The organism is Kocuria subflava (assembly GCF_012163155.1).
Lineage (GTDB): Bacteria > Actinomycetota > Actinomycetes > Actinomycetales > Micrococcaceae > Kocuria > Kocuria subflava.
This window is the reverse complement of sequence record NZ_JAAVUN010000014.1, coordinates 1-57,484: the sequence shown is the minus strand read 5'-3', so window position 1 is coordinate 57,484 and position 57,484 is coordinate 1. Positions and strand designations below refer to the sequence as shown.

Annotated in this window: 51 protein-coding genes, 2 tRNA genes, 1 pseudogene and 1 riboswitch (1 of these 55 cut by a window edge); of the genes and pseudogenes, 44 read left to right on the top strand and 10 right to left on the bottom strand. The window is 64.2% G+C overall.

The features are described from left to right. From GTW58_RS08440 to GTW58_RS08420, 5 genes are all read left to right on the top strand, one after another. Positions 1 to 1,047: the 3' portion of an acetyl-CoA C-acetyltransferase gene (locus GTW58_RS08440; RefSeq protein WP_119932019.1), read on the top strand. It extends 369 nt beyond the left edge of the window; only the last 1,047 of its 1,416 coding nucleotides appear in the window; its start codon lies off the left edge, out of view; the stop codon is at positions 1,045 to 1,047. A gap of 111 nt (positions 1,048 to 1,158) precedes the next feature. Further along, a complete protein-coding gene (locus GTW58_RS08435; RefSeq protein WP_119932018.1) occupies positions 1,159 to 2,643 on the top strand; it encodes a 3-oxoacyl-ACP reductase in 1,485 nt (494 codons plus the stop codon). 1 nt (position 2,644) lies between these two features. Beyond that, positions 2,645 to 3,688 (top strand): MaoC family dehydratase, encoded by a 1,044-nt coding sequence (locus GTW58_RS08430; protein ID WP_119932017.1) that lies wholly within the window; start codon positions 2,645 to 2,647, stop codon positions 3,686 to 3,688. Between the two features lie 51 nt (positions 3,689 to 3,739). Further along, positions 3,740 to 5,938: an NAD-dependent DNA ligase LigA gene (gene ligA, locus GTW58_RS08425; protein ID WP_232817891.1), complete on the top strand. Its 2,199-nt coding sequence runs from the start codon at positions 3,740 to 3,742 to the stop codon at positions 5,936 to 5,938. Between the two features lie 518 nt (positions 5,939 to 6,456). After that, entirely contained in the window at positions 6,457 to 7,155 is a 699-nt protein-coding gene (locus GTW58_RS08420) for a LysM peptidoglycan-binding domain-containing protein (protein WP_119932016.1), read from the top strand. A 205-nt stretch (positions 7,156 to 7,360) separates the two neighbouring features. On the opposite strand, the gene GTW58_RS08415 is transcribed toward GTW58_RS08420, so the two are convergent. Then, a complete protein-coding gene (locus GTW58_RS08415) occupies positions 7,361 to 7,927 on the bottom strand; it encodes a hypothetical protein (RefSeq protein ID WP_119932015.1) in 567 nt (188 codons plus the stop codon). A gap of 240 nt (positions 7,928 to 8,167) precedes the next feature. Here GTW58_RS08415 and gatC point away from each other — a divergent pair, with 240 nt between their 5' ends. The 4 genes from gatC to GTW58_RS08395 all read left to right on the top strand — a co-directional run bounded on the left by gatC (position 8,168) and on the right by GTW58_RS08395 (position 12,595). After that, a complete protein-coding gene (gatC, locus tag GTW58_RS08410) occupies positions 8,168 to 8,464 on the top strand; it encodes an Asp-tRNA(Asn)/Glu-tRNA(Gln) amidotransferase subunit GatC (protein ID WP_047690272.1) in 297 nt (98 codons plus the stop codon). Between the two features lie 40 nt (positions 8,465 to 8,504). Then, positions 8,505 to 10,121, top strand: a complete 1,617-nt coding sequence (gene gatA, locus GTW58_RS08405) for an Asp-tRNA(Asn)/Glu-tRNA(Gln) amidotransferase subunit GatA (protein ID WP_119932014.1) — start codon at positions 8,505 to 8,507, stop codon at positions 10,119 to 10,121. Beyond that, a complete protein-coding gene (gene gatB / locus GTW58_RS08400) occupies positions 10,118 to 11,620 on the top strand; it encodes an Asp-tRNA(Asn)/Glu-tRNA(Gln) amidotransferase subunit GatB (RefSeq protein WP_119932013.1) in 1,503 nt (500 codons plus the stop codon). The genes gatA and gatB overlap by 4 nt, the downstream gene beginning before the upstream one ends. A gap of 99 nt (positions 11,621 to 11,719) precedes the next feature. Further along, positions 11,720 to 12,595: a CPBP family intramembrane glutamic endopeptidase gene (locus GTW58_RS08395; RefSeq protein WP_081993877.1), complete on the top strand. Its 876-nt coding sequence runs from the start codon at positions 11,720 to 11,722 to the stop codon at positions 12,593 to 12,595. Between the two features lie 78 nt (positions 12,596 to 12,673). On the opposite strand, the gene GTW58_RS08390 is transcribed toward GTW58_RS08395, so the two are convergent. Then, positions 12,674 to 14,905, bottom strand: coding sequence for a S9 family peptidase (locus tag GTW58_RS08390; RefSeq protein WP_119932099.1), 2,232 nt, complete (start codon positions 14,903 to 14,905; stop codon positions 12,674 to 12,676). A 37-nt stretch (positions 14,906 to 14,942) separates the two neighbouring features. On the opposite strand from GTW58_RS08390, the gene GTW58_RS08385 reads away from it, so the two are divergent. The 5 genes from GTW58_RS08385 (at position 14,943) to GTW58_RS08365 (ending at position 20,329) form a co-directional block, all read left to right on the top strand. Then, positions 14,943 to 15,791, top strand: a complete 849-nt coding sequence (locus GTW58_RS08385; protein WP_119932012.1) for a CPBP family intramembrane glutamic endopeptidase — start codon at positions 14,943 to 14,945, stop codon at positions 15,789 to 15,791. A 73-nt stretch (positions 15,792 to 15,864) separates the two neighbouring features. Further along, positions 15,865 to 15,979: riboswitch (SAM riboswitch) on the top strand. Positions 15,980 to 16,046: 67 nt separating this feature from the next. Continuing rightward, positions 16,047 to 17,414 (top strand): bifunctional o-acetylhomoserine/o-acetylserine sulfhydrylase, encoded by a 1,368-nt coding sequence (locus tag GTW58_RS08380; RefSeq protein WP_119932011.1) that lies wholly within the window; start codon positions 16,047 to 16,049, stop codon positions 17,412 to 17,414. A gap of 1 nt (position 17,415) precedes the next feature. Next, entirely contained in the window at positions 17,416 to 18,591 is a 1,176-nt protein-coding gene (metX, locus tag GTW58_RS08375; protein ID WP_119932010.1) for a homoserine O-acetyltransferase MetX, read from the top strand. A 210-nt stretch (positions 18,592 to 18,801) separates the two neighbouring features. Further along, positions 18,802 to 19,605, top strand: a complete 804-nt coding sequence (locus GTW58_RS08370) for a hypothetical protein (RefSeq protein WP_119932009.1) — start codon at positions 18,802 to 18,804, stop codon at positions 19,603 to 19,605. A gap of 88 nt (positions 19,606 to 19,693) precedes the next feature. Continuing rightward, entirely contained in the window at positions 19,694 to 20,329 is a 636-nt protein-coding gene (locus tag GTW58_RS08365; RefSeq protein WP_119932098.1) for an alpha/beta hydrolase, read from the top strand. A 51-nt stretch (positions 20,330 to 20,380) separates the two neighbouring features. On the opposite strand, the gene GTW58_RS08360 is transcribed toward GTW58_RS08365, so the two are convergent. Further along, positions 20,381 to 20,614, bottom strand: coding sequence for an RNA-binding S4 domain-containing protein (locus tag GTW58_RS08360; RefSeq protein ID WP_119932097.1), 234 nt, complete (start codon positions 20,612 to 20,614; stop codon positions 20,381 to 20,383). Positions 20,615 to 20,661: 47 nt separating this feature from the next. Here GTW58_RS08360 and GTW58_RS08355 point away from each other — a divergent pair, with 47 nt between their 5' ends. The 5 genes from GTW58_RS08355 to GTW58_RS08335 all read left to right on the top strand — a co-directional run bounded on the left by GTW58_RS08355 (position 20,662) and on the right by GTW58_RS08335 (position 27,717). Beyond that, complete coding sequence (locus GTW58_RS08355) at positions 20,662 to 21,729, top strand: DMT family transporter (protein ID WP_342453301.1); 1,068 nt, start codon at positions 20,662 to 20,664, stop codon at positions 21,727 to 21,729. A gap of 189 nt (positions 21,730 to 21,918) precedes the next feature. Next, positions 21,919 to 24,261 carry an ABC transporter permease gene (locus tag GTW58_RS08350; protein ID WP_168023495.1) on the top strand — a complete coding sequence of 781 codons (2,343 nt, stop codon included), beginning with the start codon at positions 21,919 to 21,921 and terminating at the stop codon, positions 24,259 to 24,261. A 58-nt stretch (positions 24,262 to 24,319) separates the two neighbouring features. After that, positions 24,320 to 25,081, top strand: a complete 762-nt coding sequence (locus tag GTW58_RS08345; RefSeq protein ID WP_232817890.1) for an ABC transporter ATP-binding protein — start codon at positions 24,320 to 24,322, stop codon at positions 25,079 to 25,081. 200 nt (positions 25,082 to 25,281) lie between these two features. After that, positions 25,282 to 26,661, top strand: coding sequence for a glycine--tRNA ligase (locus tag GTW58_RS08340; protein ID WP_119932095.1), 1,380 nt, complete (start codon positions 25,282 to 25,284; stop codon positions 26,659 to 26,661). Positions 26,662 to 26,667: 6 nt separating this feature from the next. Next, positions 26,668 to 27,717, top strand: a complete 1,050-nt coding sequence (locus GTW58_RS08335; RefSeq protein ID WP_119932006.1) for an N-acetyltransferase — start codon at positions 26,668 to 26,670, stop codon at positions 27,715 to 27,717. Positions 27,718 to 27,824: 107 nt separating this feature from the next. Here GTW58_RS08335 and GTW58_RS08330 read toward each other — a convergent pair whose 3' ends face one another. Continuing rightward, on the bottom strand, positions 27,825 to 28,346 hold the full coding sequence (locus GTW58_RS08330; RefSeq protein ID WP_119932005.1) for a hypothetical protein: 522 nt from the start codon (positions 28,344 to 28,346) through the stop codon (positions 27,825 to 27,827). Between the two features lie 43 nt (positions 28,347 to 28,389). Further along, positions 28,390 to 28,923 carry a TM2 domain-containing protein gene (locus tag GTW58_RS08325; RefSeq protein ID WP_119932004.1) on the bottom strand — a complete coding sequence of 178 codons (534 nt, stop codon included), beginning with the start codon at positions 28,921 to 28,923 and terminating at the stop codon, positions 28,390 to 28,392. Positions 28,924 to 29,086: 163 nt separating this feature from the next. Here GTW58_RS08325 and dusB point away from each other — a divergent pair, with 163 nt between their 5' ends. The 7 genes from dusB (at position 29,087) to GTW58_RS08290 (ending at position 36,834) form a co-directional block, all read left to right on the top strand. Then, positions 29,087 to 30,340: a tRNA dihydrouridine synthase DusB gene (gene dusB / locus GTW58_RS08320; RefSeq protein ID WP_370448250.1), complete on the top strand. Its 1,254-nt coding sequence runs from the start codon at positions 29,087 to 29,089 to the stop codon at positions 30,338 to 30,340. A 99-nt stretch (positions 30,341 to 30,439) separates the two neighbouring features. Beyond that, positions 30,440 to 31,765, top strand: coding sequence for a deoxyguanosinetriphosphate triphosphohydrolase (locus tag GTW58_RS08315; protein WP_119932092.1), 1,326 nt, complete (start codon positions 30,440 to 30,442; stop codon positions 31,763 to 31,765). After that, a complete protein-coding gene (locus GTW58_RS08310) occupies positions 31,759 to 33,054 on the top strand; it encodes an MFS transporter (protein ID WP_232817889.1) in 1,296 nt (431 codons plus the stop codon). The genes GTW58_RS08315 and GTW58_RS08310 overlap by 7 nt, the downstream gene beginning before the upstream one ends. A gap of 67 nt (positions 33,055 to 33,121) precedes the next feature. Further along, positions 33,122 to 34,189, top strand: a complete 1,068-nt coding sequence (locus tag GTW58_RS08305) for a hypothetical protein (protein WP_119932003.1) — start codon at positions 33,122 to 33,124, stop codon at positions 34,187 to 34,189. 12 nt (positions 34,190 to 34,201) lie between these two features. Further along, positions 34,202 to 34,744 carry an S-layer homology domain-containing protein gene (locus GTW58_RS08300; RefSeq protein WP_081994349.1) on the top strand — a complete coding sequence of 181 codons (543 nt, stop codon included), beginning with the start codon at positions 34,202 to 34,204 and terminating at the stop codon, positions 34,742 to 34,744. Between the two features lie 49 nt (positions 34,745 to 34,793). Beyond that, complete coding sequence (gene dnaG / locus GTW58_RS08295) at positions 34,794 to 36,680, top strand: DNA primase (protein ID WP_119932002.1); 1,887 nt, start codon at positions 34,794 to 34,796, stop codon at positions 36,678 to 36,680. Between the two features lie 78 nt (positions 36,681 to 36,758). Further along, positions 36,759 to 36,834, top strand: a tRNA-Asn gene (locus tag GTW58_RS08290). Positions 36,835 to 37,024: 190 nt separating this feature from the next. Here the strand turns inward: GTW58_RS08290 and GTW58_RS15110 are convergent. Then, on the bottom strand, positions 37,025 to 38,515 hold the full coding sequence (locus tag GTW58_RS15110) for a transglycosylase family protein (RefSeq protein ID WP_370448249.1): 1,491 nt from the start codon (positions 38,513 to 38,515) through the stop codon (positions 37,025 to 37,027). A gap of 410 nt (positions 38,516 to 38,925) precedes the next feature. On the opposite strand from GTW58_RS15110, the gene GTW58_RS08265 reads away from it, so the two are divergent. From GTW58_RS08265 to GTW58_RS08250, 4 genes are all read left to right on the top strand, one after another. Then, positions 38,926 to 39,771, top strand: coding sequence for a phage holin family protein (locus GTW58_RS08265; protein ID WP_232817888.1), 846 nt, complete (start codon positions 38,926 to 38,928; stop codon positions 39,769 to 39,771). A gap of 209 nt (positions 39,772 to 39,980) precedes the next feature. Continuing rightward, positions 39,981 to 40,934: a DMT family transporter gene (locus GTW58_RS08260; protein WP_157980394.1), complete on the top strand. Its 954-nt coding sequence runs from the start codon at positions 39,981 to 39,983 to the stop codon at positions 40,932 to 40,934. Between the two features lie 117 nt (positions 40,935 to 41,051). Continuing rightward, complete coding sequence (locus GTW58_RS08255; protein WP_119931999.1) at positions 41,052 to 42,287, top strand: glycosyltransferase; 1,236 nt, start codon at positions 41,052 to 41,054, stop codon at positions 42,285 to 42,287. 47 nt (positions 42,288 to 42,334) lie between these two features. Next, positions 42,335 to 42,408: transfer RNA gene (locus GTW58_RS08250), tRNA-Ile, on the top strand. Here GTW58_RS08250 and GTW58_RS08245 read toward each other — a convergent pair. Beyond that, a complete protein-coding gene (locus GTW58_RS08245; RefSeq protein WP_232817903.1) occupies positions 42,368 to 43,576 on the bottom strand; it encodes an MFS transporter in 1,209 nt (402 codons plus the stop codon). The genes GTW58_RS08250 and GTW58_RS08245 overlap by 41 nt on opposite strands. A 191-nt stretch (positions 43,577 to 43,767) precedes the next feature. Between GTW58_RS08245 and GTW58_RS08240 the strand changes: the two genes are divergently transcribed. Beyond that, positions 43,768 to 44,025 carry a metal-sensitive transcriptional regulator gene (locus GTW58_RS08240; protein ID WP_047688229.1) on the top strand — a complete coding sequence of 86 codons (258 nt, stop codon included), beginning with the start codon at positions 43,768 to 43,770 and terminating at the stop codon, positions 44,023 to 44,025. Between the two features lie 9 nt (positions 44,026 to 44,034). Here the strand turns inward: GTW58_RS08240 and GTW58_RS08235 are convergent, their stop codons facing one another. Further along, positions 44,035 to 44,640 carry a M23 family metallopeptidase gene (locus GTW58_RS08235; protein WP_081993516.1) on the bottom strand — a complete coding sequence of 202 codons (606 nt, stop codon included), beginning with the start codon at positions 44,638 to 44,640 and terminating at the stop codon, positions 44,035 to 44,037. Between the two features lie 587 nt (positions 44,641 to 45,227). Between GTW58_RS08235 and rpsB the strand changes: the two genes are divergently transcribed. The 6 genes from rpsB to GTW58_RS08205 all read left to right on the top strand — a co-directional run bounded on the left by rpsB (position 45,228) and on the right by GTW58_RS08205 (position 50,018). After that, positions 45,228 to 46,118, top strand: a complete 891-nt coding sequence (gene rpsB, locus GTW58_RS08230) for a 30S ribosomal protein S2 (protein ID WP_119931998.1) — start codon at positions 45,228 to 45,230, stop codon at positions 46,116 to 46,118. A gap of 193 nt (positions 46,119 to 46,311) precedes the next feature. Continuing rightward, on the top strand, positions 46,312 to 47,142 hold the full coding sequence (tsf, locus tag GTW58_RS08225; RefSeq protein ID WP_047688235.1) for a translation elongation factor Ts: 831 nt from the start codon (positions 46,312 to 46,314) through the stop codon (positions 47,140 to 47,142). Between the two features lie 257 nt (positions 47,143 to 47,399). Continuing rightward, a complete protein-coding gene (gene pyrH, locus GTW58_RS08220; RefSeq protein WP_119931997.1) occupies positions 47,400 to 48,173 on the top strand; it encodes a UMP kinase in 774 nt (257 codons plus the stop codon). 195 nt (positions 48,174 to 48,368) lie between these two features. Then, positions 48,369 to 48,890, top strand: a complete 522-nt coding sequence (frr, locus tag GTW58_RS08215) for a ribosome recycling factor (protein WP_209436450.1) — start codon at positions 48,369 to 48,371, stop codon at positions 48,888 to 48,890. Next, positions 48,890 to 49,753 carry a phosphatidate cytidylyltransferase gene (locus GTW58_RS08210; RefSeq protein WP_119931995.1) on the top strand — a complete coding sequence of 288 codons (864 nt, stop codon included), beginning with the start codon at positions 48,890 to 48,892 and terminating at the stop codon, positions 49,751 to 49,753. The genes frr and GTW58_RS08210 overlap by 1 nt, the downstream gene beginning before the upstream one ends. A gap of 58 nt (positions 49,754 to 49,811) precedes the next feature. Next, positions 49,812 to 50,018, top strand: coding sequence for a hypothetical protein (locus GTW58_RS08205; RefSeq protein ID WP_119931994.1), 207 nt, complete (start codon positions 49,812 to 49,814; stop codon positions 50,016 to 50,018). Here the strand turns inward: GTW58_RS08205 and GTW58_RS08200 are convergent. Then, a complete protein-coding gene (locus tag GTW58_RS08200) occupies positions 49,993 to 50,979 on the bottom strand; it encodes an IS481 family transposase (RefSeq protein WP_119932089.1) in 987 nt (328 codons plus the stop codon). The genes GTW58_RS08205 and GTW58_RS08200 overlap by 26 nt on opposite strands. Positions 50,980 to 51,047: 68 nt before the next feature. Next, a complete protein-coding gene (locus tag GTW58_RS08195) occupies positions 51,048 to 51,776 on the bottom strand; it encodes an alpha/beta fold hydrolase (protein WP_119931993.1) in 729 nt (242 codons plus the stop codon). Between the two features lie 74 nt (positions 51,777 to 51,850). Between GTW58_RS08195 and GTW58_RS15105 the strand changes: the two are divergent. The 7 genes and pseudogenes from GTW58_RS15105 to dxr form a co-directional block, all read left to right on the top strand. Further along, positions 51,851 to 52,024: pseudogene (locus tag GTW58_RS15105) on the top strand (HTH domain-containing protein); the annotation flags it as partial. Between the two features lie 66 nt (positions 52,025 to 52,090). Further along, positions 52,091 to 52,543 carry a helix-turn-helix transcriptional regulator gene (locus GTW58_RS08190; RefSeq protein ID WP_370448253.1) on the top strand — a complete coding sequence of 151 codons (453 nt, stop codon included), beginning with the start codon at positions 52,091 to 52,093 and terminating at the stop codon, positions 52,541 to 52,543. Positions 52,544 to 52,591: 48 nt separating this feature from the next. Further along, a complete protein-coding gene (locus tag GTW58_RS08185) occupies positions 52,592 to 53,017 on the top strand; it encodes a DivIVA domain-containing protein (protein ID WP_157980407.1) in 426 nt (141 codons plus the stop codon). A 205-nt stretch (positions 53,018 to 53,222) separates the two neighbouring features. After that, positions 53,223 to 53,594, top strand: a complete 372-nt coding sequence (locus GTW58_RS08180; protein ID WP_232817887.1) for a DUF485 domain-containing protein — start codon at positions 53,223 to 53,225, stop codon at positions 53,592 to 53,594. A 3-nt stretch (positions 53,595 to 53,597) separates the two neighbouring features. Continuing rightward, positions 53,598 to 55,235 (top strand): solute symporter family protein, encoded by a 1,638-nt coding sequence (locus tag GTW58_RS08175; RefSeq protein ID WP_119931989.1) that lies wholly within the window; start codon positions 53,598 to 53,600, stop codon positions 55,233 to 55,235. 341 nt (positions 55,236 to 55,576) lie between these two features. Then, the gene (locus GTW58_RS08170) at positions 55,577 to 55,849 is read left to right on the top strand and encodes a GlsB/YeaQ/YmgE family stress response membrane protein (RefSeq protein WP_119931988.1); all 273 of its coding nucleotides are present in this window, start codon (positions 55,577 to 55,579) and stop codon (positions 55,847 to 55,849) included. Positions 55,850 to 56,024: 175 nt separating this feature from the next. Further along, complete coding sequence (gene dxr, locus GTW58_RS08165; protein ID WP_119931987.1) at positions 56,025 to 57,329, top strand: 1-deoxy-D-xylulose-5-phosphate reductoisomerase; 1,305 nt, start codon at positions 56,025 to 56,027, stop codon at positions 57,327 to 57,329. Positions 57,330 to 57,484: the final 155 nt, after the last annotated feature.

Sequence of the window (57,484 nt, the reverse complement as noted above, 5' to 3'; positions counted from 1 at the left end):
CAGGCTTGTGCCACCGGCATGGAGACCACCTCCCTGATTGCCAACAAGATCCGTTGTGGTCAGATCGAGGTGGGCATTGCCGGTGGTGTGGATTCGGCATCGGATGCCCCGATCGTGGTGGGCGAAGGTCTGCGCAAGGTTCTGCTCAAGCTCAACCGAGCCAAGTCACCCAAGGACAAGCTGATGGCACTGTCCAAGCTGCGCCCGGCCGACCTGGCCCCGGTGGCACCCGGTGTGGCGGAGCCGCGCACGGGGCTGTCCATGGGTGAGCATCAGGCCATCACCACGGCCCGCTGGGGAATCACCCGCGAAGCCCAGGACGAAATTGCCGCCAACAGCCACCACAACCTGGCCAAGACCTGGGACTCGGGCTTCTTTGACGATCTGGTGACCCCGTTCCGTGGTGTCACCAAGGACACCAACCTGCGCCCTGACACCTCCGCGGAGAAGCTGGCGGGTCTTTCCCCGGTCTTCGGCAAGTCGTTGGAGGCTGAGGCCACCATGACCGCCGGTAACTCCACGCCGCTCACGGACGGTGCATCCGCCATCCTGATCGCCACGGAGCAGTGGGCCACCGAGCACAAGTTGCCCTTGTTGGCTGAGGTGGTGGACACCGAGTCGGCCGCCGTCGATTTTGTGGACGGGGAGGAGGGTCTGCTGATGGCACCCGCTTACGCCGCCCCGCGGCTTCTGGCTCGCAACGGTCTGACGTTGCAGGACATTGACCTGGTGGAGATCCACGAGGCCTTCGCCTCCACCGTGCTCACCATCCTGGCCGCCTGGGAGGACGCAGAGTTCTGCCGCGACCGCCTGGGCCTGGACGAGCCAGTGGGTGCCTTGGACCGGACCCGTTTGAACGTCCACGGTTCCTCACTTGCGGCAGGCCACCCGTTCGCCGCAACCGGAACCCGGATCGTGGCCACGTTGTCCAAGGAACTCAAGGCCCGCGCCGTCGCGCAGAATCGCCCGGTGACCGGTCTGATCTCCGTCTGCGCGGCTGGTGGCCAGGGTGCTGTGGCGCTGCTGCGCGCCTACCCGCAGTCCTGATTCCGGTCGCCCCGTCAACCTCACCATCTCGTCACGGCGACGACGCCGCACAGCACCTGGGTCATCACCGCAACCGTGCAGCAGGAGTCGTCCGTGTGAAAGGACTTGTCCATGAGCCCGTCACTTCCCAACGTCACATCCAAGATCTGGCCGGGCACCGGCCCTGATGATGCCTACCTGGGTCTGGTTTCCCAGGGCCCCGGCCGCAAGGTGGCCACCACCTTGGGGTTGCCCGCACCGGTGGAACTGCGCCGGCATGATCCTGCGCGCCCCACGGTGAGTGGGCCCGTGGTGGTCCTCTCGCCCACCTCGGGCGCGCGCGGACCGGGGGAAACGGCCGCCACTGAGGCGGATGACCTGGCCACCCACCTCCTGGGGCGCGGTCTGGAGGTGCACCGCCACGGGGATGATCTGCGAAAGGTCGGTGCCGTGGTGTTGTGCCTGACGGAGGTGCGTACACCCTCCGATCTGACGGCTCCAGCTCTTGAACTGGGTTCCGTGCTGCGCAAGTTGGCTCCGGGTGGACGAGTGATCACGGTCTCCCGCCCCGCCACGGGGGTGGCTCTGGGCTCAGCGGCCAATCTCCCCGCCTCCGGTGACTCGCAGGATTACACTGCCGTGTCGCGTAACGCCGCCCGTCAAGGTGTGGTGGGATTCCTGCGCTCTGCAGCTCAGGAGATGCGCGGAGGTGCCACGGCCAACGGCATCGTGGTGGCCGATGGCGTGAGCGTGAGCGCACCGTCAGTTGCCGGCAGCCTGGACTTCCTGCTCTCAGGCCGCAGTGCGTTCGTGGACGGCCAGTTCCTGGTGGTGGGCACGGACCAGGGGCCCGCCGATCTGGCGCAGGTGCCTCAGGGCGAAGCTCCGCTGTCCGGGCGTGTTGTGGTGGTCACTGGGGCGGCACGCGGCATCGGGGAGGAGATCGCACGCCTGCTGCACACCCAGGGTGCCCACGTGGTGCCGGTGGATGTGCCCGCTGCGGGCCAGCCGTTGTCCACCCTGGCCAATGAGTTGGAAACGGCGTCGCTGAGCTTGGACGTGACGGCAGAGGATGCAGGTCAGCGCATCCTGGAGCACTGCCGCTCCCGCTACGGTCGGCTGGACGGCATTGTCCACAACGCCGGCATCACCCGGGACAAGATGCTGGCCAACATGGACCAGGCCAAATTTGCCTCCGTGTTGGCTGTCAACACGGAGGCGCCACTGCGGATCACGGAGCAGTTGCTGGCTGATCCCATGGCTGATGGGTTGCGCGTGGTTGGCTTGGCCTCCACCTCCGGGGTGGCGGGCAACCGCGGACAAACCAACTACGCAGCCTCCAAGGCCGGTGTGGTGGGCATGGTGGCCGGTCTGGCCCCGATTCTTGCTGCCCGCGGTGGAACGGCCAATGCCGTGGCGCCGGGGTTCATCGAGACGGAGATGACGGCCAAGATTCCGCTGGCTCGCCGCCAGGTGGCCCGCCGTCTGAACTCTCTGCAGCAAGGTGGGCTGCCGCTGGACGTGGCAGAGGCAATTGCCTTCCTGCTCTCTGATTCCGCCGCGGGTATCAGTGGTCAGACGTTGCGGGTGTGCGGTCAGAACTTGGTGGGTGCCTGAGATGAGTGCCCACGATCTGCAGCCTGCCCGTCAAAAGATCCTGTTGGAGTCCATGCCCTCCCTGGGCGGCATGTACGCCAAGGCGGCAGGGCAACTGGTGGGCCGCGGTGCCACGGCCGGAGTCCGGCGTGCTCTGCGCAGCACTCCACTTCCCCTGCCCGGGCGTTCCGGTGCCACACGACGCCGGACCACCCTCCGCCTGCCCAACATCCAGATCCAGGTCCCCGGGGTGAAGGTGGAGGCCCACGGCAACTCTGTCTTCTGCCAGGTGGTGGAGGCCCCGGTTCGGGTGGATGAGAAGGGCCGTGAGGTCGCCTTCAGCGGTTACCTCCACGCCTTGGCCTTCCCCGCCGCCATGGCCTTGCTCACCCGCGATGACTTCCCTCTGCCCACCGTTGGGCTGGTCCATTTGTCCAATCACGTCCATCACACCCAACAGGTGCTGGTAGGGGAGTCCTTGGACGTCACCGTGTGGGCACAGGATCTGCGGAAGCATCGGGCCGGGGCGGCGGTGGACGTCGTCGTCGAACTGCGGCGCAGTCCGCGGGGCAACGACGACGACGCCCGTGGTGCCGGGATGGTGGAGCCCGTGTGGACCGGGCGCTCCGTGTATCTGGCACGAGGTGTCCAGCTGAGTTCGGAGGCCGGGGGAGAAACAGCCTCCGGTGAGAGCCAGCAGCGCCCGGAATTCACACCACCTGTCCCCACAGCGCGCTGGAGTTTGGGTGCGGACACGGGGCGGCGGTACGCAGCAGTCTCCGGGGACGTCAATCCGATCCACCTCAGTGGGCCCAGCGCCAAGGCACTGGGCATGAAGGGTGCGATTGCCCATGGGATGTACACCGCCTCCCGCGCCCTGGCCATGGTGGATGCCCAAGCCCCCATGACCTGGGAGGTCGAGTTCCAAACGCCGTTGGTGCTGCCTAGTTCCGTGGCTGTGGCCGTTGACCGCACGGGCCGGGCAGAGGGCCTGCGGGAGGCCACCGTGACGGTGTGGAACGCCAAGAAGCGCAAGCCGCACGCCACCTTGACGGTGCAGCGGTGATTGATCGGTCCGGGCAGTTGTGTTGTCAGAGGTGTGGTCCACAATGGCTGCGTGAGCACCCAGATTGAGACTCCCCGGACCGATCGCCCCTCAGATCAGGACCAGCAAGAATACGCGTCGCTGATAGAAGAGATTCGAGCAGCCCGCGCTGCGTATTACGACCGTGATGCGCCCACCATCTCTGACGCAGAGTATGACTACTTATTCAAGCGACTGCGCGCGTTCGAGGTCTCATATCCTGTCCTACGAAGTAACGAATCACCTACACAGGAGGTCGGGGGCGAGGTCTCTGCTGCTTTCGCTCCGGTCAAGCACCTGGAGAAGATGTACTCCCTGGAGGACGTGTTCTCCATCCAGGAACTTGAGGCGTGGCTTGCTCGTGCGGAAGCGTCGGTGGCCGCCCTGCACGGCGCCCCTGACCTCGAGTGGCTCACAGAACTGAAGATTGACGGCCTGGCCGTGAACCTGCTGTACAGGCAGGGGCGCCTGGTGCGTGCTGCCACCCGTGGGGACGGCACCACCGGGGAGGACGTCACGCACAACGTGGAGACCATCAAGACCATCCCCGCACAGCTCACCGGGGAGCAGATCCCTGAGGAAATCGAGATCCGCGGGGAAATCTTCATCTCCACCCAGGACTTTGAACGGGTCAATCAGGAGCGCGTGGCGGAGGGCAAACCTCCCTTTGCCAATCCGCGAAACTCAGCCGCGGGCTCCCTGCGCCAGAAGGACCCTGCCGAAACCGCCAAGCGGCCACTGTCCATGTACGTCCATGGCATCGGCGCGGCCACCGGGCTGGAGATCACCCAGCAGTCTGAGGTCTATGACCACATGCGGGCCTGGGGTTTGCCCGTGAGCCCCTACTCACAGGTCTTCACCTCCGTGGATCAGATCTTGGACTACATCCAGGAGTATGGGGACAAACGCCACAGCCTGGTCCACGGGATTGACGGCATTGTGGTCAAGGTCAATGACCGTTCCACCCAGCGGCAACTGGGGCACACCTCCCGCACTCCGCGGTGGGCGGTGGCCTACAAATACCCTCCGGAGGAAGTCTTTACTGAACTATTGGATATAGCCGTAGGCGTGGGGCGCACTGGACGGGTGACCCCGTTCGGGATCATGGTGCCGGTCACCGTGGCAGGGTCCACGGTGTCCATGGCCACCTTGCACAACCAAGACGTGGTCAAGGCCAAAGGCGTGTTGATCGGGGACACCGTGGTGCTGCGCAAGGCCGGGGACGTCATCCCGGAGATCGTGGGACCGGTGGTGGCGCTGCGGGACGGCAGTGAACGCGAATTCGTGATGCCCACCCAGTGTCCGTCCTGTGGCACCACGTTGGCACCGGCCAAGGAGGGGGACGTGGACATCCGCTGTCCAAACTCCCGATCCTGCCCTGAACAGCTGCGCCAGCGCGTGTTCTACGCGGCCGGCCGCGGAGCTTTCGACATCGAGGCACTGGGGGAGGAAGCCGCCAAGGCGTTGACCGCCCCGGACTCAGGCACGCCGCCGCTGACCTCGGAAGCCCAGCTTTTTGACCTCACGCCGGATGACCTGGCTGAGGTCATGATCACCCGGCCCAAGCGCGGAAAATCGGCAGGGGAAGGGGCCACGGAGCTGGTGCCCTACTTCTGGACCAAGGCCACGGCCAAGAAGGAATCCGTGCCCAGCGCCAACACCAAGCGGTTGTTCGATCAACTCGAACAGGCCAAGCAGCAACCTCTGTGGCGGGTCCTGGTGGCACTGTCCATCCGTCACGTGGGCCCCACGGCCGCCAGGTCCTTGGCCACAGCCTTCGGCTCCATGGATCGCATTCGCAGTGCAACGGAGGAGCACCTTGCTGCCACGGACGGGGTGGGGCCCACCATCGCGCGTGCGGTCAGCGAGTGGTTTGCAGAACCTTGGCACCAGGAGATCGTGGACACCTGGGCCGCCTCTGGCGTGCGGATGGAGGACGAGGTTGATCACTCCACCCCCAAGGTCCTGGAGGGCCTGACCGTGGTGGTCACCGGAACGTTGGAGAACTTCTCACGGGACTCCGCCAAGGAAGCCATCCTGGTCCGCGGCGGCAAAGCTTCTGGATCCGTGTCCAAGAAGACCGACTTCCTGGTGGCGGGAGCCTCCGCAGGCTCCAAACTGGAGAAGGCAGAGTCCCTGGGCGTGCCCGTCCTGGACGAGGCCGGGTTCCAGGCCTTGCTGGAGGGCGGTGCGGATGCCGTCTCGGCCGCGGACGCAGTGGCTCAGGACTGAGTTCTGAGCTGGGTTCTGGGATGAGACACGCCGCTGATCACCTGTGAGGTACCCCACATTTGGGGACATGTCGACAATGCGGCGTGGAGTCGGTCACAAAGGTCGTGACCATTCCGTGATCCGGCTGTTATGGTCTTGTTACTTTGATTTCGCGGGGTGTTCAGCCCATTTGTGCGGGATCAGGTCCGAGCTGTGAGGGCCGCATTGCCCGGTTGTTTCCATGCAAATGCGAGCACAACCTTCCAGTTTGACTCGGATCACAGCCCCCAGGGGGTGACAGTTTCAAAATCGTTACTGTAACGTGATCTTCGAACTTCCCACGGGGACTCCCCGGCCAAGGGGATTCACCCCAGATCTGGCTCCATGCCGGATCAACACCAACGAATCCCGGGTGTTGCTCAACCGTCATCGCTGTCTGCGAGCAACGCCTGAACCTCGATCCAACTGATTCGGGAAGACAGCGACGCAAAGACGCCGGGGACGGCACGAGCGTGGACGGGACCGCACAGGAGCTAGTTGTGAACAAGAACTTCAAGAAGACCATCGTTGCCGGCACCGCCACCGTTCTGGGCGGCTTCGCCCTGGCTGGTGCCTCCGCTCCCGCCAACGCCGTTGACTGGGATGCCGTTGCGCAGTGCGAGTCCTCCGGCAACTGGTCCATCGACACCGGTAACGGCTACTCCGGTGGCCTGCAGTTCTCCCCCTCCACTTGGGCTGCTTACGGTGGCTCCGGCTCTGCTGCCAACGCCTCCAAGGCCGAGCAGATCCGCGTGGCTGAGAACGTTCTGGCTGGCCAGGGCATCGGCGCTTGGCCGAAGTGTGGCCCGCTGGGCCTGGGGGGCACCACCTCCAGCGTCTCCACCCAGTCCACCCCGGCTCAGGCTGCTCCGGCCCCGGCTCCCGCTGCTGCTCCTGCTCTCGTGGCTGAGAAGGCCCCGGTTGTCGAGGCACCCGTTGCTGAGGCCCCCGTTGCCGCTCCGGCTCCGGTTGTTGAGGAAGCCCCGGTTGTTGAGTACACCGCACCGGCTGCCCCCGTGCAGGTCCAGACCGCTCCGGCTGCAGGCACCTACACCGTTGAGGCCGGTGACTCCCTGTCCGCCATTGCCAACAAGCTCGGCATCCAGGGTGGCTGGGAAGCTCTCTACGCTGCCAACTCCGGCACCGTGGCTGACGCCAACCTGATCTTTGTGGGTCAGACCCTGAACATCCCCGCCTGATCTCTGCCTGATCACGGGATGAGGTGACCGCGCGTCACCATCCATGCACCAGGACCCCGTCACCGCTTTCGCGGTGGCGGGGTCCTGTCATGTGCGCAATCGGGCTGCACGGCCCACTGAGCCGGCCTGGCCGGCCGAGTCAGCAATGGGCGTGGTGGGCCCACCCGTCCAAAGCGGCGGTCAGTCCGGCAGCCACAAGGTGTGGTCAGCCAAGCAGCGTGGTGTCGCGGGGTTCCACCACTGCGTCCTCCAGATGGGTCTTCTTGGCCCCGTTGACGCCCTTGAGGCGATACGTCTGGATGAGCGTGAGCTTCACGCCGTCAATGTGTTCCACCTCCGCGATCACTGCACTGGCCCCGGAACGGTCCGGCAGTGTTGCCGGGAATGCCAGCACCGCACCCAGCAAGGAGGGTGCGGTGTCCTTGAGGCGCGCTCGCAAGGATTCAAGTGCTTCCGCGGGATCCAACTGTTCCAAATCCTCCGCGGAGAGACTTTCCAGCTCGAATTCACCATCACGCCCGGCCGTCACCACAAACGGGGGGAAGGCCTGGAACTGCTCCAGCTGCTCCAGCACCACGTGCTGCATGTGCGCCGTCATCTGATCCACGGTGGCCGCAGTGGCGGTGGAGATGCCCTGACGCCAGGCATTGGCGGCGTCCTGCGACGGAGTCCTGGCCGTGCTCTGGCCACCGGAGGTGCCACGGGCGGCAGCTTTGGCGCGGCGGGCTGCCCCGCGATCCTTCTTGGGCTTGGTCTTCTTGCCTGATGCCATCAACGGCCTCTTTCCGGGTTCATGTGTTGTGTGCTCCGCAGCTTCCGGTCCTGGAGTGACCAGTTCGCGCGGCGGCACGTGTTCTTCTTCTCTCCACCAGCGTATGTGCCTGAAGCCCTGATGCTGCGCGGCTAGACTGGCCGGGTTCCGTCGTCGTCGTTCAGCAGCCTGCTCACGGTGCAGGTCCGGGCGTGATGTGCAGCGGAACCAACCCCTCAAACGTGAACACTAGGAGCGTGCATGTCCGAGATCACCCGTGACACCGTGGCCCATTTGGCGCAGTTGGCACACATCGAGATGTCGGAGGAGCAGCTGCAGGCCATGGCCGGTGAACTCGGACAGATCGTCACGGCCGTGGCGGAGGTCAGTGAGGTGGCAGGCGAGGACGTCCCGGCCACCAGCCACCCGCTGCCGCTGCGCAACGTGATGCGCGAGGACGTTGTGGGAGAGCCGCTGACGGTTGAGCAGGCACTTTCTGGTGCCCCGGACGCGGAGGATGGCCAGTTCAAGGTCCCCGCGATCCTGGAAGAAGACTGAGCGCGCAGCGCGTAACCCACTGCAGACGGAAGAGACTCGGATGACTGAGAACTTGATTGAACTCTCCGCAGCCCAGCTGGCGGAGAAACTTGCGGCCCGGGAGGTCACCTCCGTGGAGGCCGTCCAGGCGCACCTGGACCGGATTGCCGCCACGGACGGCGCGCCCGCAGATGACAACAACCGCTACGCCGGCAAGACCGGGCTGAATGCGTTCCTGCACGTGAACGCAGAGGAGGCCTTGCAGGTTGCAGCGGATGTGGATGAAGCCCGCAACAACGGGGAAGATCTGCACGACCTGGCCGGTGTGCCCATTGCGGTCAAGGACCTGATTGTGACCAAGGGCCAGCCCACCACGGCGGCCTCCAAGATGCTGGAAGGCTGGATGAGCCCCTACGACGGCACCGTGACCAAGCGTTTGCGCGCGGCCCGGATGCCCATGCTGGGAAAGACCAACCTGGATGAGTTCGCCATGGGTTCCACCACGGAACACTCCGCCTATGGCGTGACCCGTAACCCGTGGGACCTGACCCGGATCCCAGGTGGTTCCGGTGGTGGCTCCGCTGCTGCGGTCAGTGCTTTCCAGGCGCCGCTGGCCCTGGGCACGGACACCGGTGGTTCCATCCGCCAGCCGGCCGCCGTGACCGGATCGGTGGGGGTCAAGCCCACCTACGGTTCGGTCTCCCGTTATGGCGTGATTGCCATGGCTTCCTCCCTGGACCAGGTGGGCCCGTGTTCCCGCACCGTGTTGGATGCGGCCTTGCTGCACGAGGTGGTGGGCGGTCACGACCCTCAGGACTCCACCTCCCTGACCGATCCCGTCGAGGGCTTTGCCGCGGCCGCGCGCTCCGGTGCCGCTGACGGTGGCCTGAAGGGTCTGCGCGTGGGCGTGGTCAAGGAACTGACCGGTGAGGGATTCCAGGCCGGGGTGGAGCAGCGCTTCCGCGAGGCCGTGGAGCTGCTCCGTTCCGCCGGTGCGGAGGTGGTTGAGGTGGAAACCCCCAACTTCCGCTACGCGCTGGGCGCCTACTACCTGATCATGTCCTCGGAGGTCTCCTCCAACCTGGCCAAGTACGACGGCGTCCGATTCGGCCGCCGTACCCTGCCCACCGACGGCAACCTGACGATCGAACGTGTCATGGCCGCCACGCGTGCCGCCGGATTCGGCTCCGAGGTCAAGCGCCGCACCATCCTGGGCACCTACGCCCTGTCGGCCGGATACTACGACGCCTACTACGGCTCAGCCCAGAAGGTCCGCACCCTGGTGCAGCGCGACTTCAACGCCGCCTTTGAGAAGTGCGACGTCCTGATCTCTCCCACCGCGCCCACCACCGCGTTCCCCATCGGGTCCGTGGATGAACACGCGGACCCCATGGAGATGTACCTCAACGACGTCGCCACCATCCCCACCAACCTGGCCGGCGTTCCGGCGATCTCGCTGCCGGCCGGATTGGCACCGGAAGACGGACTGCCCGTGGGTGTTCAATTCATGGCTCCGGCCCGTGAAGACGCCCGTTTGTACCGTGCAGGTGCCGGCCTGGAAGCACTGCTGACCCAGGCCAACGGTGGGCCCATCTGGAAGGACCTGCCCGACGTCGTCGCCGCCGTGAAGAACCTGTCCGGTGCTGAATCTGCTGCTGCCCAAGGAGCCGCCCAGTGACTGCAGAAACCCTGTCCTTTGAAGAGGCCATGGAGAAATTCGATCCCGTTCTGGGGTTCGAGGTCCATGTGGAGTTGAACACCAAGACCAAGATGTTCGACTCAGCCCCCAATGAGTTCGGTGACGTTCCCAACTCCAACACCACCCCGGTCTCCCTGGGCCTGCCCGGTGTGCTGCCGGTGGTGAACAAGAAGGCCGTGGAATCGGCCATCCGCTTGGGGTTGGCGCTGAACTGCTCGATTGCGCCGATCTCCCACTTTGCGCGGAAGAACTACTTCTACCCGGACACCCCCAAGAACTTCCAGACCTCCCAGTACGACGAACCCATTGCTTTCGAGGGCGAGATCACTGTGGAGCTGGAGGACGGCACGCCGTTCACCATTGAGATCGAACGCGCACACATGGAAGAGGACGCCGGGAAGCTCACGCACAAGGGTGGTGCCACCGGACGCATCCAGGGTGCCGAGTTCTCCCTGGTGGACTACAACCGCGCCGGTGTGCCGCTGATCGAGATCGTCACCAAGCCGATTGTGGGCGCAGGTGAGCGAGCCCCTGAGTTGGCAAGGGCCTACGTGGCTGCCATCCGGGAGATCGTGAAGAACTTGGGCATCTCGGATGCCCGTATGGAACGCGGCAACGTGCGGTGTGATGCCAACGTGTCGCTGATGCCCAAGGGGTCCTCAACCTTTGGCACGCGCTCCGAGACCAAGAACGTGAACTCGCTGCGCGCCGTCGAACGCGCTGTGCGCTACGAAATCCAGCGCCACGCCGCTGTGCTCAGCGCGGGGAACTCGATCGTGCAGGAGACCCGCCACTGGCACGAGGACACCCGTTCCACCACCTCCGGGCGGCCCAAGTCGGACGCGGATGACTACCGCTACTTCCCGGAACCGGACCTGGTGCCCGTGGTCCCGGATCCCGCTTGGGTGGAGCAGCTGCGCGGTGAGTTGCCGGAGCCTCCGGCGCAGCGCCGCAAGAAGCTCAAGGCCGAGTGGGGCTACTCGGATCAGGAGTTCCGCGACGTGGTGAACGCCGGCGTGCTGGACGAAATCGAAGCCACCATTGCCGCCGGTGCCCCTGCAGGTGCTGCGCGCAAGTGGTGGATGGGGGAGATCGCCCGCCTGGCCAACGTGCGGGGCCAGGAAATCACCGGCCTGGGGGTCACCCCGGAGCACGTGGTGGAGCTGGAATCCTTGATCCAGGCCAAGACCATCAATGACAAAATCGCCAAGCAGGTCATCGGCTTTGTGGCCGACGGCGAGGGGTCACCGGCGCAGATCGTGGAGGCACGATCCCTGGCCGTGGTCTCCGACGACGGCGTGCTGCTGACCGCGATCGACGACGCCATGGCACAGATGCCCGATGTGGTGGCCAAGGTCCAGGGCGGCAAGGTCCAGGCCGTGGGTGCACTGATCGGCCCGGTCATGAAGGCCACCCGCGGGCAGGCAGATGCCGGACGCGTGCGTGAGCTGATCCTGGAGAAGCTCGGCGTGAGCTGAGTGCCTTCGGTTCCGGAGGTTTGAGCATGGAAAATGCGGATTTCGGCTTCGGAATCCGCATTTTCCATGCCCAAGTGGGGCACGGATAGGCTCTGAGGCATGCGAGGACTCCAACGACTGGTCAGGGATCGCCCCTTGGCGGCGGTTCTGGCCACGTTGGTGGCCGGTTTGTTCATCTCCATGCGCATGGCCATTCGGGACTGGCCGTGGGAAGCCGTGTTCTTTGCCCAGCCCGTGGTGGTGCTGCTGATCTGGTTCATCATGGCCAAGCGGAATCTGCATGATCTGGGTTTTCACCGGTGGGACCAGGCCGTGGGGTCAGCTCCGGCAGTGCGTGATTCGGCCATGGGGGCAGACATCCGTTCGGGCGCCCAACGGCCCAGGGCCTTTGTTGCTGCCTTGGTGGTGGCGGGTTTGCTGACCGGGATCTCCGGCGCGGTGTTCCTGATGACTGGTGCCACCACACCCATGGGGGTGTGGCTGCCGCGTGCGGCGTTCTTTGGTGCTTTGGGTGCTGTGGTCATCGGATGTCTGGCCACGGCCCTGCCGGAGGAGTTGGTCTACCGCGGAGTCCTGGTGCGCCTCACGGAGAACAAGTGGCCGCTGGTGGGTGTGATCCTGCTCAGCGGTGCCCTCTTCTCTGCTGCCCACGCCCCGAATTTGGCTGCGCAGAACGGATCCGCCACGTGGATCGGTCTACGTTTTGCCGAATTGTTGATCTTTGGCTGCGTGCTGGCATGGGCCGCCGTGCGCACGGGTTCCCTGTGGGTGCCCCTGGGCTGGCACATGGGCTCCAACTTGGCGGGAGTGTTCATCGAGTTGGTGTGGGTGCCGCAGACTGTGGCGCTGTGGCCGGTGGCTCTGACCAGCATGGTGTTGAGCTTGGGCGTGATTCCCCTGGTGTTGTTCCTGGAACGCCACCCGGCCAAGGCTGTCCCGGTCTGGCACCCTCGCACTGTTCTCCCCGCCGAATAGGCCTTTTGATCGCTGCTGAGTGGGTCAGGGGCGATCAAAAGGCCTATTCGGCGGGTGAGGGGAGGGGGAGGGTGTGGGTCAGGCGAGGGCCAGGCGTTCCAGGGCCCAGGCGTCCTCCCACGCGGTGTCCCGCCACCGCTGGTAACGTCCCGATGCCCCACCGTGGCCACCCGCCATCTCGATGCGCATGAGCACCTGATCCGCTGAATCGGGGTGGGCATGGCGCAGGGCAGCCACCCACTTTGCCGGCTCCACGTACAACACACGGGTGTCGTGCAGGGAGGTCACCGCCAGGATGGGCGGGTACACCGGTGACGGTGCAGCGTCGTCGTTGTCACCGGGGACGACGACGGCGGGGCGGATGTTCTCGTACGGGGAGTAGGCCTTCATGCAGCGGTAGACCTCAGCGTCCTGGATGGGGTTGCCCCATTCCTCCCACTCCAATGCGGTCAGGGGCAGTTCCGGCATGAGGATGGAGGTCAGGGGATCCACAAAGGGCACGGAAGCCACCGCCCCGCAGTACAGCTCCGGGGCCAGGTTCAACACTGCCCCCACCAGCAGACCACCGGCGGATCCACCCATGAGCACCACCCGGGAGGAATCGATGTCAGCCCGAGCACCGACGTGCTGCGTCACCGCCACAACGTCCGTGAAGGTGTTGGCCTTGTGCAGCTTTTTGCCGTCCTCATACCAGGCCCGGCCCAGTTCACCACCGCCGCGGACGTGGGCAATCACCCACGTGGCACCGCGGTCCAGCAGGGAGACCCGGGAGTAGGAGAAGGCCGGGTCCATGCTGATCTCGTAGGACCCGTAGGCGTACACGATCGCCGGTGCCGGGTCGGTGACGTCCCGGCGGCGGATCAGCGTGATCGGGATGTGCGTGCCGTCGGCAGCCTGCGCAAAGTCTCGCTCGACCGTGTAGTCCTCTGCGTTGTACCCACCCAGCACGGCCTTTTCCTGACGCAGGATCGGCTGCCCCAAGGAGCCATCAGCAGCCAGGACAAGGTCGTACACGCGGGTGGGCCGGGTGAAGGACTCGGCAGTGAAGCGCAGGACGGGGGAGTCATGTTCGGCAGCCAGCACCTCAATGCTCTCCAGGGCCACCTCACGCGAACCAACGGGGCAGCCCACCCCAACCAGCACAGGTTCACCCTGATGCTGCGTCCCCAATCCCGCCAGCGGCAGCACCAGCACGGATGGCATCATCTCCGCCCGGGCAGAGAACACCACGTGGTGCTCCAGCACCGCGAATCCCATGATGCGCAGACCCGGCTGGGCCGGAACCACGTCCACCGGCTGGACCTCCGTCAGGGACTGCCCCAGCCGGTCGAATTCCAGCAAGGACACCCGTCCGTCCGGGGCCTGGTGGTCGTGGGAGACCAGCACCACGGTACGGCCATCCACCACCACGGGCTCTGCCTGGTACAGGATGCGATCCGCACGTGGAATCACCACCCGCGGTTGCGTCCCCGCGGAGGCATCCAAGCGCAGGAGGGAGACTTCCGAATAGTCGGAGCATCCCGCATCCAGCACCAGCCATTGCCGGTCCGCGGAGAGCCCGGCCGACAACCACAGCCCCGGGTCCTCTTCCACAGCAACCACGGAGTCCTCAGCCACCGGTGTGCCTAGCAAATGCCGACGCACCCGCCACGGACGCCATGACTCATCCACCTCCGTGTAGAACACGGAGGCACCGTCCGGGGAGAGGAAAGCGCCGTAGGAGGTTTCTGGGATCTGATCGGTCAGGATCTCTCCAGAGTCCAGGTTCTTGACCCGCACCGTGAAGCGTTCGTCCCCGGTGGTGTCCGCCGCCCACAGCATCCACCGCCCATCCGGGGTCACGTCAAAACTTCCCAGTGACCAGAAATCGTGCTCCGCAGCTTCCGCATTGCCATCCAGCAACACTTGTTCACCCGGCAGTGCGGTGTCGGCTTGCACGACGGGCGGGGTCCAGGCGTCGTCGTCGTTCACGGGAACGGTGGCGGGGACCCTGCAGCGGATGCCGTGTTCCCCGCCTTCCACCGTGCGCCCGAAGTACCACCAGTCACCGCGGCGGTAGGGCACGGACAGATCCGTTTCCTGCACACGGCCCTTGATCTCCTGGAAAATCTGTTCTCGCAGCGGGGCCAAATGAGCCGTGGAGGCTTCTGCGAAGGCGGTTTCGGCCTCCAGATGCGCCAGAACCTGGGGGGAGTCCTTGTCCCGCAGCCACTCGTAGTGGTCCACAAAACGGTCACCGTGGAAATCACGGGTGGACTCGCGGCGGTCGGTCACGGGTGCGTGCGCAGGCAGTTCGGGGGTGGGGTTCATGGCGCCCAACTTATCGTGTTGCCGCACAATGGAGCCCATGAGTTCACTGCCACCCGAACCTGCAGACCGCCGCACACCTGCGGCTGCGGACGCCACGGCCGGCCATCACGACGACGCCGCCCCCGCCCACCGTGCCGAGCCCGCATTCGGTGGGCAACGGCTGGATCTGTGGTTGCAGATCCTGGTGGTGCTGGGTGTTTCCGTGGGTGCCAGCGCGCTGTGGTCGGTGCTCAGCTTGGCTGAAGTTGCCACCACCACCGGGATTGCTGACTCCCAGGCCACCATGAACCGGGCCATGAGTGCCTCCCCGGTTTTTGACGTGCTGCGCCAGGTGCTCACCATCGTCTTGGCTTTTGTCCCGGTGGTGTTGGCGCTGTACTTCCTGGCAGGTTCTGCCGGTCAGCTCAGGACCGTGGTCCGCCGGATAGGCCTGGACTTCACAGCGCCGCTGCCTGACGTGGCATTGGGTGCGCTGCTGTTCTTGGTGATGGGTCTGGGGACTTTGGGGCTCTACCAAGCCGGCAGGGCGCTGGGCATCACGGCGGAACTGACCACCAATGCCGGGGGAACCGAGTGGTGGAACATCCTGCTGTTGCTGGCCCAGGCCCTGCGGCACTCCCTGGTGGAGGAAGTCATTGTGGTGGCCTTCCTTGCCGACCGTCTGCTGCGGGTGGGCTGGAGCTGGCCGATGGTGCTGATCGGTACGGCACTGCTGCGCGGCAGCTACCACCTCTACCAAGGCATAGGCCCGGCGTTGGGCAACGTGGTCATGGGGCTGGTGTTCCTGTGGATCTACCGGCGCACAGGACGGATCATGCCGCTGGTGATTGCCCACTTCCTGCTGGATGCCGTGGGGTTCTTGGCAGGAGCCTGGTTCTTCGGCTGAGATCCGGGGTCACACCGGGGCGTCGTCGTGATCCGGGTTGCAGATCACGCCGCCCACACCGGAGAATGAAGGCGGTCACGAGAGCCAGCGTCAAGCCCCAGCTTGCTGGCCGGCAACCCTCCAACCGCGGTGGGGTGCCCTGGGTGAGGACCGGGCCGGATACAAACGTGTTCCGGCAAGCGCGGGTCGCGGACCCGGGGTGGCACTGGGACCGTGCCGGGCCCGGCTCACGACCCCTGAGACCAGGAGCCACCGATGAGCGACTCTCCCACCCCGGCCAACCCCGCAGGCTGGAACTTCGAAACCCGTCAGATCCACGCCGGACAGGCCCCGGATCCCGGATCCGGCGCGCGGGCGCTGCCCATTCAGCAGACCACGTCCTTTGTGTTTCCCGACTCCGCCACCGCCGCCGGCCGTTTTGCGCTGCAGGAACTCGGCCCCATTTACACGCGCTTGACCAACCCCACCGTGGAAGTGGTGGAGAACCGTGTGGCCTCCCTGGAGGGCGGTGTTGCTGCGGTCATGGTTGCTTCCGGGCAGGCGGCCACCTCGTATGCGATCTTGAACATCGCCGGTAGCGGTGACCACGTTGTGGCCAGTGCCTCTCTTTACGGCGGAACCTTCAACCTGTTCAAGTACACCTTGGCCAAACTGGGCATTGAGGTCACCTTTGTGACCGAACCGGCGGACCCGCAAGCGTGGGCCGCAGCCGTGCAGCCCAACACCAAGGCGTTCTTTGCAGAAACCATCCCCAACCCGCGTGGAGATGTCCTGGACATCCAGGCCGTGGCGGAGGCCGCTCATGCTGCCGAGGTGCCGCTGATCGTGGACAACACGGTGGCCACCCCGTACCTGCTGCGCCCCATCGAATGGGGTGCGGATGTGGTGGTGCATTCGGCCACCAAGTTCCTGGGTGGGCACGGGACGTCCATCGGCGGGTTTGTGGTGGACTCCGGGAACTTCGACTACACCCGGTACCCGGACCGGTTCCCCGAGTTCGTCACCCCGGATCCGTCCTACAACAACATTGTGTTCGGAGAGGTTTTCGGTGCCGATGGCCCATTCGGAGCCAACGTGTCCTACGCCTTCAAGGTCCGCACCCAACTGTTGCGTGACCTAGGTGCCTCCATTGCACCCTTCAACGCCTTCCTGATCGAACAGGGCATTGAAACGCTGTCCCTGCGCATGGACCGCCACGTCTCCAATGCCGCAGCGGTGGCACAGTGGCTGCAGGGGCGCGACGACGTCGTGTCCGTCACCTACGCCGGACTGGAATCCTCCCCGTGGTTCACCACCGCGCAGAAGTACCTGCCCCAGGGTGCCGGATCCATTGTGGGATTCGAGTTGACCGGAGGGGCTGCCGCCGGTCAGGCCTTTGCCGATGCGTTGGTGTTGCACTCCAACGTGGCGAACATCGGGGACGTGCGCTCCCTGGTGATCCACCCCGCCTCCACCACCCACGCCCAGCTCAGCGCGCAGGAACAGGCCGATGCCGGGGTGCAGCCGGGCTTTGTCCGACTCTCCGTTGGGCTCGAGCACATCGACGACATCCTGGCCGACCTTGAGCTGGGCTTCGCAGCCGCTGCGGCGAGTGAGTCGCGAGTAGACACCGGGGCTGCCTGAGATGACCTTGGTGGGAGGAACGGAGCGCGCCCGGGACTTTGTCCGTGAGGACGGTGTCCTGGCATTCGTGGACGTGGGGGAGCGTCCCCTGGAATCCGGTGTGCTCCTGCCCCGGGTCCGGTTGGCCTACGAAACCTGGGGTGAGCTCAACGCAGATGCCTCCAACGCCGTGTTGGTGGAACACGCACTCACCGGTGACACCCACCTGACCCGTGGACGGGTGCGGGAACACGCCCCGGAGATTGAACGTGCCCGCGCGGAAGCACCTGGCTGGTGTGAAGGGCTGGTGGGGCCGGGACGGGTGATCGACACCAACAAGTACTTTGTGGTCTGCATCAACATGCTCGGGGGGTGTTACGGGTCCACGGGCCCGGCCACCCCGGCGCCGTCGTCGGTGGATCCGGAGAACAAACCGTGGGGATCCCGGTTCCCGTTCGTGACCATCCGCGATGCCGTGCGGGCCGAGGCCGCTGTGGCGGATGCCTTGGGAATCCAGGCGTGGCGGCTGGTGGTGGGCGGTTCCATGGGCGGGGCCCGCGCGTTGGAATGGGCGGTGACCTTCCCCGAACGCGTGCAGGCCTGCGGAGTGGTGGCTTCCTGCGCTGCCTCCAGTGCTGAGCAGATCGCGTGGGGTCAGGCCCAGAACCTGGCCCTACGCCAGGACCCCGCCTTCAACGGCGGCGACTACTACGACTCCGACTTCCCAACGGCCGGATTGGGACTGGCCAGGCGCATTGCGCACATCACCTACCGGTCAGCCGCCGAGCTGCAGACCCGCTTCAGCCGGGACCCGCAGCCCGGCGAGTCGATCCTGGGTGTAGCTGCAGGTACCCGCGGCCGGTACAAGGTGGAAAGCTACCTGGACCACCAGGCCTCCAAACTGGCAGACCGGTTTGACGCCAACGCGTACTTGACGCTTAATGAGGCTCTGATGAGCCACGACGTCGCTCGCGGGCGCGGGTCCCCGGAGGAGGCTTTGGCTCGGACAACGTGTGACTGGCTGGTGGTCGCCGTGGACAGCGACCGCCTCTACTTCCCCTCCGAGTCGGATGCGCTGTGTGCCGCGCTGCCGGTTCCCGTGCCACGTCACACCATTCACTCCGACGCCGGTCACGACGGCTTCCTGATCGAGGACGCCCAACTGGGGGAGCTGGTTCGCGCCACAGTGCTGAGCTGAGGCAGATTCTCCGAGTGGTGTGAGGGTTGGGCGCGAACCCTCACACCACTACGCGCCGGGTCCTGCCGTGCGCTCGAACCTTCACGTCTCTACGTCATCAGCACCTGATGGCGTAGTGACGTGAGGGTTGGGCGTGAGGCTCACCGGAGGTTTTCCACAATCTCGACGGCGCCCTCCCGCCCGGTGGGTCCCGCACGGTGAACTGAGGGCATGCCCGCACCGCGCGTCCCCGTACCACCCGCTCTGCTGAACCGCTGGTTCACGACGACGCAGGCCACCCACCACGGCGTCACATCACGCCAACTGTGGAGTGCCAACTACCGCGCGGTGATGCCCGGTGTCTGGGAAGCACGTTCATCGGCCGGATCACTGCCCGGAACGGGAACCCGGGACGGTCTGATGGCCCGTCTGCCGACAGTCATGTTCGTGCGCCCGGATGCCGTGGCCAGCCACGTGACGGCTGCGATCTTGCTGGATTTCCGCCTCCCGTTCCGGCCCCGCGTGGATCAGATCATCCATCTCTCGGTGAGTTCCAGCGCCAACCCGTTGCGGGTCCGAGGGTTCGCGGGCCATCTGTTCCGGGCCGGACCGGGAGAGGTCTGGACCGGTGGCGGTGTGTCTGTGACCTCACCGGCGCGCACGTTGGTGGATCTGGCTGCCATGAAGACTGCCCGCCGGCGCAATGTGTTCACGGACGATGAGCTGGTGGCGGTGGTGGACGGCATCATCAATGAACATCAGACGGGTTTCCACAAGGGGACATTGGCGCAGCGCAGCAAGCCGGCTCTGGCCGATCCGGTCCACAGGATTTCGTTGCAGATCGAAGGTGCGCACCACGACCAGCGGGGGCAGCGCGTGCGGGACATCGAACGTCAGCGGGCCACGGAGGCCGCCGGCTGGATTGAGATCCGCGTGGTGGCAGCGGACCTGGTGACGGGGTCGAACGATCCACCGGGTGCGCCGCCGCGTCTGGTGCGTTTGGTTCGCGAGGCTCGGGCCAGGGTGCTGTCTTGATTCTGGTGCCCTCCAACCCTCACTGCACTACGCCATCAGCGGCTGATGAGCGAGTGGCGTGAGGGTTGGGCGTGGGAGGATGGAGGTCATGACCGTAGAACTGACTGTTGCCTGGAACCGTGACCCAGTACAGGATCCCACCGCGCCGCTGCTGGTGATGTTCCACGGGTTCGGGGCCGATGAAAAAGACCTCATGGGCCTGGTGCCCGGACTGCCGGAGGAGTTCGTGGTGGCCTCCGTGCGCGCACCGCAGCGCGAGGGCTACGGGTACCGCTGGTACCCGCTCTACAACGACGACGCCTTCAGCGCCGAGCAGGTCACGGCAGCTCTTGAGCCGCTCATGGACTGGGTGCGTGCGCAGGCCAAGGGACGGTCATCGGTGTCCCTGCTGGGGTTCTCCCAGGGCATGTCCATTGCAACGTCGCTGGTCCGGGCCATGCCGGGGGAGTTCGAGGCCGTGATCGGGCTGTCCGGCTTCACGCTTCCCGAGGAACTGCCGTTCTTCCAGGACGCCCAGTTGGAAGCCGAGCCCTTCAAACTGTTCTGGGGCCGTGACCCGCAGGACCCCGTCTTGACCGAGCGCCTGGTGAATCTCTCCGCCGGATGGTTGCTGACCCACGCAGACACCACCAAGGTGCAGTACCAGGGGATGGGGCACAGCATCTCCCCGCAGGAGTTGCGCCACGTCAACGAGTACCTCATGCACTACGTGCTCAACGCTTGAGGGCGCGTACCGGCTGCTGGAGCTGAGCCACGACCGCGGTGGTCACACCCTTCAGGATTCCGTGCGGACCACCACGGAGATCCCGTTGAGGGTGATGACGTCGCCGTCGTGAAGCTGCCGTCCGCGGCGTTCCTCGATGTCCCCGTTGACCTTGACCAAACCGTCCTCAATCACGGTGCGCGCCTGTGCGCCGTCTTCCACCAGGGAGCCGAGTTTCAGGGCTTGGCCCAGGCGGATCATGGAGTCACGGATGGGCAGTTCTTGAGGGGGTGCGGAATCAGCCATGCCCCCCATTGTGGCTCATGGCCATTTGTGGCACTTAACCTGGCTGGGTGCACCGCCCCTCCATACCGCCAGTTCGTCAGCTCCGTTCCGCCGATTTGTCCTCACCACGTGGGGTGGATGTGCTGGCACAGGTGGTGGCGGTGTTGTGCGGAACGGGGATGGCCGTCCAGTCCCGCCTCAACGGTGAGTTGGGGGCGCGGACCGGGGATGCCGCCGCGGCGTCGTTGGTGAGCTTTGGTACCGGTCTGGTGATCGTGGTGCTCCTGGCGGTACTGCTGCCGGCGGGTCGGCGGGGAACCCGCAACCTGATCACAGCGGTGCGGGACCGTGAAATTCCGTGGTGGTTCCTGATCTCCGGGATGTTCGGGGCCTATCTGGTGCTGATCCAGACCTTCACCACACCGTTGGTGGGCGTGGCCGTCTTCATCTTGGGCGTGGTGGTCGGCCAAGCCATTGGTGGTTTGGCCGTGGACCGCGTCGGTTTGAGTCCCGGCGGGGTGAAAACTCTGACGGGGTGGCGGTTCGCCGGAACGGCCTTGGTGGTCCTGGCCGTGCTGCTGGCTCAAGCGCCGCGGTTCCTGCATGAGGTTGCCCCGGACGGTTCGGCACAAGCCCCATCCACGACCTCCCACCAAGCGGACCTGGCTGGTGTGGGCACGTTTGTTCTGATGGCAGTCCTGCAGGTCACGGTGGGCGTGGGGGTTGCTGTGCAGACCGCCATGAACGGGCGAATGGCCCAACAGGCTCGAACACCCATCACCTCCACACTGGTGAACTTCACGGGCGGGGCGATCCTGTTGGTGGTGGTCACTGTGGTGCACCGTGGCACCGCGGATCTGCCACCGTGGCATTTCCCCACGCAATGGTGGCTCTACATGGGCGGTGTGGTGGGACTGGTGTTCGTGGCAGCCGGTGCCGTACTGGCCCGGGTGATCGGTGTGCTGAGGACCAGTCTGTCCATGACGGCAGGCATGCTCACGGGTGCCTTGCTCCTGGATGTCCTGGTACCCACGGCCGGTGCACTCATCACCCCGCTGACCGTGGTGGGCACGGCCCTGACCTTTGTGGGCCTACTCATCGTCACTCTCCCGTGGCGTTTGCGACGTCGCATCTGAAGTCGTTCTTCCCGCTGAGGCCGTCCTCCTCCGGGATGAGACTTGCAGGTGGCCTCAAGAAGGATTCGCCGGCCTGCGGCCTCCGGCAACCATGGAGTCATGCAACTGCGTCATGGTCTCCAGGGCCTCTCACACAACAGAGCCGTGAACATGGCTCTGTGCCTGGTCATAGCACTCAGTGCGTTGCTCATGGCCACTGGCGCTGTGGTCATTGAGCGAGTCTCAGGCTCCGTTGATGCCCTTTTTGAGCAGGCCAAACCGCCGCACTTCCTCCAGATGCACGCCGGAGACTACAACGTCCATGCCCTTCAGGACTTTGCCGACCAGCACCCTGACATAGAAGCCTGGCAGATCCACAAGATGGTGGGATACGACGGCGCCGCGGTCAGTTGGCAACGTCCGGCCACGGGGCAGTCCGGCTCTCTTTCGGAGAGCCTGATGGACAACCTGTTCGTCACTCAGAACCCGGAATTCGATCTCTTGCTGGGCCAGGACGGAACAGCGGTCCAACCCGGTCCCGGACAGGTTTTCATCCCTGTGGCCTATCAGAAGCAGTACGGGCTTCAGAAAGGCGACAGTCTGACAGTGGCGGGCACGGACACCCGGCTGAGATTGACGGTTGCTGGTTCGATCCGGGATGCGCAGATGGCCTCATCCATGTCATCGTCCACACGATTCGTGGTGTCTGATACAGATTTCCAACAGTTGGCCAGCGCCCACGGGGGTGCGGCGGAGATCATTGTGGAGTACCGACTTTCGGACCCCTCGTTGATCCCTGAATTTCAGCGCAGCTATGAGACCCGGACCGATCTGCCGCACAACGGACAGGCGGTCACCTACCCCCTGATCCGACTGTTCAACACACTCAGTGATGGTTTGGTGGCAGTGGCTCTGGTGGGTGTCAGTGCGGTTCTGATCCTCATTGCGCTGTTGAACTTGAGGTTCGTGATTCGGGGCAGCATCCAGGACGATGTCCGACAGATCGGGGCCATGAAGGCCATGGGTCTGGCTCCTGCCGACATCCGGGGCATGTACCTGGCCAAGTATCGGGTGTTGTCGTTGCTGGGTTGTGTCCTGGGTGCCGTGCTGTCCGTTCCTGCCGCCCATTGGCTGACCCGTTCAGTGGCTGAAAGCTACGCCCAGGCCGGGTTGACGGTGGTGACGGTGTTACTGCCCGTGGTGGCAGTGATCCTGGTTCACCTGGTGGTCATGACGGTGTCGCGTGTGATTTTGCGGCAGATCAACCGTGTTGAGGTTGTCACGGCCTTGATGCATGGCAGCACGCTGCCCCCACGCCAGAGGATGCGGAATCTGCGTGCTCAGCGCAGGGCTGCGCACCGCACGCGTTTGATCCACCGCGGGTGGGGCAGCACCACCATGCGGCTGGCCTGGTTGGACATCAGGACGCAACGGCGCCAATGGGCCTTGCTCCCCGTGGTCTTTGCCCTGGCGGTTGTGGTGATCACCGTGCCCACCAATCTGCTCACCACATTGACGGATCCACGATTTGTCACGCACATGGGCTCACCCCAAGCGGATGTGCGTGCGGACATCCAGTTCGGCAATGACCTGGACGCTGTGCAGTCAGACCTCACAGCGGCTATGGACCAGGACGCACGTCTGGACAACGTTCGCACCTACGCCAATCTGCGCTTTGAAACCCTTGGCTCGGAGTCTGCGGGGGAGCACGGCGCGAATCCGCAGTGGGAGACGTTGCGTGTGGAGGTGGGTGACTATTCACGCGGCACAGTGGATTTCCTCACGGGTCAAGCCCCCGGGGACGGGCACATTGCGTTGTCTGCGTTGAACGCTGAAAAGTTGGGCGTGCAGGTTGGTGACCAGTTGCCGGTACGGCGGGACGGGGTGACCCACCAGGTGCCGGTCAGCGGCGTCTACCAGGACCTCACCAGTGGTGGTTACACAGCCAAGATGCAGGGGCAACTGAGCGCAGATGCAGACAGTTACGTCGTTCTGGCAGACCTGGCCACACCCGCCAAGACCAACGACGACGACGCCGCCACGGCCATCGCCCAGGAGTACAACCAACGCTTTACCGCAGCTGAAGTCAGGCCTCTGGAGGGCTTCCTCCGCCAGAGTCTGTCTTACGTCACGGATGCCGTTCGCACCACCGCGTGGCTCGCACTGGCCTTTGGCCTGTTGGTGGCCGCGTTGATCACCACCTTGTTCCTCAAGCTGCGCCTGGCCCGTGATGCCCAGCAGATGGGTGTACTGCGCGCGGTGGGATTCTCCCCTCGTGAAGTGAGAAGCCAGGTGATCTTCAAGGTCCTGGTGGCAGCGACGCCGGGCGTGGTGATCGGAGCCGTTGCGGCCCATTGGTCCGGGCAAGGGGTGGTCGGGGCCCTGTTGAGTCAAACCGGTCTGGGGTTCAGCCATCTGACCTTCCTGGTCCACCCCGTTCTGGTGTGGGGCGGCTATCCGGTGGCGCTGTTGACAGTGGGCGTGGGTTGCGCCGCTGTGGCAGCGCGAGCGGTGGGATTGAACCCCATGAGTGCCCAATTGAAGGAGCAGTGAAGTGTCGAGCGAACACGCAACGCATGAGACCCAAGAAGCCGTGATCCGAGTTCGGAACGTGAGCAAAAACTTTGACAGCGCCGAGCCACCTGTCACGGTTCTCAACAACATCAACATGGAGATCGGTGCCGGTGAGTTCGTCGCAGTGATGGGGGCATCCGGTTCCGGCAAGTCCACGTTGTTGTACGCCATCAGTGGTATGGACCGTCCCACAACGGGCACCGTCGAGCTCCTGGGCAAGGACCTGACAGAACTCGACGAACGCAGCATGAGTGCCGTGCGGCTCCACAGCGTGGGATTCGTGTTCCAGCAGCCGTATTTCCTGACACATCTCAATCTTCGGGACAACGTGATGCTGCCGGCGCTGAAGGCTGCAGAGAGCAAACGGTTCGGGCGTCGTCGTCTTCCGGGCCGCACAAAAGCAGAAGTGCAAGGCCGAGTTCAGCGGCTGATGGATCGCCTGGAGATTGGGCACGTCGCTCATCACGGCGTCACGGAGGTCTCCGGTGGGCAGCTGCAACGTGCCGCCATCTGCCGTGCCCTGGCCTCTGAACCGGCAGTGATTTTTGCGGATGAACCCACCGGTGCTTTGAACTCCGCAATGTCGGAAGAGGTGATGGATGCCCTGGCCCAGGTTCACGCCACGGGCACCACGGTGGTCATGGTCACCCACGATCCCGCGTGCGCCGCCCGTGCGGACCGGGTCGTTTATCTCAGCGACGGCGAGGTCCTGGACTCCTGGGTCGCTCCAGGCCGCGCTGCTTCCCAGATCGATCGGAAACACCACCTTGCGCAGTGGTTGGCGGACCGCGGTTTCTGAACCCGGAAATCACCCTCCGCCCTGCAGGACGGACGACGACGCCGCTGAAGTCGCCCACCGTCGTCGTCGTTGGTTACCCTTGATCCGGTGCCGATTCGGCGCAATTCCCAATGCCCGGTGCGCCCGTCAGTGCCGCCGGAGTCCGCAAACTCACGCCAGGCCACAGCCAGTGGCCGCGGCAGAAAACGGAAGTGAACCACATGGCTCCCAAGTCCACGCTGGACAACGTCATCTCCCTGTGCAAGCGCCGCGGTTTTGTGTTCCAGGCGGGTGAGATCTACGGCGGTTCGCGTTCCGCATGGGACTACGGGCCTTTGGGCGCCGAGCTCAAGGAGAACATCAAGCGTGAGTGGTGGCAGACCTTTGTGCGCGGGCGTGAGGACATGGTGGGGCTGGACTCCTCCATCATTCTGCCCACCGCCGTCTGGGAGGCTTCCGGGCACGTGGCCACCTTCACCGATCCCCTGGTGGAGTGCCTCTCGTGCCACACCCGCCACCGCCAGGACCACCTGGAGGAGAACTTCCAGGACAAGAAGGGCCGGGCGCCTGAGTCCATGGCCGAAATCGCCTGCCCCAACTGCGGTACCAAGGGTGAGTGGACCGAACCCCAGCAGTTCTCCGGTCTGATGAAGACCTACCTGGGCCCGGTGGATGACGAAAAGGGCAAGCACTTCCTGCGCCCGGAAACCGCCCAGGGCATCTTTGTGAACTTCCTCAACGTGGTCACCGCATCCCGCAAGCGCCCGCCGTTCGGCATCGGCCAGGTGGGCAAGGCCTTCCGTAACGAGATCACCCCGGGCAACTTCATCTTCCGAACCCGCGAGTTCGAACAGATGGAGATCGAGTACTTTGTCCACCCGAACGATGCCCAGAAGTGGTTCGACGACTGGGTCGAGTCCTGCTGGAACTGGTTCACGGATCTGGGGATCAACCCGGATAACATGCGCCGTTTCGACGTCCCGGACGAGGAACGCGCGCACTATTCGGACGGCACCATCGACATCGAGTACAAGTTCGGTTTCCAGGGCTCCGAATGGGGTGAGCTGATGGGTGTTGCCAACCGCGCCGACTTTGACCTGGGCAATCACACGGAGCACTCGGGAACCAAGATGCAGTACTTCGACCAGGCCACGGACGAGCGGTACACGCCCTACGTGATCGAACCTTCCTTCGGCCTGACCCGCTCCATGATGGCTTTCCTGGTGGATGCCTACGTGGAGGATGAAGCCCCCAACACCAAGGGCGGCGTGGACACCCGCACCGTGCTCAAGTTGGATCCTCGTCTGGCCCCGGTCAAGGCCGCGGTGCTCCCGCTGTCCAAGAAGGACGATCTCAAGCCGGTGGCCCAGAACCTGGCCGCCGAACTGCGCCGTCGCTGGAACATCGACTACGACGACGCCGGAGCCATCGGCCGCCGCTACCGCCGCCAGGACGAGATTGGCACTCCGCTGTGCGTGACCGTGGACTTCGACACCTTGGAGGACCAGGCCGTGACCATCCGTTCCCGTGACGAAATGACGCAGGAGCGGGTCTCCCTGGACAAGGTCACCGCCTACCTGTCCGACAAGTTGGGCTGCTGATCCCGGATGGCTTACACCTATCGCAGTTGGTCGGAAGGGGATGACCTCCGGTTGTTGGAGGTCCTCCCCGCGCCCGAGTCGGATCCCGTGGTGGCGCTGCGGGCCCTGATGGGCCCGGACACGCAAGCACCGGCGTGGTCACGGACGATCGTCGCAGCTGATTCCGACGGTGCCGTGGACTCCGATGTGGCTGTGGACGCTGATGGTGCCACCGGGGCTGCTGACGCCCACGACGACGCCGTGGTGGTTGGCGCCGGGGCGGTTCAACTCAATCCGCTGCACCCCACCCGCCTGTGGTCATTCGTGGAGGTCGGAAACTCCAACCGTGGCGACGGTGTGGCTCGGCAGTTGGCTACCCGCCTGCGTGCATCAGCTGCCGAAACCCATCCGGGCATGCCCCTGCGCACCAAGGTGGGCCCTGGTACCACAGGGGAGAAGTTCGCCGAGGCTCAGGGCATGTTCCCGGTGATGACTCACCGCCACGTCGTCGTTGCCCCGGGTGCCATCCCGCCGCAGCCGATCGGTGAAGGTGATTCCGCCACGGAGGCGATTGAGGACCTGGCCACAGGTTCTGTGCAGCTCACGCGGGCGGTGGGGGAGTTCTACCGTGCCGTCAACGCGTGGGATCCTCCGGCTGAGCTGACGTTGGGGCAGGTCAACAAGCAGTTCCTCTCGGATGCTTCACAGGCCTACGGTGCAATCGTGTTGCACCGTGGTGTGGACCGCGGGGCCGGCGTGCGGGGCACTATTGGGGCGTTTGCCATCAGTTACCGCTCACTGGAACTGGATGTGGAGCGCACGGAGGCTGATCCGCGGCGCCTTGCGGAGCTGGATGACCTGCCCACGGATGTTCTGATCGGGTGGGACCCCACGCTGGGGGATGAGGAAGCCGCCGTTGCGGTGGCCAAGCTCATGGGCCTGTTGGTGGCCCGTTACCCCATCCGGGTGGAGGTCACGGATGCCATGCGCCCCCTGGCCGTGGTGTGCGCGCAGCTGGTGGCGGAGGGCACTGCCAAAGTGGTGGATGAATCCGTCACCTACGCCGACCCCGCCTGAGACCCACACCCTCAACCACAACTGCCGAACGTTGGGAGTGTGGTCGATTCCAGGGCAGGACATCGACCAAACTCGCACCGTTCGGCAGTAGAGGGGTGGGGGAGGGATCAGAAGGACCAGGGGTCCACGTTGAACTCCTGGGCCACATCCTTCCGGATGGCGTCATTGCGGGAGTCGATGCGGGTGGACATCTTGAAGGCGTCGTACACCCACCAGGCAAAGAGCACCAGCATGCACACCAGTGCCAGGCCGAACCCGACCCACAACAACGGCCCTGGGGCGGGCAGGTCCTGGGACTGTTCACCGGCTGCAACCATGGTGAAGATGAACCCGAAGTAGGCCGCCATGAATGAGCCCCATCCGATCACCACCAGGGCGATTTTGATCAGGCCGCGCCCGATCGCCCCAAGGTAGAAGTCGTGGATGGGCACCCCCACCACGAACGGTGCAGCCGCCCACATGATCCATGCAGCGGTGTTGTTTTTCATCCGTGCGGAGAAACGCCATGCAGCTTGCCGTGACCGGTTGGCCAGATCCGACTGACCCTGATCCGTGGGGACAGCCGGGGCCTCATGGTTGGCTGGAGAACGGTTGGAATCGGCGGGCTGGTTGGGGTGGAGGTTTGTCATGGCAGACACCTGATTCGGGAGGGGTGGGTTGTTTCAAGCCTTGTCAGAAAGAATAAGGATCAACGCCGTGTTCAGCAGCAATTTGGCGGCGAATTTTGTCATTGGTGGTTTCCAGGCGCTTGTTCATGGTCACGCCGTCGTAAATCCACCACACGGCCACGATCAGAAAGCAAAGCCCCGCCAAGATGATGCCGATGAGGAAACCATCCGGCGCCGTTGAAGAGCCCGAACTGTAGTACTGGGAAGCTGAGACGGCGCTGGCAATGGCGCCGCCGATGAAGCTGACAAAGATCAACACCAGCAACCCAAGTTTGGCCAAACCCCTTCCGATGTCACCGAAGTAGAAGTCGTGAACGGGCAGTCCAACCAGGAACGGTCCACCGATCCACAGAAGCCAGGCGGCGGTGTCATTCTTGCGGCGCGCAGAGTAGCGCCAGGCCGCCTGCAGCTGGGGGGAAGCCGGCTGATGGGGCATGGCGGCATACGGACCCGCGGAAGGACCCTGGGGCCCGGGTATGGGGCCGCCGGCAGCGGGGTGCGCGTTGTGGGGACCCTGGGGTTGAGGGTTGTAGGACATGGTGGCCTCCGTGGATCAGAAGAAGCGTCCGACGCATGATGTGCAGATGCGAACAGCTTATGTCAGAGCAAGGGTCTGCAGCCGTTTGCGGCGCCACATTGCGCGGCCAATCTCACGCCGGGAGTCCCGGGCGTACCGCGAATTCCTGTGGGACCATGATCGGATGACCACAGCAGCAGTCTCAGCCACCCCCATGTCCGCGGATCCTGGGCTTCACGCGCCGTTCGGTCCGGGCACTGTGGAGACGGTTGAGGCAGAGGAGGCCGTGGTCCTTGACCTGCCGCCGCTGAAGCTCAGAGGCCTGACCATTGACGTTCCCGTGGTGCTGGCGCCCATGGCGGGGGTGACCAACAAGGCCTTCCGCAGGTTGTGCCGCGAACACGGTGGCGGGTTGTACGTCACGGAGATGGTCACCGCGCGCGCATTGGTGGAGCGCAGGGAAAAGTCCCTGGCGATTGTTCATCACGATCCTGATGAAACCCCGCGTTCGGTTCAGATCTACGGTGTGGATGCGGTCAATGTGGGCAAGGCCGTGCGCATGGTGGTTGAGGAAGACATTGCAGATCACATTGATCTGAACTTCGGTTGCCCCGTCCCCAAGGTCACCAAACGCGGTGGGGGATCTGCCCTGCCCTGGAAGACCGACCTGTTCCAGGCCATCATCTCCGCTGCCGTCCGGGCAGCCGACCGGGGGAACATACCCGTGACCGTCAAAACCCGCATGGGGATCGACGACCACCACCTCACCTACCTGGAGGCCGGCCGGATGGCCCGGGACACCGGGATAGCAGCCATCACCCTGCACGGGCGCACCCTGGAGCAGCACTATTCCGGTACCGCGGACTGGTCTGCCATTGCCCGCCTCAGGGAGGCCCTTCCTGACATGCCGGTTCTGGGCAACGGTGACATCTGGTCAGCGGAGGACGCCGTGCGCATGGTGGAACAGACTGGTGTGGACGGCGTGGTGATCGGCCGTGGGTGTCAGGGCCGCCCCTGGTTGTTCGGGGATCTGCAGGCAGCGTTTGACGGTCGCAAGGACCGAGCCCGTCCCGGACTGCGTGCCGTGGCCGCCACCATCTACCGCCACGCCCAGTTGTTGGCCGAACAGAACGACGACGAACTCCAAGGGCTGCGGGAGATCCGCAAGCACGTGGCCTGGTACTTCAAGGGCTACCCCGTGGGCGGGCAGCTGCGCGCCCAGATGGCCACGGTGGAGACCTTGGACCAGTTGGAAGATCTGCTCAACCAGATGGACCTGGACCAGGCCTACCCGGGACCCGCCGTGGAGGGGCCGCGGGGACGGGGAGGCAACTCCAAGAAGGCCGCACTGCCGGACCGGTGGTTGGAGGACCGATTCATCCACGATGACCAACGCCTGGGTCTGGTGGATGCCGAACTGGACGTCTCCGGCGGCTGATCCACCAGGCACAATGGGTTGGTGACCGATCCTGCCTCCACCAGCATGAACCCAGCCACCGGACCCGTCCCTGAACTGCCGATCGAGGGCATTGCCCAGATGCTGGCGGCCGTGGATCGCACCCAGACCCCGGCGGAGGGTTACGCACCCCGGGACATCCAGCGCTGGGTCACGGAAAATCACCACAACAAGTACCGCTCACACTTTGAGCGTGACCGCGCCCGGATCCTGCATTCCTCTGCATTACGCAGGTTGGCTGCCAAGACGCAGGTGGTGGCGCCGTCCTCGGATGACTTTGTGCGCAACCGCCTGACGCACTCCCTGGAAGTGGCCCAGATCGGCCGGGAACTTGGGCGCATGCTCGGTTGCGACCCGGACGTGGTGGACGCCGCCAGCCTCTCCCACGACCTCGGCCACCCACCGTTCGGCCACAACGGGGAGACCGAGCTGAATGCCGCCGCCGCTCACATTGGCGGCTTTGAGGGCAATGCCCAGACCCTGCGCCTGCTGGTGCGCCTGGAACCCAAGGTTTACAACGACGACGACGCCACCTCAGCCGGTCTCAATCTGACCCGAGCCACCCTGGACGCCACGTGCAAATATCCGTGGCGCGCCCACGAGGCCCCGCTGAAACCGGACGGTACGCGCTCGCAGAAGTTCGGGGTCTACGAGGATGATCTGCCGGTGTTCACCTGGATGCGCCAGGGGGCACCCGAGCGCACCAAGTGTCTGGAGGCCCAGGTCATGGACCTGGCGGATGACATCTCCTACTCCGTGCACGACGTTGAGGACGCCGTGGCAGCGGGCATGCTGCGTTTGAGCCGACTGGCCGATCCGCGGCAACGCGAGCGGGTGTTCGAGAACACCCGTAATTGGTATCTGCACGGTGTGGAGGACTCTGTGCTGGATGCGGCGTTGTCCCGGCTGGAGGCGGCACCGGAATGGGTGGGGGAGATGAACGGCTCCCGGCGGGCACTGGCACACCTGAAGGACATGACCTCCCAGCTGATCGGACGGTTCGCCATGTCAGCAGTGGCAGCCACGCGGCAGGTCACAGGCCAAGGTGCCCTGACCCGGTACGCGGCCTCCCTGGTGGTGCCCAGGGAAACCGTGGGGGAGATTGCGGTCCTGAAAGGACTTGCGGTCACTTACATGATGAATGTGCGTGATTCGCAGCCAATTTATGACAACCAGCGTGAGATTCTGCGGGTCTTGGTGTCTGCTCTGATGGACTCTGACGGTCGTTTCCTGTCACCGGCGTTTGCTGGGGACTGGCACGCCGTGGGAGATGGGCCGGGAGCTGAGGACGCGCGGTTACGGATTGTGGTGGATCAAATCGCATCCTTGACGGACACCTCCGCACTGCGGTTGCACAATCGCATTGTTGGCACCAACTGGAGAATGGGAGACAAACCACTGTGGTGATTCTCAAGGGCAGGGGCTGGGTGGCCCCGCTGTGCTGGATTGCAGTGCTGCTGGATGGTTTCGACGCCGTGGTCCTGGGTGCGGTGATGCCCTCCATGATCGAGGACCCGGAATTCGCTCTGACTCCGGCCACCGGAACCGTGGTGGCCACCGTGGGCCTGGTGGGCATGATGATCGGGGCCCTGGGCATGGGTTGGGCCACGGACAGATTCGGGCGGCGCAAGCTGCTGATCGGTGCCGTGGTGCTGTTTTCCCTGTTCACCCTGGGAATGGCCTTTGTGGATTCGATCTTCCTGTTCGGCCTGTTGCGCTTCCTGGCCGGTGTGGGACTGGGCGGTTGTCTGCCCACCGGTATCTCCATGGTCACCGAATTCGCAGGCCGTAACCGCACCGGTAAATCCACCACGTTGATGATGACCGGTTACCACGTGGGTGCAGTGTTGACGGCTGCTTTGGCCATTGTGGTGGTGCAAAACGTCAACTGGAACGCCATGTTCATCATCGGGGCACTGCCTGCTTTGGTTCTGGTGCCGTTGATGTACGTGTACCTGCCGGAATCTCCGGATTACTTGCTCTCCAAGGGCCGAGTTGAGGATGCCCGCCGCGTCTGCGAGCACTACGGCTTGGATTTTGACCATCAGGAACAGGTGGAGCGCGAACTGAAGGCAGCTGCTGCCGATGGCACGGTCTACAAGGAACCCAAGGGTGCAGCCACGGTGCTCACAGGCCAGTTCCGGCGCAACACCGTGCTGGTGTGGATTGCCTCCTTCATGGGCCTGTTGCTGGTCTACGGGCTGAACACCTGGCTGCCGCAGATCATGCGGGCCGCTGATTACGATCTGGGCAATGCCCTGGGCTTCCTGCTGATCCTGAACATCGGTGCCGTTGTGGGTCTGGTCATTGCCGGTCGCACGGCGGATCGGATCACTCCGCGACTGGCGGCCGTGATCTGGTTCATCGGAGCCGGTGTGCTGTTGGCGGCTTTGGCCATCAAGCTGCCGCTGTTGGGGATCTACGCCATGGTCTTCTCTACAGGTTGTTTCGTGTTCTCCGCCCAAGTTCTGGTGTACGCCTTCTGTGCCGCCAACTACCCCACCAAGGTTCGCGCCACGGCGTTGGGAATGGCCGCAGGGGTGGGGCGACTTGGTGCGATTTCCGGCCCCACGTTGGGTGGTGCCATGTTGGCCGCGGGAATTGCCTATCCGTGGGGTTTCTTTGGTTTTGCCATTGCAGCGGTTCTTGGTGGCGGCGCCATGGCTGCCACCAAGACTTTGCAAACTCACGAGTAAAGTGGAGGTGTCCCCAGAGTGATGCAAAACACCACCCATCGCTCATGCTCTTGAACAACGGATCACCATGCTGAATGTGAATCGTCGAACCCTGCTGAGGGCATCTGGTGCAGCCGGGTTCTCTGCGCTGGCCGTGGCCGCAAGCGCGCAACCGGCCCACGCAGAACCCACAGACCCCGCTGCTCCGGTCCCGGATGAGCTGTACGAAAATCTGCCTGTTGAGGAACCGGACCAGGGCCCCGGCGCACGCGCCAGCGCTGGCGTGGGCGCGGTGCTCTGGGGGTCTTCTTCGGCGGATTCGTTCCGAGCAGGTGAACCCAGCGCGGTCCGCCGGATCACCATCCATGAGGAGATGACCAGACTCGGGATTCCCACCATCCGCCATGCTTTTGGTGGTTGGCGGTCACCGGCCATCTTGGCCATCCGCAGCAAGAATCACCCCATCCGGCCCAATTACAGCTTCGCCGGGGCCAACGGGGAACTGCCAGGCTCGGGCAAGATCTTCCTGCCCACCACCAACAGGATTGTCCCGGACACGGTGACCTCTCAGTTGCCGGGCACTGTCTCCGGTCAGCCGGTGAATCTGCAGTTGGTGCGTGCCCGTCTCCGTAAGGTCCAACTGACGCGCACCAGCTCCGGCGCGCCCATCACTGTGGGCAACTCTGCAGCGGGGTACTGGCGTACCGCGTGGGAGGACGCCGAACGCGGCAAAATCCACCTGCTCTGGATGGGCAAGAACAACAGCGGAGATGTCCAAGGGGTGCTCAATGACACCCGGGCGGCCTATGACGTGGAATCCGGACGCAGCATTGTGATGAGTCACTGGTTCACGTGGTGGGATCGCCTGGGAACTGTCGGCCACCCCAACATCACGGCCATCAACAATGCCTACCGGAACACGTACGGGCAGAAGTACTTTGACAGCACAGCAGCGCTGTGGGATTCCCGGTGGTGGAATGTGCCGGAAATTCGTCCGCTCAACATTGCCGGGCGCGGTGACAATGCAGAACGACGCCGGCTGGGTCTGCCGCCGCGGCCGTTCATTGCGGATGACACTTTCCACCTGAATTCCTACGGCAACCTGGTCATCGCGTACGCGTTGAACGCCAAGATCCGTGGCCTGGGCTGGGCCTGATCGGGGGAGAACATGGCTATTTACAGAGATGTCAGCGATTCCAGTATGTTCGCCTCGGAAATCACCTGGTGCTACAACACCGGGTTGCTCAGAGGCTGGCCGGATGGCACCTTTCGGCCGTTGAGCCCCGTGGCCCGTGATGCCATGGCGGTGGTCATGCACCGTATTGCAGGGCAGCCGGAGATTCGTGGCGGTGGCCCGAACTTCAGCGATGTTGCTCCTGGGCAACAATTCGCCGCAGAGATCGGTTGGGTGCAGAGCCGAGGTCTGCTCAACGGCTGGTCGGACGGCACGTTCAGGCCCCTGGCCCCTATCGCCCGCGATGCCACCTGTGCGGTGTTCTACCGCGCTGCCGGATCACCTGGCTACACACCTCCTGCAGCATCCCCGTTCCGGGACGTGCGCCCGACCCAGCAGTTCTACACGGAAATGTGCTGGGCCCAGTCCCGGGGCATCACCACCGGTTACCGGGACGGCACCATGCGTCCCACCACCTCCATCAATCGCGACGCCGTGGCGGCCTTCCTCTACCGGTTCGACCAGGCCACCGGCTGATTCGGGTCCAAACCCATACCGTTTGCCCCCGCCACTAGAATGAACTGCTGTGGCTGGGCTGATTCGACGTGAGGACATTGACGAGGTGCGGTCGCGCACTGACATCCGCGAGATCGTCGAAGGCTATGTGACCCTCAAATCGGCAGGTATCGGCTCCTACAAGGGGCTGTGTCCGTTCCACGACGAGCGCACGCCGTCGTTCCACGTCCGCCCGCAGTACGGGACGTACCACTGTTTCGGCTGCGATGAATCCGGGGACGTGATTGCTTTCCTCATGGCGTTGGAGCACACCACGTTCACGGAAACGGTGGAGCGCCTGGCCGCCCGGATCGGTTACGAACTGCATTACGAGCAGGGCCAAGGACCCGACCGGGAGGCGGTGGGTCGCCGCCAACGTCTCCTGGATGCGCACAAGGTGGCTGCTGAATATTTCCAGGCCCAGTTGCGCACTCGCGGTGCGGCGGAGGCACAGAAGTATTTGGGGGAGCGGGGGTTCACTCCGCAGGACGCCCAGGACTACGGGGTGGGTTATGCCCCCAAAGGCTGGGATCACCTGCTCAAACACCTGCGCACCCGCGGGTACAACGACGACGAACTCGAGGCCACCGGTATGTTCTCTGCCGGCAACCGTGGCCTCTATGACCGGTTCCGGGGCCGCCTGATCTTTCCCATCCGCGGCATCGGCGGTGAAGTGATCGGTTTTGGTGCCCGCAAGCTCTACGACGACGATCAAGGCCCCAAGTACCTCAACACCCCGGAGACCCAGCTCTACAAGAAGTCCCAGGTGCTGTACGGGATCGAGAAGGCCAAACGCCAGATCGCCAAGCAGCGTCAAGTGGTGGTGGTGGAGGGCTACACGGATGTGATGTCCATGCACCTGGCAGGGGTGCCCACGGCTGTGGCCACCTGCGGTACCGCCTTTGGTGCCGAACACATCAAGATCGTGCGCCGCTTCCTCTCCGACGACGGTTCCGGTGGGGAAGTGGTGTTCACGTTCGACGGCGACGCCGCCGGCCAGAAGGCCGCCCTGCGGGCGTTTGAAGAAGATCAGAAGTTCATGGCCCAGACCTTCGTGGCGGTGGAGCCCGGAGGCATGGACCCGTGTGAACTGCGCCTGGCCAAGGGGGACGCGGCTGTCCGGTCCTTGTTGAACAGCAAACAGCCGCTGTTCAAGTTCGCGATTCAAGCCACCATGAAGCGATTCGATCTGAACACGTTGGAGGGAAAGGTTCAGGCACTGCGGGCCACGGCACCCATAGTGGCCCAGATCAGGGACGTCACGTTGCGCCCGGCCTATGCACGGCAACTGGCGGGTTGGCTGGGGCTGGAGGTTGCCGACGTCGTGAATGCGGTGGAGGTGGCCGCCCGGGCGCCGCGCGGTCAGAGCCAAGGGTACGAACCTCGGTTCGAGCCACCAGTGGAGCAGCCCCAGGACGTGGCCCCGCGGTTCCAACTGCCCAACCCCCGGGATCCCATGCTGCGCGCTGAACGAGAAGCTCTGGAGGTGGTGGTTCAGGTTCCGCACCTGCTGGGTGATACGGAGTGGGAACAGTTCACGGCTGTTGAATGCGCGCATCCCGCCCACACCGCCATCCATGACGCCGTGAGTGCGGTGTACTCCGGGGCCGGTGCCCATGACGTCCAGCAGGGCAGGGCCTGGGTGGAGGCACTGACAGCAGCGGTGCCTGAGCAACTGCGTGGCTACGTGGCGGGACTGTCCATGCGAGCGTTGCCGGCATCCAACGACGTTCAACTCCAGCGGTATGCGGCAGGGGTGGTCGCCCACCTGTTCGACCGCCAGATCCACCGGCGCCAAGCCGATCTCCGTGCGCAACTGGAACGGACCGACTCCCGCGCGGAACCAGAGGCCTTCCAGGCAATCAGCCGCCAGCTCATGGAGTTGGAGGTCGAACGAAGGAAGCTGCAGGCCGACTGACCCACAGCATGTGGCCGAATTGTGCGTAGCGGATCGGGCGGGTATGATCTTCTCTCGTTGCACGCACAGCGAGCACATTCCCCCGTAGCTCAGTTGGCAGAGCATTCGACTGTTAATCGAAGTGTCACTGGTTCGAGCCCAGTCGGGGGAGCCACATGGAAGAGGGGCGGGACCAACGGAAACGTTGATCCCGCCCCTCTTGGCGTACCTGGGCAGTGCTTTGGGTCCCTGCCTGCGTTGTGGTGAGTCCTCACAGTTGTACTGACTGGTTAGCGCCAGCAATGTGGGACCAACGCTCGAGGCCCCCGACGCGCGTTCGCGCCGGGGGCCTCAAGCGTGATGGTTCACAGGTAGGTGTAGAACCCGTCCACCTGCATGGCGTTGACCGCGTGGATCATGGTGCCCTGCTGAGGGTTGAGTGCGGAGATCATCAGACCGTCACCCAGGTAGATGCCAACGTGGGAGCCGTTGTTCTGCGACACCAGGTCACCGGGCTGCGGGTTGGCGGTGGGGGTGGCCGCTGCAAACTGATCCCAGGTCACGCGGGGGATCTGGATGCCGTGCTGCGCGTAAACCCACTGGGTGAATCCGGAGCAGTCCCAGTTCTTGAAATCGGTGCCGCCCCACACGTAGTTGCCGCCCAGACCCAGCATGGAGGTCTCCACAATGGCGGAACCGGAGGTGGTGGTGCTGCCGTTCACAACGCTCTGCACGTCCACCGGGGTGGCGGTTGAGGTGCCCAGGGCGGCTTGCTGCTGCTGAGCCTGCTGAGAGGTCTGAACGGTGGTGGTGGATTCACGGTTGGTGGCTTCCGTGTCCAGGGAACTGTTGTTGGCCACGATCCCGGCGTTGTAACCGCCGTGCAGGATGGCCATGATCTCGGCGCGGGTGATGCCATCGCCTACGTAGAGGTTGCCGTCGAATGCGGGCAGAACGCCCACGCTGTTGAGCCAGTCCAGCTCCGTGTAACCCGGCGTGCGGGAGGAGATGTCCACGTACGGGGACTCGGCGGGCGCTGTGTGTGCGGGGGATCCGGCGCCGCGGTGCAAGACCTTGCCCAGGGCGGTGGCATCCACGTCGGCTTCCGGGCGGAACGTGCCGTCTGACCACCCCTTGAACAACCCCATTTGGGTGGTCCAGGCAACGGCATCCAGGTAAGCCGGATCGGTGGGGGCATCCGAGTAGCGGTTGGTGGCCACGGAGGTGTCCACGGCCGGTTCACCGGCCATGCGGTACAGAATCACGGCGAAGTCCTGACGGGTCAGGTTCTCATCCGGGCTGAAGGCGCCGTTGAGGTCGGCCTTGATGATTCCGTTCTGAGCGCCCCACTTGATGGAACCCTTGGCGTAGAAGCCCTCGGGCACGTCGTTGAAGTCGGCGGGAGCAGTCGTGGCTGCGGCCACGTTGGATGCAGCCCAGGGAGACTGGGTGTTGGTCGCCTGGGTTTCCACCGGAGTCTGCAGTGCACTGACGCCCATGGGGTTGGCCACGGGCTGGGCGGCACTGGACAGTCCCAAGGCGGAGGAACAGGCGGGCCATGCACCCCAACCTTGACCGGCCAGAACGTTCTCGGCCACAGCAATCTGCTGTTCACGGGTTGCATCCTGGGGGGCGCCCGTGCCACCAAAGGCTTCCCATGTGGACTGGGTGAACTGCAGGCCTCCGTAGAAGCCGTTACCGGTGTTGATGGACCAGTTGCCGCTGGATTCGCACTGGGCCAGTGCGTCCCAATCGGATTCGGGAGCTGCAGCGGCAGGGGTGACGCCGGCTGCGGCAATGGCACCGCCACCGACAGCCACGGTGACGGCAGCACTGAGAAAACGGGGGTTCTTCATCCGTGTTTGCTTCCTGGTGGGAGACAAGTGTGAGAGGACCAAGGTTTTCCGCTCACAACTGGGCCCAGGCATGGCGAAGCACGCTGAAGGCAGCAAAAAGTGGTCGGCAAATGATCCACGGGGAAGCGTGAGAACCGGACCAGGGGAAGAACTGTCACGGTTCCATAACGGTGCAACGATAATGGACTTGTCACAAAAGTTGCAAGACGGTATCTGCAGAATCATGCATTCTGTGTGGTGATCCGTCTCACCAGCGGTGATGGTCGGCATCAGCTGGTGTGTGTAACCCGGGGTGTTGTCCGCGGCACCGGGCGCGATTTTTTCATCAGCCCGGTGATACTTTGGAGACTGAGCAAAAAGCAACTGTCAGGTTGCTGCTGATCGAAGACTTTACGGAGGCAGGAATGTCCATGTCCGTTGATGCGCAAACGGGCCACGCCACTGACAACGGATCCACACGGTCCGATCACGTTGGCGCAGCCAAGGCAGCGCGTTCATCACAAGCCGGTGCAGCATCGCTGCCGGATGTAGTCAAAGTGTTCGGCAAGCTGTTGCCGCGCCAGATCCAGGATGAACTGGCCCTTGCCAAGCTGGAGCTCAAGGACAAGGGGATCAAGGCCGGTAAGGGTGTTGCCCTGATCGTGGTGGGCCTGGTCTTCCTGTTGTTGGCCACCATCGCACTGGTGGTGGCCGCCGTGGCCGGCCTGGCTCAGGTCATGCCGCTCTGGCTCTCAGCCCTGATTGTTGCCGCGTTCTTCCTGCTGGTTCTGATTGTTCTGGCGGCCGTGGGTGCCTTGATGATCAAGAGCGCCATGCCGTTGAACCCGGTCCGTGCCGTGCGCGGTCTGAAGTACGACCTCGGCGTGGTCAAGGAAGGCTCGGCCTACACCGAGGCCCGCGTGCGCCGCGAAGAGGCCGAGGCCAAGGAACGCAAGGTGCAGGAGAAGAAGGAGCAGAAGGCTCAGTCCTCCAACCAGCCACCGGCACCGTCCGAGTCGCAGTTGCGTCAGCGCCTCAGTGTTCGCCGCGAGAAGCTCAAGGAGCTGCGCGATGACGCCGAGAGCCGCAAGAACCACGTGCAGACCTCCGCCGTGGGTTTTGTGGACCGCACCCGCACCACGGTCTCAGGAGCCAGCTTGAAGGCTTCCTCCACTGCCGAGCAGGTGGGTGAGCGCGTTGGTCCCTTGGCCGTTGCCGCTGCCGCCGGAACCGCCTTCCTGGTGTTCCTGGTCAAGTTGATCCGTCGCTCGCGCTGAGCCTGGAATCGTCACGACGATGGCGCCGGTGAGCGTCGTCGTTGACAGAGGAAGTCCCCGGGAGTCCACAGGCTCCCGGGGACTTTTCCGTGTTGGGGCATGCATTCCCAGCTTGTCCCCATACCATTGCCACGGTTGGCCCAACCGGCCATGACATGGCCCAGGCCGTGAATCCAAAGCCATCGAGTGAAAGGTCCGGAGGCCACTGCATGCCGTTGATCGCCGTAGGCCTGGCCATTCTCTCCGCTGTGGGGTTGGCCGGTGGAACGCATCTTCAGTCGGTGGCGGTGGTCAGCCGTAGCGATGGCAAACTCTCCTGGAGTCAATTCCGCCATGTGCTGCGTTCTCCACGGTGGACCGCGGGTCTGGTGCTGTTGGGGCTGGGCACGGTGTTCAACGTGGCGGCCCTCAGCATGGCGCCTGTGACTGTGGTCCAGCCCATTGGCGTGTTGGGTCTTGTGATCACCACGGTGTTGCATTCACGCCACGTCAAGATCCCCATCAATGCCGCCACGTGGCGGGCCATCGGCCTGTGCATGGGCGGGGCCACGGTGTTCGTGCTGACCGCCGTGCGGGTCACGGATCCGGCCTTGACCATTGCAGACAGCGCCTCTGACGTGGTGACTTATCTTCTGGCGGCAGTGATTGCCGTGGTGTGCCTGGGCATGCTGTTTCTCAGTGACCACCAGAAGGCGCTGTTCTATCTGTTTGCAGCCGGCACCCTGTACGGATTTGTTGCCGTTCAGGTCAAAGTGGTTTCCGTCCAGTTGCGTACCGGCGCCGGTGCCTGGTGGCAGAACGTTGAAGTGGACAACGTGATCGGTTTGCTGATTGCCGCAGCTCTGGGTGGCTGGTTGGTGCAAAGCGCATACGCGGCCGGGCCTCCGGAGCTGGTCATGGCCGGGCTCACGGTGGTGGACCCCATGGTGGGTGTGGTCCTGGGGCTCAGCGTGTTGGGAGAAGCCGGAGAGAACTTTGGCCCGGTCTCCGCCTTGATGCTTGCAGCCAGTGGCGCGGTGTCCGTGGCGGGCGTGCGCCTTCTCTCCAGGCATCACCCAGAAGTTCTTGTAAAAATGGCTGCCGCCCGTGCGCCCAAGACAGGCGAACTCGGGATCATCCCCAAGGCACCCGCCCCCCGTTCCGCTCATCACCAGGAAGACTGAACCTCAGTGCCGCAACTCGTCCCGGAGCATGACTCGCAGCCTGAACTGACCCCAGATCCTCGGGGACACATTCGAGATGACTACCGGCTCCCTCCTGAACCAGCACCAGATGCTGGGGTGGGGACCCAGCAAGCGGCGCAGCCCCTTACGGTGCTGGTGGTGGCGGAGACCTATCCGCCGGACATCAACGGCTCCTCGCAATTCTCCAGGCGCTTGGCGCAGGCGATGGCCGGTCGCGGGCACAACGTTCACGTGGCTGCACCGCGCCCCAGCCGTGGTCGATCGATCCGGCGGATGGACGGGCGAGTGACCGAACACCGGTTGCGCTCGCACACCGCATTCACCTACACCACGTTCAACCTGTGCCTGCCGTGGGAAGTCAGCGGTCAGATCAAACAGATCTTGGACGATCTCCGCCCGGACGTGGTGCACATCGAGTGCCACTACATCCTGGGTCGCCTATTCGCCCGGGAAGCCCAGCGCCGGGGCATCCGCTTGATCGGCACCAACCACTTCATCCCGGAGAACATTGAGCAGTACATACCGCTGCCAAATCTGATCCGCCGGATCTACCGGCGCATCTCCTGGCGGGACATGGCAGGTGTGTTCCGCCGGTGCGACGTCGTGACCGCCCCCACCCCCTTGGCTGTGGAATCCATGAAGGACAACGGGTTCACCTTCCCCGTCTATGCGCTCTCCAACGGGATTGCGGCGGAGAACTACCAACTGCGGGCAGGGGAGAACCTCAAGCCGCGGGAGCATCCCACCATCTTGTTCGTGGGGCGCCTGGACCCGGAAAAACACGTCGACGTCCTGATTCGTGCCCTGGCCCGGATCAAGGATCAAACGGATGCGGTTCTGGAAGTGGTGGGCCAAGGTGGTGAGTACGACTCCCTGGCGGAGCTGGCCAGAAGCCTGGGGGTTGAACACCGGGTTGTTTTCCGGGGCTTCCTCTCAGACGAGGACCTGCGTCGCAGCTACCTCACCGCGGACATTTTTTCCCAACCAGGAACGGCCGAACTGCAATCCCTGGTGACCTTGGAGGCCATGGCGGCTTCCCGTCCCGTTCTGCTCGCTGATGCCCGTGCGCTGCCGCACCTTGTGGAGTCCGGGGTCAACGGGTGGCTGTTTCCCCCGGGCGACGACGCCGTGGTGGCTGATCGTCTGTTGCACTTCCTTTCCCTGCCTGCGCATGAGCGCAGCGCCATGGGCAACGCCAGCCGAAAGCTGGTGGAACAACACAGTTTTGGTGCCACCGTTGAGGGCTTCGAGCGCATGTACCGCCGGGCGGATCCTGAGCGACTCCTGGCGAACTGGCCGATGCTGGATGAGCCTGAGACTCCGCTAGGCTAGGGGCCGTTGTGTCCGGGGCGCGTCGTTGGCACGCTCGGGAGACTCCAGGGGCGATAGCTCAGCTGGTCAGAGCAGAGGACTCATAATCCTTTGGTCGTGGGTTCAAGCCCCACTCGCCCTACCCAGATCACGGCCACGATCACCACCGCAGCTGCGGTTGCGCTGATTCCGGGATAGTCCATCAATCCCATGGCAGGACCGGCCAGTGCGCTGCCGAGTGCTCCGGCCAGGGACATGGTGGCATCGGAGAAACCTTGGGCCGGGACTCGCTGCGAGGGTGTGAGGGAATCCACCAACAGGGTGGAGCCGCCAATGGTGGCTGCAGACCATCCCACGCCCAACAGAATCAGCCCCGCCGTGACCATCCCCATGTGGTGGGCGCCGAATCCCGTGAGGGCCACGGAGGCCAGCAGAGTCACGTGCCCCGCAAGGATGGTCCACTGAGCGCCCACGGTGTCCACCAGCCATCCCATGACGGGGGAGAGCGCATACATCCCGGCAATGTGCAAGGAGATGGTGAAGCCGATCAACGCGATGGTGTCCGGATGGTGGGCGGCATCGCCCACCTGATGCTCCATGTGCAGCGGCGTGATGGACATGACCGCCACCATCACGCAGTGGGCTGCAACCACTGAGACCACGGCGGCCGTGGCTCGTGGCCGACGGCGCACGATCGCGGCGCCGGCAGCCCAGCCGCCACGGGCTCGGGTGCCGGAGTGGCCGGTCAATTGTTGGCGTGCCAGCAGGGGATCGGGCCGCAGTCCCACCCCGATGATGCACACGCCGATCAACATGCCCGCCGCTGAGATCAGGAACGGCCCGGCCTGCGGAGGTATCCCCAGATGGTTTCCCAATGCGGCACCGGGGCCCACCATGTTGGGACCAGCCACGGCACCGATGGTGATGGCCCACACCACCAACGACAGGTGGCGGCCCCGCCGCTGTGGTGGGGCCATGTCCGTGACCGCAAAGCGCGCCTGGAGATTGGCGGCAAAGGCCAACCCCACCAGGAATGCTCCAGCCAACAGGACGGCAAAGGCCTGCACCACAGTTGCGGTCACCATCAGCAACGTGCCCACAGTGGCAGCGGCCAGCCCGGTCAACAGGGCCCATCGGCGCCCTCGTCTGACGGCCAGTCCGGCCAGCGGCATGGCAGTGACGGCCGTACCCAAGGTCATGGCGGTGTTCACGGTGCCTGCCCAGACTTCGGAACCGGAGAGCTCCACGGCAAGGATCGAGCCCAGCGCCAAGGTGGACCCTGACCCCAGGGCGGAGAAGATCTGCGCCACGGCAAGGGTTCGGACCACGTGTCCTTGCGGAAACGATTCAGGGGTCAGCGCCTCGGGGGCACCGGATGGTGATCTCACGCAGCAGTCCGATAGTGAGGCAGGGGGCCGTCACGGCCGGGGATGTGCTGAAAATACCCCAGAAACCCCGCCGGGTATATTGTGAAGCCACATTCTGAACACCAGGAGGAACCGTGCAGCTACGCCCGGATGAGATGACACCGGTGATCAATCGTCTCAAGCGCGCCCAAGGGCAGCTGGCTGCTGTGACGCGGATGTTGCAGGAAGGCCAGGACTGCAAGGACGTGGTGACCCAGCTGGCAGCTGTGTCCAAGGCATTGGACCGGGCAGGATTTGTGATCATCGCCTCCGGACTGCAGCAGTGCATCAATGACCCGGATGAGTCCTTGGATCAGAAAGAGTTGGAAAAACTGTTCCTGTCATTGGCCTGAATCCCACGTTCACTGGGGCACGGGCAGCAGGACCGAGGGTAGGAACGCCCCGATGAACTGCAATGGGTTGACGTAGTCCTCACCCAAGCGAACACCCCAGTGCACGCAGGCGCGGACGGAGAACACGCAGTGGTTGCCGTTCTCCAACACACCGATCACCTGCCCTTTGCGCACGCGGTCTCCGCGTTTGAGGTCACTGTCCACCGGTTCAAAACTGGATCGCAGACCATCCCCGTGGTCGATGGTGATGGTGTTGCGATCCACCACGGTTCCCACATGAGTGACCTTGCCGTCCGCTGGCGCCCGCACCTGCCCGTTCCAATCGACGGTGAGATCCACACCCCGGTGCCCGGACAGCCACCGTTCGGCCGGCGGCTGGAAGTCCTTGGCCACCTTGGGGGCACCACCGGTGGGGGACTCCCACTGCCCGCGGTGTTTGGCCAGGACGGAGTCATTGCTCACGGTGCCTGCCACTGTCACGACGCCGGTTGGCGGGCCGGCCGTTGCTGCTGTTGGACTGAGAACAGAGATGATCAGCAAGGCAGCAGCCAAGTACCTGGCAGTACGTCCAGATGTGCGGCCCGGTGGCGTGTTCTGGGGTGATGCGTTTCTCATGCACCCACGGTGCTCCTTGAAAATCGGTGCCACCAGATCAGCACCCGTGCTGTGGACAGGGAACGCGGACGAAGCGCACGGTGATCACCCCTGTGGAGTCGCGGGCGCTCGCCGTCGTCCACAGCACCTGCAAAGCCCGTCCTCCGAACCTGAACTGGCGAACCCGAACTTGCGAACCCCATCCTGCGAGGCGCCCGTGCCGTCGCAGATGCCACCGCTGTAGTACAGTTGGTTGCCGCAGTGTCTGAACTGTGCGGTTCATCGTGCCCAGGTTCCGGTGGAAGAGATTCTCCTCCACGGGAGCGTGGACCACGCGGATCGTTTCAGGGCGCAGATGCTGACTACGCGCGCGTCGTCGTCGTGAACACGGGGATCACCAGCAGGTGATCCTGTGAACCCGACCCGCTTGCCACGGTCCCGACCTCCCCATGGAGTGCGGGTGGTCAGCGGAAACCGTCCTGAGCCTCGGGGCGGTGGCCATGACGTGCCAGGGGTCCTTCCGCCGGAAGCGACCGACAACCACACAACCGTGTTCCGTTTCCCCGGACCAGGGGTGCGCGAGCACATTGCACCAAGGAGAACTGACCATGTCAGTCGTCACCATGCGCCAGCTGCTGGACAGCGGCGTGCACTTCGGCCACCAGACACGCCGCTGGAACCCGAAGATGAAGCGCTTCATCCTCACCGAGCGCAACGGCATCTACATCATCGACCTCCAGAACTCGCTGTCCTACATCGACCGCGCGTTCGAGGCCGTCAAAAACACCGTGGCACACGGTGGCACCATCCTGTTCGTGGGTACCAAGAAGCAGGCCCAGGAGGCCATTGCCGAGCAGGCCACCCGCGTGAACATGCCCTACGTCAACCACCGCTGGCTCGGCGGCATGTTGACCAACTTCCAGACCGTCTCCAAGCGGATTGACCGCATGAAGGAGCTGGAGCAGATCGACTTCGAGGACGTCGCAGGCTCGCAGTACACCAAGAAGGAACTGCTGCTGCTGCGCCGCGAGAAGGAGAAGCTGGAGCGTACCCTGGGCGGTATCCGCAACCTCTCCAAGACCCCTTCCATGCTCTGGATCGTGGACACCAAGAAGGAGCACCTGGCGATAGATGAAGCCCAGAAGCTGGGCATCCCCGTCGTCGCCATCCTGGACACCAACTGCGATCCGGACGAGGTCACCTTCCCGATCCCGGGCAACGACGACGCCATCCGCTCCGTCAACCTGCTGACCCGCGTGGTTGCCGACGCCGTGGCCGAGGGCCTGCTGGCCCGCTCCGGCAAGGGCGGCTCCGAAGGTGCTGCCGAGGAGCCCATGGCCGAGTGGGAGCGCGAGCTGCTGGAACAGCACAACGCTGAGAAGGCTGCTGCCGAGGCGGAGACCACCGCCGAGGCCGTGGAAGCCGTTGAGGCCACCGAGGCCTCCGAGGAAGCTGCCGAGACCGCTGAGGTCGTCTCCGAGGCAACCTCCGCCGAGTGATTCACCCCCGTCACTGCCTCCCTGCCCGTCACCGACCGTGACCGGGCGGGGAGGCATTCGGGGATCACGGGATGTGGCAACACGTCCCCTGCCGTTCAACTTTTCTTCGTCTCGATGCCGCATCATGCAGCGTGAGACGCCCGTGGGTCGGCCAAGAGCCGGCCTCGGGAACGAACGAACAAGGAGCTGACACATGGCGAACTACACCGCCAAGGACATCAAGGAACTGCGCGAGCGCACCGGCGCCGGCATGCTCGACGTCAAGAAGGCATTGGACGAGGCCGACGGCGATCAGCAGAAGGCCCTGGAGATCATCCGCGTGAAGGGCCTCAAGGGCGTCACCAAGCGTGAAGGCCGCACCACCGCTGAAGGCATCGTGGTGGGCCGCATCCAGGGCGGCAAGGGCTACCTGGTTGAGGTCAACTCCGAGACCGACTTTGTGGCTAAGGCCGATCCCTTCATCGCTTTCGGCGAGAAGGTCATGGACGCTGCCGTCGCGGGCGACGTCGCCGACCTGGACACCCTGCTGGCCACCGAGATCGACGGCCAGAAGGTCTCCGACCTGGTGACTGAGACCGGCGCGCTGCTGGGCGAGAAGGTTGTGGTTCGCCGCATCGCTCGCGTCGAGGGTCAGAACGTTGAGCTCTACCTGCACCGCACCTCCAAGGACCTCCCCGCTCAGGTGGGCGTTCTGCTGGCCGTTGACGGTGAGAACGTCACCGAGGCTGCTCACGACGTCGCCGTGCACATTGCCGCCATGTCCCCGTCCTTCCTCTCCCGTGAGGAAGTTCCGTCGGAAACCGTTGCCAACGAGCAGCGCGTGGCAGAGGAGACTGCAAAGGCTGAAGGCAAGCCGGAGAAGATCCTGCCCAAGATCGTGGAAGGCCGCATGAACGGCTTCTACAAGGAGTCCGTGCTGGTGGACCAGGACTTTGCCAAGGATTCCAAGGTTTCCGTGGGCAAGTTCCTGGAGGACAACGGCGCCACCGCCACCGGTTTCGCCCGCTTCCGCGTGGGTTCCTGATCTCAAGATCCGAGACACAAAAACAACCACCACGGCGCTCACTGAGGTGAGACCCTGAGGTTGTTCTCCCGACACCCCGCCGACCCGCACAGGTCGGCGGGGTGTGGTCATCTGATGTGGGGTTTGCCAGAGGCGATGTTCGGTGCTGGTCAGCTGTGCTGCCCGCTATGCTGAACCACGTGTGCCCGGGGCGGGCAGCTGCACCTGACCTGCCGCCACCGCGGCCCTTGACCGTTGGACCACCGTTGGGAGCATCCATGCCGACCTCCACCCCTTCCGAAATCAAGGACGACGCCCTGCGTGCCAGCAGGTCGGGGGAGTCGAGCCACCCACGACGCCGCATCCTCCTGAAGCTTTCGGGTGAGGTTTTCGGTGGAGGCAAGGTGGGTCTGGACACCTCAGTGGTTCGGGACATCGCCGAGCAGATTGCCGCCACGGTGGGCACGGTTGAAACCTCGATCGTGGTGGGAGGCGGCAACTTCTTCCGCGGCGCCGAGCTGTCCACCGCCGGCATGGACCGCTCACGGGCCGACTACATGGGCATGCTGGGAACGGTCATGAACTGCCTGGCCTTGCAGGACTTCTTGGAACAGTGCGGCGTGGACACCCGTGTGCAGTCGGCCATCTCCATGGAGCAGGTGGCTGAGGCCTACATTCCGCGCCGGGCCATCCGTCACATGGAAAAAGACCGCGTGGTGATCTTTGGTGCCGGTGCCGGTCTGCCCTACTTCTCCACGGACACCGTGGCCGCCCAGCGTGCTCTGGAAGTCAATGCTGATGAGGTCCTGGTGGGCAAGAACGGTGTGGACGGCGTCTACACGGATGACCCCAAGACCAACCCGGAAGCCAAGAAGTTGGACACCCTGACCTACGACGACGCCCTGACGCAGAACATCCGGGTCATGGATCAGACCGCGTTCTCCCTGTGCCGGGACAACAACGTGACCATGCGCGTGTTCGGCATGCAGGAACCGGGCAACGTGACTCGCGCGGTGCTGGGTGAAGACCTGGGCACACTGATCAGCGTGTGACGCAAGGCTGTGGGATCACACAGCTGGGGCCGCGGACGCCGGTAGACTTGATGCCAGTGTCCGCGGCCGCTGCGTGTCTGAAGCACATGCCACTGGCCACCTGATCGACCAACACAGAGACTCGGCCACAGGTTGAGTGTCATCAGAAGGAGTTTTCACGTGATCTCTGAGATCCAATCCGACGTCGAAACCCGTATGGGCAAGGCAGTGGACAACGCCTCCGAGGAGTTCGCTGCCATCCGCACGGGCCGCGCCAACCCGTCCCTGTTCTCCAACCTGTTGGTGGACTACTACGGCGCACCCACCCCGCTGCAGCAGCTGGCCTCCTTCCAGAACCCTGAGGCACGCACACTGCTCATCACCCCGTACGACCGATCCGCGCTGGGGGACATCGAAAAGGCTCTGCGTGACTCCGACATCGGTGCCAACCCGGCCAATGACGGCAACGTGATCCGCGTCGTCATGCCCGAGCTCACCGAGGAGCGGCGCAAGGAATACGTCAAGATCGTCCACGCCAAGGCAGAGGAAGCACGTGTTTCTGTGCGCAACGTGCGCCGCCATGCCAAGGACTCGATCGAGAAGCTGGTCAAGGACGGCGAGATCGGCGAGGACGAGGGCAAGCGTGCCGAGAAGGACCTGGATGCCGAAACCAAGAAGCACGTGGACCACATTGACGTCATGCTCAAGAACAAGGAAGCTGAGCTGCTTCAGGTCTGATGCCGTCCGTCAAGAACGCCGCTGAAACACCCCCTGCACCACCCAAACAGTCGCGTGCCGGGCGGGACCTGCCCGCCGCCATCGGGGTGGCTGTGGTGCTACTGGCTGCCCTGGGCATCGGACTGTTCGTCTACCCGCCCGTGGTGGCACTGCTTGCCGGTGCGGCCGCCGCATTGGGCGTGTACGAGGTCTGCCGTGCCCTGGCCCATGCCGGCATCAAGATCCCCGTGATACCTGCCGTGGCGGGCGCGGTGATCATGCCGGTGGCAGCCTTCTTCGGCGGTGCCGAGGCCCTGATCATCGCCACCACATTGGTGTCCTTGGTGGTGATCACCGTTCGGGTGTTCGGTCCCAAACAAGGCATGGTCCTCTCCGTGATGGGCTCCCTGTTTGCACTGACCTGGGTGGCACTGTGTTTGTCCTTGCTGGTCCTGTTGTTCCAGACGGAGCAGGGGGTTGCCAAGGTGCTGATCGTGATCTTGATGGCGGTCGGCAATGACACGTTCGGTTACTTCGCCGGGGTCCTGTTCGGCAAGCACCCCATGGCTTCGCGGATCAGCCCCAAGAAGACCTGGGAGGGCTTTGCCGGCTCCATGGTCGGTTCCATGGTGCTGGCCTCCCTCCTGGTAGCACTGCTGCTGGGGGACCCCTGGTGGCACGGCCTGGTGCTGGCATTCTTCCTGGTGTGGGTTGCTGCCCTGGGTGATTTTGCCGAATCCATGGTCAAACGTGAGATCGGCGTCAAGGACATGGGCACTCTGCTGCCCGGTCACGGTGGAGTGATGGACCGGGTTGATTCCATCGTGTTCGTGGCCCCCGTGGGCTATGTGGTGTTCGAGCTGCTGCGGGTCCTGCAGGGCTGAGTGTGGTGCGCCTGTGATGCTCACGTGGTCCCGCTGAAGGTGGTTGAGGAGTCCCCAAATGACAGATAACCCGGAGGCCCGGGGCAGCACCCCCAATGGGGGCGTTGCGCCCGCAGGCAAGCGGTTCGACCGCGTCGAAGGCCGCCATTGGGGATACTCCCCGGACGACGTCGACGACTACTTCAGTCGCGTGGAAGCTGCCATCAAGGCCCCGCGCGGCCAGGATGCCCCTGAGTTCACTAGCTGTACTGACCGGGCACGTTGATCAATCGTGAGGAGGGCGGCTGGTTGCCGCACGCGGTATGCGGACGATGTTCGTTGTACTGGTGCAGCCAGTCCGGCAGGGCGTCACGTCGTTCTTGCTCGCTGGTGTAGCAGCGGGCGTACGCCCACCCGTCGGCCATGGTCCGGTGGAAGCGCTCCACTTTTCCGTTGGTCTGCGGCCGGTACGGACGGGTCCGCTTCGGGGTGATCGATAGGGCCTCGCAGGTGTCGCGCCACAGGTGTGACCGGTATGCCCCGCCGTTGTCAGACAGCACCCGTTCGATGGTGACGCCGCGGTTTGCGAACCACTCGACCGCCCGGTGCAGGACGGCGACGGCGGTGATGGCAGTCTCGTCGTCGTGGACCTCGGTGTACGCGACGCGGGAGTGGTCGTCGATGACGGTGTGCACAAACGCGTACCCAAGCTTTGGGTTGTGCCACTTGTTCTTCGGCTTCCCGGGCGTGGCGGCGCGGTTGCGTTCGCCTTGGAGTCGGCCGACATAGCGCCAGCCGCCGCCGTCGGGGATATTCCCGAGCTTCTTCACGTCCACGTGCACCAGCGAGCCGGGATGGGGGTGTTCGTACCGGCGGATCGGCTCGCCGGTGGCACGGTCGACGTAGGACAGCCGGTTGAGGCGTGCCGTCGTGAGGATTCGGTGCACCGTCGATGGTGCGATGCCGAGTCGAGCGGCGAGCTGAACTGGGCCTTCGCGCAACCGCATTCGCAGGCTGACGCACCGCTTGGTCACCGTCTTCGGGGTCTTGTTCGGCGACACCCTCGGGCGCGAAGACCGGTCTTCCATGGACTCACCGGCGAGGTAGCGGTCGACCCACCGCTTCACCGTCGGCCAGGACACCTGGAAGCGGGCAGCAATCTCGCTGATCGGCCACCCGTCCTCGACGACGAGGCGAGCGACCTTCAGGCGGTGGCGGGGTGTCAGGGCGGCGTTCTTGTGGCTCATGGGGGCTTTCGGAACGGGATGAAGGGGGACAGCGCAGTGGCTGTCCCCCTTCATCGGCGAGGAGGAACCTAGGAGGCGAGAGCGGCGGTGGCGATCGCCTTGCCCAGATCCTCGGGGCGGCTCCACATCGGCCAGTGACCAGTAGGCAGGTCGATGAACTGGACGTCGATCAGGTCGTTGACGGCGGCGAACATAGGGTGTCGTGCCTGGGCCAGCTCAAGGACCTGGCTGGACGGCAGGGAGCAGCAGATCAGAGTGGTCGGCACGCCGTAGCGCCGATCATTGTTCAAAGAGACCGAGGCGCGGGCGACACCTGCAGGCTCGGGGACAGCGCGGGCGCGGAAGGTCTTGAGCTGTCCTTCGCTAAGCCCTTCGAGGCTGGCCTGCTGACCGAGCGTGTCAAAGTCAGGCAGCGGGAGCTCCTCGATGTCTTGCGGGAGCTCCGGCGCGAAGGCTGCTCCGTCCGTCATGGGCCCGGAATCGACCCAGATGACCCGGCGGAGCAGCTGCGGGATCCTGTCCGTGACAGTGCTTACCGCGGCGTTGGCGCCGCTGTGCCCCACGAGAACGACGTCGCCGCCGGCCTGTTCGACAAGGGCCTGGAGGGCATTGACCTGCTCCTGCAGAGTGGCGTTCTTCCGGTTGGGATCTTGCTCGTCGAGGCCCGGCGGAGTGACGGCCTCGACGTCGAGCCCGTGCTCCTTCAGGGCGGGCACTACGTCATCCCAGGCCCAGGCGCCCAGCCAGTAGCCGGGAACGAGGATGACGTGCGGTTGGTCCGTTGCGTTCGATGTCATGTGCTCGATGCTGACAGGGCTCCTGGACAACGGAGTGGCACTATTTGTGACATGAATGTGGCGATGGTTCCCTGATGAAGCGTTCGGAACGCCTCCACGCACTGTCGGAGGCGCTCAGGCGCGGCGGGAAGCGTGGGAGGAGCGCGGAGGGACTGGCCCGTGAGTTCGGGGTGTCTGTCCGGACGATTAAAAGAGACCTGGCGGCACTCGAAGCATCCGGAGTGCCGCTGTGGTCCCGCCCTGGCCCAGGCGGAGGGTACGGGATCGTAGAAGGTGGTTCCCTGCCGCCGGTCGCATTGTCACCGGCTCAGGCCTTGGCACTGCTGGCAGCGGTCAAGGCCGCACCCGATGCGCCGTACTCCGATCTCGCTACAGCCGCCGTCCGCAAGATCGTGGATGTCCTCGACCCGCGCACTCGGGAGAAAGTAAGCGAGCTCGCGCAGCGAGTCTGGGTCGACTCGCCCCCCAGCACCTCTCGATCCGTCCGCTCGACCTGCGAACAGGCCATGACAGATCAACGGGTGCTGCGCATCGACTTCGTCTCCGCCGCTGGCGAGCACACCCGTCGCGACGTCGAGCCCATTCTGTTCGCCGGCACCCGTGGTAGCTGGTACCTCATCGGGTGGTGTCGACTGCGCGGTGCTGTGCGGTGGTTCTCTCTCGACCGCATTCGCAAAGCTACGCTCACGCGCCATCCATGCTCGGGCCACACCGTCGACGAGATCGGCACACCACCGGACACCGCCGCCAGCGTCGCCTTGGACTGAACTCGATCGGGTCAATCAACGTCTCAGGGCAGTACAACTAGCCGTGACCTGAGAGCAGCAGTCTTCGGGCGCGCCCGTGGTGGCTATCAGCCGGCGGTGGTGGATGCTGCCATGGATCAGCTCGAGGACACCCTGGCCCGGCGAGAGAACCGGGATTACATCGACTCTCACGGGCGCCAGGCCTGGGAGGAGCAGGTCGGAGCCCTGTCGGATCTGATCTTCGGTCGCTTGGAACGCGCCGACGGGCACCGCTTCCGCCGTCCATCAGGGTCCAGTTCACGCGGGTACGCCGTCGTCGACGTCGACGCTCTGTGCGACGCCGTGGTTGAGGAGCTGAGCACGGCGGAATCCGTGCACCCGGACCGGGTGCGGTCGGCCGTTTTTGGGCCCGCAGTGGGGGAGCGGGCCTACGAGGAACAGCAGGTGGATGCGTTCCTGGACAAGCTCGTGGAGCTGCTGCTGGCGCTCCGCTGAGACAAGATTTTTGCACCTGTCTAAAAACAGCGTTTGTACTTGTGAAAGCAAGTGCAGGCGCTGTTTTCGGTGCAACACGGGTGGCATCTGGGGTGAACAGTGGTTGGTGCACGGCAAACATGCGGTTAATATGAGCGAGTCCACACTGTGACACCTGTCACGTAAAGCTCGTTACGAGAGGTCTCCCGTGTCAGAGCATCCCTCAGTGGCCGAACCAACGGCCCAGGACTTCCAGGCAGCGCAAAGCTCCCCGGAGTTCCAATCTCTGCGATCCACGCACCGCAAATTCGTGGTTCCCATGACCATCTTCTTCCTGGTCTGGTTCCTGCTGTACGTGCTTCTCTCCATCTACGCCACGGACTTCATGTCCACTCCGGTGATCGGCAACGTGAACCTGGGCATCATCCTTGGCCTGCTTCAGTTCGTCACAACCTTCGGCATCACAGGCCTCTACGTCGCTTTCGCGAACAAGAGCCTGGATCCCAAGGCAGAGCAACTGCGTGAAGCCCTGGAGGCCGGCGACTACGCCGCAATCCACGGTGGCTCCAACGGCGCTCATTCAAGCAAGGGGGCTTGATTCATGAACGTAATGCTTCCCGCCGCAGAGACCAGCGAAACCGTTGGCACCCCGTGGCTGAACATGCTGATCTTCGGAGCGTTCGTCGCTGTGACCATGGTGGTCGTGCTGCGAGCCTCCAAGCACACATCCACGGCCGCTGACTACTACGCGGGTGGACGTTCCTTCTCCGGAACCCAGAACGGCCTGGCCATTGCAGGTGACTACCTCTCCGCGGCGTCCTTCCTGGGCATCGTGGGCGCCATTGCCCTGCAGGGGTACGACGGGTTCTTGTACTCCATCGGCTTCCTGGTGGCCTGGCTGGTTGCACTGCTGCTCATCGCCGAGCCGCTGCGAAACACCGGCAAGTTCACCATGGCGGATGTGCTCTCCTTCCGTCTGCGTCAGCGCCCGGTCCGCATTGCTGCGGCCACCTCCACACTGTGCGTGACCTTCTTCTACTTGCTGGCACAGATGGCCGGCGCCGGCGCGTTGGTCTCCCTGCTGATGGGCATCTCCTCCAGCTTGGGCCAGTCCCTGGTGATCATCGTCGTCGGTGCGCTGATGATCGCCTACGTGCTGATCGGCGGCATGAAGGGCACCACCTGGGTGCAGATCATCAAGGCTGTGCTGCTGATGACCGGTGTGGGTGTCATGACCATCTGGGCTCTGGGCATGTTCGGCTTCAACTTCTCCGCCATGCTGGGCGAAGCAGTCAACGTGGTGAACCGTTCAGGTGCTGACATGGACGGCCAGAAGCTTCTGGAGCCGGGTCTGCGCTACGGCCTGAACGAATGGACCAAGCTGGACTTCATCTCCCTGGGCATGGCCATGGTCTTTGGCGCCGCCGGTCTGCCGCACGTGCTCATGCGCTTCTACACGGTTCCCACCGCCAAGGAAGCCCGCAAGTCCGTGGTGTGGGCCATCTCCCTGATCGGTCTGTTCTACCTGTTCACCCTGGTGCTGGGCTTTGCCGCCGCCGCCCTGATCGGCAGCGAACGCATCCTGGCAGCTCCGGGTGGCGTGAACTCTGCAGCTCCGTTGCTGGCCTTTGAGCTGGGTGGTTCGGTGCTGCTGGGTATCATCGCCGCCGTGGCCTTCGCCACCATCCTGGCCGTTGTGGCCGGTCTGGCGATCACCGCATCCGCATCCTTTGCTCACGACATCTACTCGAACGTGATCAAGAAGGGTAAGTCCAGCGGCAAGGAGGAACTGCGCGTTGCCAAGCTGACCGTTGTGGTGATCGGTGTGGTCTCCATCCTGGGCGGCATTGGCGCCCAGGGTCAGAACGTGGCCTTCCTGGTGGCGCTGGCATTCGCCGTGGCTGCCTCGGCCAACCTGCCCACCATCCTGTACTCCCTGTACTGGCGCGGGTTCACCACCCGCGGTGCGGTGTGGTCCATGTACGGCGGTCTGATCATCTCCATCGGTCTGATCATGTTCTCCCCGGTCATGTCCGGTGCAGAGACCTCCATGATCCAGGGTGTGGACTTCTCCTGGTTCCCGCTGTCCAACCCGGGTCTGGTCTCCATCCCCGCGTCCTTCCTGTTGGGCTTCATCGGTTCCAAGACCGATTCCTACAAGGAGAGCGTGGAGAAGCAGGCCGAGATGGAGGTTCGCTCCATGACCGGTGTGGGTGCTGAGGCTCCTGTCCAGCACTGATCGCGGATCCCTTCCACCACGGATCCCAGATCCGATCCAGTGGTGATCGCGAATCCCACACGCCGGGGGATGTGAAATTCCGTCCAACGGGAGACTCACATCGAGCGGTTCGCCAAGGGCCCCTGTCAGAGTCCGGTTTCGCCGGTTCTGGCGGGGGCCTACGGCGTCCATTGGCGCCGTATCATGGTCTGGATCGTGAGAGAACTCTCATGCAGCTGCCCGAATTTTCGGCAGGGGTCTTGTAATCTTTACTTTAACCGTCAGCTGTCAGCATGCTGTCGGACCGTCCCCCTCCAGCCCCACTGTCACAGTTGGGGCCACCAACGGAAAGAGAAATTCTCATGGCCATCATTGGTTGGATCGTTTTGGGCTTGATCGCCGGCGCACTGGCAAAACTCATCATGCCGGGTAACCAGGGTGGTGGCATCATCGTCACCATGCTGCTGGGCATCGTCGGCGCCGTCCTCGGCGGCTTCCTGTTCTCCGCAATCTCCGGTCAGGGCATCAACGAGAGCGGCTGGGTCATGTCCCTGGTCATCGCTACCGTTGGCGCGCTGGTTGTGCTCTTCATCTGGGGCCTCATCACCGGTCGTCGCGGCGGCGCTCGTCGCTGATTCCTCCGGGATCAGTAGCTAGACACGACCAAACCCGGCCCTCCCTCGGACTGCTTCGCTTGACGTCCGCTTCGGGAGGGCCGGGTTTTGTCGTATCCACACCCATGCCCAGTGACGTCCGCCTCGGGATGGGTGGGCGTCGTCGGGTGTTCCGGGGCTGGCCCATACTGGGAGTATGAACGCGAGCGCACCTGAAGACACGCACATCTCCCGGTCACCGTGGGCGGAACTCCTCAAGGCTGCGCCCCGCACAATCAGCATCCTGGGGTCCACCGGTTCCATCGGCACTCAGGCCTTGGACGTGGTGCGCCAAGCTGCCGAGGACAGTGGGCGTCAGGTGTTCCGCGTGGTGGCCCTGGCCGCCGGCATCTCCAACCTGGAGCTTTTGGCACAACAGGCCGTGGCAACTCGCGCGCAGTTGGTAGCCACCAGTGGCAACGCTGAGGACGCTGCACACCTCACCGAACTGATCACCCAGCTCCAGGCAGCAACCGAGGGAGTCACCTCCGACGGCAAGGATGGTACGGAAGGTGAGTACCACCCCGTCGTCGTTCACGGACCGGAGGCCGCAACGCAAGCCGCAGCCCATGAGGAAGCCGATCTGGTGCTCAACGGGATCACCGGGTCCATCGGCCTGGCGCCCACCCTTGCTGCCTTGAAAGCGGACAAATTGCTGGCGCTGGCCAACAAGGAATCGCTGATTGCCGGCGGTGCCCTGATTCACCAGGCGGTCGCCGCATCCAAGCATGAGGAACCGTTGATCCCGGTCGACTCGGAGCACTCCGCTCTGGCTCAGGCGTTGCGCTCTGGTACGCCGGATGAAGTTGACCGGCTCATTCTCACCGCCTCTGGTGGACCGTTCCGGGGGCGCTCCCGTGACGAGCTTGCGGAGGTCACCCCGGCAGACGCGTTAGCACACCCCACGTGGGACATGGGCCTGATGGTCACCACCAACTCCGCCACCATGGTCAACAAGGCGCTGGAGGTGTTGGAAGCCCATCTGTTGTTCGGGGTGCCGCTGGAGAAGATCGACGTGGTGGTCCACCCGCAGTCCGTGGTGCACTCCATGGTCCAGTTCACGGACGGGTCCACACTGGCCCAGGCCTCTCCGCCGGACATGCGGCTGCCCATCGCTCTGGGTCTGGGGTGGCCGCACCGCGTGCCGGGGGCCGCAACACCGTGCGATTGGTCGCAGGCCACCTCCTGGACCTTTGAACCGTTGGACCCGGTGGCTTTCCCCGCCGTGGAGCTGATCAAGAAAGCTGCAGCCAAGTCCGCCACCACACCGGCGGTGTTCAACGCAGCCAATGAACAAGCGGTGTTGGCCTTCCACTCGGGACGGATCGGCTTCACGCAGATTGTTGACACCGTGACGCAGGTGGTGGAGGAACACGTCCCTGCAGATGAACTGAGCGTGGACTCCGTGCTGGAGGCAGAGCGTTGGGCTCGGTCCCGCGCGGACCAGATCCTGGGCGACTGAGCTCCCCCTCCCCGCCGAGTAGGCCTTTTGATCGCCCCTGAATGGGTCAGCAGCGATCAAACGGCCTACTCGGCGGGAGGGGGAGGGTGCTTCTATGGTTTTCGTCAAGCGGCTAGGGCCACGGTGGGCGGGGTGGGTTCTTGGTAGAAAGATCC

Excerpts from the sequence above, each read along its gene's own strand:
- GTW58_RS08435 (WP_119932018.1), top strand. The coding sequence starts at position 1,159 with ATGAGCCCGTCACTTCCCAACGTCACATCCAAGATCTGGCCGGGCACC.
- GTW58_RS08430 (WP_119932017.1), top strand. The coding sequence starts at position 2,645 with ATGAGTGCCCACGATCTGCAGCCTGCCCGTCAAAAGATCCTGTTGGAG.
- GTW58_RS08415 (WP_119932015.1), bottom strand. The coding sequence starts at position 7,927 with ATGGCATCAGGCAAGAAGACCAAGCCCAAGAAGGATCGCGGGGCAGCC.
- gatC (WP_047690272.1), top strand. The coding sequence starts at position 8,168 with ATGTCCGAGATCACCCGTGACACCGTGGCCCATTTGGCGCAGTTGGCA.
- gatA (WP_119932014.1), top strand. The coding sequence starts at position 8,505 with ATGACTGAGAACTTGATTGAACTCTCCGCAGCCCAGCTGGCGGAGAAA.
- GTW58_RS08395 (WP_081993877.1), top strand. The coding sequence starts at position 11,720 with ATGCGAGGACTCCAACGACTGGTCAGGGATCGCCCCTTGGCGGCGGTT.
- GTW58_RS08390 (WP_119932099.1), bottom strand. The coding sequence starts at position 14,905 with ATGAACCCCACCCCCGAACTGCCTGCGCACGCACCCGTGACCGACCGC.
- GTW58_RS08385 (WP_119932012.1), top strand. The coding sequence starts at position 14,943 with ATGAGTTCACTGCCACCCGAACCTGCAGACCGCCGCACACCTGCGGCT.
- GTW58_RS08380 (WP_119932011.1), top strand. The coding sequence starts at position 16,047 with ATGAGCGACTCTCCCACCCCGGCCAACCCCGCAGGCTGGAACTTCGAA.
- metX (WP_119932010.1), top strand. The coding sequence starts at position 17,416 with ATGACCTTGGTGGGAGGAACGGAGCGCGCCCGGGACTTTGTCCGTGAG.
- GTW58_RS08370 (WP_119932009.1), top strand. The coding sequence starts at position 18,802 with ATGCCCGCACCGCGCGTCCCCGTACCACCCGCTCTGCTGAACCGCTGG.
- GTW58_RS08365 (WP_119932098.1), top strand. The coding sequence starts at position 19,694 with ATGACCGTAGAACTGACTGTTGCCTGGAACCGTGACCCAGTACAGGAT.
- GTW58_RS08360 (WP_119932097.1), bottom strand. The coding sequence starts at position 20,614 with ATGGCTGATTCCGCACCCCCTCAAGAACTGCCCATCCGTGACTCCATG.
- GTW58_RS08350 (WP_168023495.1), top strand. The coding sequence starts at position 21,919 with ATGGCCACTGGCGCTGTGGTCATTGAGCGAGTCTCAGGCTCCGTTGAT.
- GTW58_RS08340 (WP_119932095.1), top strand. The coding sequence starts at position 25,282 with ATGGCTCCCAAGTCCACGCTGGACAACGTCATCTCCCTGTGCAAGCGC.
- GTW58_RS08335 (WP_119932006.1), top strand. The coding sequence starts at position 26,668 with ATGGCTTACACCTATCGCAGTTGGTCGGAAGGGGATGACCTCCGGTTG.
- GTW58_RS08330 (WP_119932005.1), bottom strand. The coding sequence starts at position 28,346 with ATGACAAACCTCCACCCCAACCAGCCCGCCGATTCCAACCGTTCTCCA.
- GTW58_RS08325 (WP_119932004.1), bottom strand. The coding sequence starts at position 28,923 with ATGTCCTACAACCCTCAACCCCAGGGTCCCCACAACGCGCACCCCGCT.
- dusB (WP_370448250.1), top strand. The coding sequence starts at position 29,087 with ATGACCACAGCAGCAGTCTCAGCCACCCCCATGTCCGCGGATCCTGGG.
- GTW58_RS08315 (WP_119932092.1), top strand. The coding sequence starts at position 30,440 with ATGCTGGCGGCCGTGGATCGCACCCAGACCCCGGCGGAGGGTTACGCA.
- GTW58_RS08305 (WP_119932003.1), top strand. The coding sequence starts at position 33,122 with ATGCTGAATGTGAATCGTCGAACCCTGCTGAGGGCATCTGGTGCAGCC.
- GTW58_RS08300 (WP_081994349.1), top strand. The coding sequence starts at position 34,202 with ATGGCTATTTACAGAGATGTCAGCGATTCCAGTATGTTCGCCTCGGAA.
- GTW58_RS15110 (WP_370448249.1), bottom strand. The coding sequence starts at position 38,515 with ATGAAGAACCCCCGTTTTCTCAGTGCTGCCGTCACCGTGGCTGTCGGT.
- GTW58_RS08265 (WP_232817888.1), top strand. The coding sequence starts at position 38,926 with ATGTCCGTTGATGCGCAAACGGGCCACGCCACTGACAACGGATCCACA.
- GTW58_RS08260 (WP_157980394.1), top strand. The coding sequence starts at position 39,981 with ATGCCGTTGATCGCCGTAGGCCTGGCCATTCTCTCCGCTGTGGGGTTG.
- GTW58_RS08235 (WP_081993516.1), bottom strand. The coding sequence starts at position 44,640 with ATGAGAAACGCATCACCCCAGAACACGCCACCGGGCCGCACATCTGGA.
- rpsB (WP_119931998.1), top strand. The coding sequence starts at position 45,228 with ATGTCAGTCGTCACCATGCGCCAGCTGCTGGACAGCGGCGTGCACTTC.
- tsf (WP_047688235.1), top strand. The coding sequence starts at position 46,312 with ATGGCGAACTACACCGCCAAGGACATCAAGGAACTGCGCGAGCGCACC.
- pyrH (WP_119931997.1), top strand. The coding sequence starts at position 47,400 with ATGCCGACCTCCACCCCTTCCGAAATCAAGGACGACGCCCTGCGTGCC.
- frr (WP_209436450.1), top strand. The coding sequence starts at position 48,369 with ATGGGCAAGGCAGTGGACAACGCCTCCGAGGAGTTCGCTGCCATCCGC.
- GTW58_RS08210 (WP_119931995.1), top strand. The coding sequence starts at position 48,890 with ATGCCGTCCGTCAAGAACGCCGCTGAAACACCCCCTGCACCACCCAAA.
- GTW58_RS08205 (WP_119931994.1), top strand. The coding sequence starts at position 49,812 with ATGACAGATAACCCGGAGGCCCGGGGCAGCACCCCCAATGGGGGCGTT.
- GTW58_RS08200 (WP_119932089.1), bottom strand. The coding sequence starts at position 50,979 with ATGAGCCACAAGAACGCCGCCCTGACACCCCGCCACCGCCTGAAGGTC.
- GTW58_RS08195 (WP_119931993.1), bottom strand. The coding sequence starts at position 51,776 with ATGACATCGAACGCAACGGACCAACCGCACGTCATCCTCGTTCCCGGC.
- GTW58_RS08175 (WP_119931989.1), top strand. The coding sequence starts at position 53,598 with ATGAACGTAATGCTTCCCGCCGCAGAGACCAGCGAAACCGTTGGCACC.
- GTW58_RS08170 (WP_119931988.1), top strand. The coding sequence starts at position 55,577 with ATGGCCATCATTGGTTGGATCGTTTTGGGCTTGATCGCCGGCGCACTG.
- dxr (WP_119931987.1), top strand. The coding sequence starts at position 56,025 with ATGAACGCGAGCGCACCTGAAGACACGCACATCTCCCGGTCACCGTGG.